The 55036-nt window shown below is 40.9% G+C and carries 70 protein-coding genes, 1 tRNA gene and 1 pseudogene (1 of these 72 cut by a window edge); 9 read left to right on the top strand and 63 right to left on the bottom strand.

Translation table 11 applies throughout. The features are described 5' to 3' along the window. Positions 1 to 621 precede the first annotated feature (621 nt). Positions 622 to 3330 carry an aconitate hydratase AcnA gene (gene acnA, locus BLV00_RS18535; protein ID WP_093046434.1) on the bottom strand — a complete coding sequence of 903 codons (2709 nt, stop codon included), beginning with the start codon at positions 3328 to 3330 and terminating at the stop codon, positions 622 to 624. 197 nt (positions 3331 to 3527) lie between these two features. Here acnA and sspO point away from each other — a divergent pair, with 197 nt between their 5' ends. Continuing rightward, positions 3528 to 3677, top strand: coding sequence for a small acid-soluble spore protein O (sspO, locus tag BLV00_RS18540; protein WP_093046435.1), 150 nt, complete (start codon positions 3528 to 3530; stop codon positions 3675 to 3677). Between the two features lie 53 nt (positions 3678 to 3730). Here sspO and BLV00_RS18545 read toward each other — a convergent pair whose 3' ends face one another. Then, positions 3731 to 3988, bottom strand: coding sequence for a hypothetical protein (locus BLV00_RS18545; protein ID WP_093046436.1), 258 nt, complete (start codon positions 3986 to 3988; stop codon positions 3731 to 3733). A 177-nt stretch (positions 3989 to 4165) separates the two neighbouring features. Between BLV00_RS18545 and BLV00_RS18550 the strand changes: the two genes are divergently transcribed. Then, positions 4166 to 4294, top strand: coding sequence for a small acid-soluble spore protein P (locus tag BLV00_RS18550; RefSeq protein WP_143030752.1), 129 nt, complete (start codon positions 4166 to 4168; stop codon positions 4292 to 4294). Here the strand turns inward: BLV00_RS18550 and selA are convergent. Then, the gene (gene selA / locus BLV00_RS18555) at positions 4282 to 5679 is read right to left on the bottom strand and encodes an L-seryl-tRNA(Sec) selenium transferase (RefSeq protein WP_093046438.1); all 1398 of its coding nucleotides are present in this window, start codon (positions 5677 to 5679) and stop codon (positions 4282 to 4284) included. The genes BLV00_RS18550 and selA overlap by 13 nt on opposite strands. A gap of 156 nt (positions 5680 to 5835) precedes the next feature. Here selA and selD point away from each other — a divergent pair, with 156 nt between their 5' ends. Further along, the gene (gene selD, locus BLV00_RS18560) at positions 5836 to 6891 is read left to right on the top strand and encodes a selenide, water dikinase SelD (protein ID WP_093046439.1); all 1056 of its coding nucleotides are present in this window, start codon (positions 5836 to 5838) and stop codon (positions 6889 to 6891) included. A 28-nt stretch (positions 6892 to 6919) separates the two neighbouring features. On the opposite strand, the gene selB is transcribed toward selD, so the two are convergent. Further along, positions 6920 to 8854, bottom strand: a complete 1935-nt coding sequence (gene selB, locus BLV00_RS18565; RefSeq protein WP_093046440.1) for a selenocysteine-specific translation elongation factor — start codon at positions 8852 to 8854, stop codon at positions 6920 to 6922. Positions 8855 to 8920: 66 nt separating this feature from the next. Continuing rightward, the gene (locus tag BLV00_RS18570) at positions 8921 to 10018 is read right to left on the bottom strand and encodes an ATP-binding protein (RefSeq protein WP_093046441.1); all 1098 of its coding nucleotides are present in this window, start codon (positions 10016 to 10018) and stop codon (positions 8921 to 8923) included. Positions 10019 to 10185: 167 nt separating this feature from the next. Here BLV00_RS18570 and BLV00_RS22105 point away from each other — a divergent pair. Beyond that, positions 10186 to 10282 (top strand) — tRNA-Sec (locus BLV00_RS22105). 116 nt (positions 10283 to 10398) lie between these two features. Next, positions 10399 to 10836 (top strand): DUF2621 domain-containing protein, encoded by a 438-nt coding sequence (locus tag BLV00_RS18575; protein WP_093046510.1) that lies wholly within the window; start codon positions 10399 to 10401, stop codon positions 10834 to 10836. 16 nt (positions 10837 to 10852) lie between these two features. Here the strand turns inward: BLV00_RS18575 and BLV00_RS18580 are convergent, their stop codons facing one another. After that, positions 10853 to 11353 (bottom strand): CcdC family protein, encoded by a 501-nt coding sequence (locus BLV00_RS18580; protein ID WP_093046511.1) that lies wholly within the window; start codon positions 11351 to 11353, stop codon positions 10853 to 10855. A gap of 86 nt (positions 11354 to 11439) precedes the next feature. Next, the gene (locus BLV00_RS18585; RefSeq protein ID WP_093046512.1) at positions 11440 to 11883 is read right to left on the bottom strand and encodes a Na(+)/H(+) antiporter subunit B; all 444 of its coding nucleotides are present in this window, start codon (positions 11881 to 11883) and stop codon (positions 11440 to 11442) included. Positions 11884 to 12129: 246 nt separating this feature from the next. On the opposite strand from BLV00_RS18585, the gene BLV00_RS18590 reads away from it, so the two are divergent. Then, on the top strand, positions 12130 to 12354 hold the full coding sequence (locus BLV00_RS18590; protein ID WP_093046442.1) for a hypothetical protein: 225 nt from the start codon (positions 12130 to 12132) through the stop codon (positions 12352 to 12354). Between the two features lie 48 nt (positions 12355 to 12402). Here the strand turns inward: BLV00_RS18590 and BLV00_RS18595 are convergent, their stop codons facing one another. The 5 genes from BLV00_RS18595 to BLV00_RS18615 all read right to left on the bottom strand — a co-directional run bounded on the left by BLV00_RS18595 (position 12403) and on the right by BLV00_RS18615 (position 16503). Next, the gene (locus BLV00_RS18595) at positions 12403 to 12630 is read right to left on the bottom strand and encodes a YneF family protein (protein ID WP_028782881.1); all 228 of its coding nucleotides are present in this window, start codon (positions 12628 to 12630) and stop codon (positions 12403 to 12405) included. Between the two features lie 123 nt (positions 12631 to 12753). Further along, positions 12754 to 13179 carry a sporulation inhibitor of replication protein SirA gene (gene sirA, locus BLV00_RS18600; protein ID WP_093046443.1) on the bottom strand — a complete coding sequence of 142 codons (426 nt, stop codon included), beginning with the start codon at positions 13177 to 13179 and terminating at the stop codon, positions 12754 to 12756. A 182-nt stretch (positions 13180 to 13361) separates the two neighbouring features. Further along, positions 13362 to 15365 carry a transketolase gene (tkt, locus tag BLV00_RS18605; RefSeq protein ID WP_093046513.1) on the bottom strand — a complete coding sequence of 668 codons (2004 nt, stop codon included), beginning with the start codon at positions 15363 to 15365 and terminating at the stop codon, positions 13362 to 13364. Positions 15366 to 15538: 173 nt separating this feature from the next. Then, complete coding sequence (locus BLV00_RS18610; RefSeq protein WP_093046444.1) at positions 15539 to 15772, bottom strand: DUF896 domain-containing protein; 234 nt, start codon at positions 15770 to 15772, stop codon at positions 15539 to 15541. A 71-nt stretch (positions 15773 to 15843) separates the two neighbouring features. Beyond that, complete coding sequence (locus BLV00_RS18615; RefSeq protein ID WP_093046445.1) at positions 15844 to 16503, bottom strand: YneB family resolvase-like protein; 660 nt, start codon at positions 16501 to 16503, stop codon at positions 15844 to 15846. A 306-nt stretch (positions 16504 to 16809) separates the two neighbouring features. On the opposite strand from BLV00_RS18615, the gene lexA reads away from it, so the two are divergent. Next, on the top strand, positions 16810 to 17430 hold the full coding sequence (gene lexA / locus BLV00_RS18620) for a transcriptional repressor LexA (RefSeq protein WP_093046446.1): 621 nt from the start codon (positions 16810 to 16812) through the stop codon (positions 17428 to 17430). An 82-nt stretch (positions 17431 to 17512) separates the two neighbouring features. Here the strand turns inward: lexA and BLV00_RS18625 are convergent, their stop codons facing one another. Then, complete coding sequence (locus BLV00_RS18625; protein ID WP_093046447.1) at positions 17513 to 17839, bottom strand: hypothetical protein; 327 nt, start codon at positions 17837 to 17839, stop codon at positions 17513 to 17515. Positions 17840 to 18118: 279 nt separating this feature from the next. On the opposite strand from BLV00_RS18625, the gene BLV00_RS18630 reads away from it, so the two are divergent. Beyond that, positions 18119 to 18358, top strand: coding sequence for a DUF2553 family protein (locus BLV00_RS18630; protein ID WP_093046448.1), 240 nt, complete (start codon positions 18119 to 18121; stop codon positions 18356 to 18358). Here BLV00_RS18630 and BLV00_RS22110 read toward each other — a convergent pair. The 32 genes and pseudogenes from BLV00_RS22110 to BLV00_RS18795 form a co-directional block, all read right to left on the bottom strand. Continuing rightward, entirely contained in the window at positions 18355 to 18513 is a 159-nt protein-coding gene (locus tag BLV00_RS22110) for a hypothetical protein (protein WP_218131912.1), read from the bottom strand. The two genes, BLV00_RS18630 and BLV00_RS22110, sit on opposite strands and share 4 nt — an antisense overlap. Positions 18514 to 19102: 589 nt before the next feature. After that, positions 19103 to 19495, bottom strand: a complete 393-nt coding sequence (locus BLV00_RS18635) for a spore coat protein (protein WP_245729023.1) — start codon at positions 19493 to 19495, stop codon at positions 19103 to 19105. Positions 19496 to 19800: 305 nt separating this feature from the next. Further along, on the bottom strand, positions 19801 to 19995 hold the full coding sequence (locus BLV00_RS18640) for a hypothetical protein (protein ID WP_093046450.1): 195 nt from the start codon (positions 19993 to 19995) through the stop codon (positions 19801 to 19803). Positions 19996 to 21396: 1401 nt separating this feature from the next. Further along, on the bottom strand, positions 21397 to 21660 hold the full coding sequence (locus BLV00_RS18655) for a hypothetical protein (RefSeq protein WP_093046453.1): 264 nt from the start codon (positions 21658 to 21660) through the stop codon (positions 21397 to 21399). A 144-nt stretch (positions 21661 to 21804) separates the two neighbouring features. Beyond that, the gene (locus BLV00_RS18660; protein ID WP_143030746.1) at positions 21805 to 22089 is read right to left on the bottom strand and encodes a hypothetical protein; all 285 of its coding nucleotides are present in this window, start codon (positions 22087 to 22089) and stop codon (positions 21805 to 21807) included. Further along, entirely contained in the window at positions 22076 to 22636 is a 561-nt protein-coding gene (locus BLV00_RS18665) for a hypothetical protein (RefSeq protein WP_093046455.1), read from the bottom strand. Before BLV00_RS18665 ends, BLV00_RS18660 begins: the two co-directional genes overlap by 14 nt. Further along, positions 22636 to 23064 carry a DUF6941 family protein gene (locus BLV00_RS18670; protein ID WP_093046456.1) on the bottom strand — a complete coding sequence of 143 codons (429 nt, stop codon included), beginning with the start codon at positions 23062 to 23064 and terminating at the stop codon, positions 22636 to 22638. The genes BLV00_RS18665 and BLV00_RS18670 overlap by 1 nt, the downstream gene beginning before the upstream one ends. 194 nt (positions 23065 to 23258) lie before the next feature. Beyond that, positions 23259 to 24215, bottom strand: a complete 957-nt coding sequence (locus BLV00_RS22595) for a peptidoglycan-binding protein (protein ID WP_143030747.1) — start codon at positions 24213 to 24215, stop codon at positions 23259 to 23261. Between the two features lies 1 nt (position 24216). Beyond that, on the bottom strand, positions 24217 to 24654 hold the full coding sequence (locus BLV00_RS18680; RefSeq protein WP_093046457.1) for a phage holin family protein: 438 nt from the start codon (positions 24652 to 24654) through the stop codon (positions 24217 to 24219). A gap of 133 nt (positions 24655 to 24787) precedes the next feature. Beyond that, the gene (locus BLV00_RS18685) at positions 24788 to 25003 is read right to left on the bottom strand and encodes a hypothetical protein (protein WP_093046458.1); all 216 of its coding nucleotides are present in this window, start codon (positions 25001 to 25003) and stop codon (positions 24788 to 24790) included. Continuing rightward, positions 25000 to 25419: a DUF1617 family protein gene (locus BLV00_RS18690; RefSeq protein ID WP_093046459.1), complete on the bottom strand. Its 420-nt coding sequence runs from the start codon at positions 25417 to 25419 to the stop codon at positions 25000 to 25002. The genes BLV00_RS18685 and BLV00_RS18690 overlap by 4 nt, the downstream gene beginning before the upstream one ends. After that, positions 25419 to 28937, bottom strand: a complete 3519-nt coding sequence (locus BLV00_RS18695; RefSeq protein ID WP_093046460.1) for a phage tail spike protein — start codon at positions 28935 to 28937, stop codon at positions 25419 to 25421. Before BLV00_RS18695 ends, BLV00_RS18690 begins: the two co-directional genes overlap by 1 nt. Before the next feature lie 37 nt (positions 28938 to 28974). Continuing rightward, positions 28975 to 30411 carry a phage tail domain-containing protein gene (locus BLV00_RS18700; protein ID WP_093046461.1) on the bottom strand — a complete coding sequence of 479 codons (1437 nt, stop codon included), beginning with the start codon at positions 30409 to 30411 and terminating at the stop codon, positions 28975 to 28977. After that, the gene (locus tag BLV00_RS18705) at positions 30412 to 33756 is read right to left on the bottom strand and encodes a phage tail tape measure protein (RefSeq protein ID WP_093046462.1); all 3345 of its coding nucleotides are present in this window, start codon (positions 33754 to 33756) and stop codon (positions 30412 to 30414) included. A 13-nt stretch (positions 33757 to 33769) separates the two neighbouring features. Then, entirely contained in the window at positions 33770 to 34291 is a 522-nt protein-coding gene (locus BLV00_RS18710; RefSeq protein ID WP_093046463.1) for a hypothetical protein, read from the bottom strand. Between the two features lie 50 nt (positions 34292 to 34341). After that, positions 34342 to 34584: pseudogene (locus BLV00_RS18715) on the bottom strand (fibronectin type III domain-containing protein); the annotation flags it as partial. A 13-nt stretch (positions 34585 to 34597) separates the two neighbouring features. Further along, positions 34598 to 35185 carry a phage tail protein gene (locus BLV00_RS18720; protein WP_093046465.1) on the bottom strand — a complete coding sequence of 196 codons (588 nt, stop codon included), beginning with the start codon at positions 35183 to 35185 and terminating at the stop codon, positions 34598 to 34600. After that, the gene (locus BLV00_RS18725; RefSeq protein WP_093046466.1) at positions 35185 to 35601 is read right to left on the bottom strand and encodes a hypothetical protein; all 417 of its coding nucleotides are present in this window, start codon (positions 35599 to 35601) and stop codon (positions 35185 to 35187) included. Before BLV00_RS18725 ends, BLV00_RS18720 begins: the two co-directional genes overlap by 1 nt. Continuing rightward, positions 35585 to 35977 (bottom strand): hypothetical protein, encoded by a 393-nt coding sequence (locus tag BLV00_RS18730; protein ID WP_093046467.1) that lies wholly within the window; start codon positions 35975 to 35977, stop codon positions 35585 to 35587. The genes BLV00_RS18725 and BLV00_RS18730 overlap by 17 nt, the downstream gene beginning before the upstream one ends. Then, on the bottom strand, positions 35970 to 36335 hold the full coding sequence (locus tag BLV00_RS18735) for a head-tail adaptor protein (RefSeq protein ID WP_093046468.1): 366 nt from the start codon (positions 36333 to 36335) through the stop codon (positions 35970 to 35972). Before BLV00_RS18735 ends, BLV00_RS18730 begins: the two co-directional genes overlap by 8 nt. Then, positions 36304 to 36615 (bottom strand): hypothetical protein, encoded by a 312-nt coding sequence (locus BLV00_RS18740; protein WP_093046469.1) that lies wholly within the window; start codon positions 36613 to 36615, stop codon positions 36304 to 36306. Before BLV00_RS18740 ends, BLV00_RS18735 begins: the two co-directional genes overlap by 32 nt. A gap of 14 nt (positions 36616 to 36629) precedes the next feature. After that, a complete protein-coding gene (locus tag BLV00_RS22120) occupies positions 36630 to 36986 on the bottom strand; it encodes a hypothetical protein (RefSeq protein WP_093046470.1) in 357 nt (118 codons plus the stop codon). Between the two features lie 27 nt (positions 36987 to 37013). Further along, positions 37014 to 38447: a phage major capsid protein gene (locus BLV00_RS18750; protein ID WP_093046471.1), complete on the bottom strand. Its 1434-nt coding sequence runs from the start codon at positions 38445 to 38447 to the stop codon at positions 37014 to 37016. Between the two features lie 30 nt (positions 38448 to 38477). Then, positions 38478 to 39236, bottom strand: a complete 759-nt coding sequence (locus BLV00_RS18755; protein ID WP_245729022.1) for a head maturation protease, ClpP-related — start codon at positions 39234 to 39236, stop codon at positions 38478 to 38480. Continuing rightward, entirely contained in the window at positions 39233 to 40381 is a 1149-nt protein-coding gene (locus tag BLV00_RS18760; RefSeq protein ID WP_093046472.1) for a phage portal protein, read from the bottom strand. The genes BLV00_RS18755 and BLV00_RS18760 overlap by 4 nt, the downstream gene beginning before the upstream one ends. A gap of 12 nt (positions 40382 to 40393) precedes the next feature. After that, complete coding sequence (locus tag BLV00_RS18765; protein ID WP_093046516.1) at positions 40394 to 42046, bottom strand: terminase TerL endonuclease subunit; 1653 nt, start codon at positions 42044 to 42046, stop codon at positions 40394 to 40396. Continuing rightward, the gene (locus BLV00_RS18770) at positions 42021 to 42377 is read right to left on the bottom strand and encodes a hypothetical protein (RefSeq protein ID WP_093046473.1); all 357 of its coding nucleotides are present in this window, start codon (positions 42375 to 42377) and stop codon (positions 42021 to 42023) included. Before BLV00_RS18770 ends, BLV00_RS18765 begins: the two co-directional genes overlap by 26 nt. 155 nt (positions 42378 to 42532) lie before the next feature. Continuing rightward, entirely contained in the window at positions 42533 to 42850 is a 318-nt protein-coding gene (locus tag BLV00_RS18775) for an HNH endonuclease (RefSeq protein ID WP_093046517.1), read from the bottom strand. Positions 42851 to 42920: 70 nt separating this feature from the next. Continuing rightward, positions 42921 to 43565 (bottom strand): hypothetical protein, encoded by a 645-nt coding sequence (locus BLV00_RS18780; protein ID WP_143030748.1) that lies wholly within the window; start codon positions 43563 to 43565, stop codon positions 42921 to 42923. Position 43566: 1 nt separating this feature from the next. Next, positions 43567 to 43983, bottom strand: coding sequence for a hypothetical protein (locus BLV00_RS18785; protein ID WP_143030749.1), 417 nt, complete (start codon positions 43981 to 43983; stop codon positions 43567 to 43569). A gap of 93 nt (positions 43984 to 44076) precedes the next feature. Beyond that, the gene (locus BLV00_RS18790) at positions 44077 to 44820 is read right to left on the bottom strand and encodes a coiled-coil domain-containing protein (protein WP_093046476.1); all 744 of its coding nucleotides are present in this window, start codon (positions 44818 to 44820) and stop codon (positions 44077 to 44079) included. A gap of 125 nt (positions 44821 to 44945) precedes the next feature. Then, complete coding sequence (locus BLV00_RS18795) at positions 44946 to 45542, bottom strand: hypothetical protein (protein WP_093046477.1); 597 nt, start codon at positions 45540 to 45542, stop codon at positions 44946 to 44948. Positions 45543 to 45875: 333 nt separating this feature from the next. Here BLV00_RS18795 and BLV00_RS18800 point away from each other — a divergent pair, with 333 nt between their 5' ends. Continuing rightward, on the top strand, positions 45876 to 46388 hold the full coding sequence (locus tag BLV00_RS18800) for a hypothetical protein (protein WP_093046478.1): 513 nt from the start codon (positions 45876 to 45878) through the stop codon (positions 46386 to 46388). A 53-nt stretch (positions 46389 to 46441) separates the two neighbouring features. On the opposite strand, the gene BLV00_RS18805 is transcribed toward BLV00_RS18800, so the two are convergent. The 18 genes from BLV00_RS18805 to BLV00_RS18880 form a co-directional block, all read right to left on the bottom strand. Further along, a complete protein-coding gene (locus tag BLV00_RS18805; protein WP_093046479.1) occupies positions 46442 to 46870 on the bottom strand; it encodes a transcriptional regulator in 429 nt (142 codons plus the stop codon). Beyond that, the gene (locus BLV00_RS18810) at positions 46870 to 47292 is read right to left on the bottom strand and encodes a hypothetical protein (protein WP_093046480.1); all 423 of its coding nucleotides are present in this window, start codon (positions 47290 to 47292) and stop codon (positions 46870 to 46872) included. Before BLV00_RS18810 ends, BLV00_RS18805 begins: the two co-directional genes overlap by 1 nt. Positions 47293 to 47379: 87 nt before the next feature. Beyond that, on the bottom strand, positions 47380 to 47565 hold the full coding sequence (locus BLV00_RS18815; protein ID WP_093046481.1) for a hypothetical protein: 186 nt from the start codon (positions 47563 to 47565) through the stop codon (positions 47380 to 47382). Continuing rightward, entirely contained in the window at positions 47553 to 47795 is a 243-nt protein-coding gene (locus BLV00_RS22795; RefSeq protein ID WP_093046482.1) for a DUF8096 family protein, read from the bottom strand. Before BLV00_RS22795 ends, BLV00_RS18815 begins: the two co-directional genes overlap by 13 nt. Next, positions 47788 to 47967 (bottom strand): hypothetical protein, encoded by a 180-nt coding sequence (locus tag BLV00_RS18825; RefSeq protein WP_093046483.1) that lies wholly within the window; start codon positions 47965 to 47967, stop codon positions 47788 to 47790. Before BLV00_RS18825 ends, BLV00_RS22795 begins: the two co-directional genes overlap by 8 nt. Next, entirely contained in the window at positions 47960 to 48652 is a 693-nt protein-coding gene (locus BLV00_RS18830) for a hypothetical protein (protein WP_093046484.1), read from the bottom strand. Before BLV00_RS18830 ends, BLV00_RS18825 begins: the two co-directional genes overlap by 8 nt. Before the next feature lie 377 nt (positions 48653 to 49029). Beyond that, entirely contained in the window at positions 49030 to 49281 is a 252-nt protein-coding gene (locus BLV00_RS21770) for a hypothetical protein (RefSeq protein ID WP_143030750.1), read from the bottom strand. Beyond that, a complete protein-coding gene (locus BLV00_RS18835; RefSeq protein ID WP_093046485.1) occupies positions 49271 to 49468 on the bottom strand; it encodes a hypothetical protein in 198 nt (65 codons plus the stop codon). Before BLV00_RS18835 ends, BLV00_RS21770 begins: the two co-directional genes overlap by 11 nt. Beyond that, on the bottom strand, positions 49452 to 49601 hold the full coding sequence (locus tag BLV00_RS22125) for a nucleoside triphosphate pyrophosphohydrolase family protein (RefSeq protein ID WP_176791728.1): 150 nt from the start codon (positions 49599 to 49601) through the stop codon (positions 49452 to 49454). Before BLV00_RS22125 ends, BLV00_RS18835 begins: the two co-directional genes overlap by 17 nt. After that, positions 49598 to 49822 carry a DUF1653 domain-containing protein gene (locus BLV00_RS18840; RefSeq protein WP_093046486.1) on the bottom strand — a complete coding sequence of 75 codons (225 nt, stop codon included), beginning with the start codon at positions 49820 to 49822 and terminating at the stop codon, positions 49598 to 49600. The genes BLV00_RS22125 and BLV00_RS18840 overlap by 4 nt, the downstream gene beginning before the upstream one ends. Continuing rightward, the gene (locus BLV00_RS18845) at positions 49801 to 50157 is read right to left on the bottom strand and encodes a LexA family protein (RefSeq protein WP_093046487.1); all 357 of its coding nucleotides are present in this window, start codon (positions 50155 to 50157) and stop codon (positions 49801 to 49803) included. Before BLV00_RS18845 ends, BLV00_RS18840 begins: the two co-directional genes overlap by 22 nt. Beyond that, positions 50154 to 50561: an HNH endonuclease family protein gene (locus BLV00_RS18850; protein WP_093046488.1), complete on the bottom strand. Its 408-nt coding sequence runs from the start codon at positions 50559 to 50561 to the stop codon at positions 50154 to 50156. Before BLV00_RS18850 ends, BLV00_RS18845 begins: the two co-directional genes overlap by 4 nt. After that, positions 50558 to 51403 (bottom strand): hypothetical protein, encoded by an 846-nt coding sequence (locus BLV00_RS18855; RefSeq protein WP_143030751.1) that lies wholly within the window; start codon positions 51401 to 51403, stop codon positions 50558 to 50560. Before BLV00_RS18855 ends, BLV00_RS18850 begins: the two co-directional genes overlap by 4 nt. Positions 51404 to 51447: 44 nt before the next feature. Then, positions 51448 to 51630 (bottom strand): hypothetical protein, encoded by a 183-nt coding sequence (locus BLV00_RS18860; protein WP_093046490.1) that lies wholly within the window; start codon positions 51628 to 51630, stop codon positions 51448 to 51450. A gap of 10 nt (positions 51631 to 51640) precedes the next feature. Continuing rightward, positions 51641 to 52675, bottom strand: a complete 1035-nt coding sequence (locus tag BLV00_RS18865; RefSeq protein ID WP_093046491.1) for an ATP-binding protein — start codon at positions 52673 to 52675, stop codon at positions 51641 to 51643. Beyond that, positions 52593 to 53534, bottom strand: a complete 942-nt coding sequence (locus BLV00_RS18870) for a hypothetical protein (protein ID WP_093046492.1) — start codon at positions 53532 to 53534, stop codon at positions 52593 to 52595. The genes BLV00_RS18865 and BLV00_RS18870 overlap by 83 nt, the downstream gene beginning before the upstream one ends. 67 nt (positions 53535 to 53601) lie before the next feature. Then, the gene (locus tag BLV00_RS18875; protein WP_093046493.1) at positions 53602 to 54291 is read right to left on the bottom strand and encodes a phage antirepressor; all 690 of its coding nucleotides are present in this window, start codon (positions 54289 to 54291) and stop codon (positions 53602 to 53604) included. A gap of 45 nt (positions 54292 to 54336) precedes the next feature. Continuing rightward, a protein-coding gene (locus tag BLV00_RS18880) for a hypothetical protein (RefSeq protein WP_093046518.1) crosses the window boundary here: on the bottom strand, positions 54337 to 55036 show its 3' portion. It continues 17 nt past the right edge of the window; the window shows 700 of its 717 coding nt (coding positions 18-717); its start codon lies beyond the right edge, outside the window; the stop codon is at positions 54337 to 54339.

Genomic DNA, 55036 nt, shown 5'->3' on the forward strand with positions numbered 1-55036 from the left:
ATGTGTAGTTTTTCTTCGGGGGTATACTGGCTCATAAGAGCACCTCCTATTGTCAGATGAGTGTCCAACAATAGGGGTGCACTGCACTTCGCCTTGCGGGATCTCAGCAATCATGTTCATCCCACAGGACTTTGAATTTGCATCATGAGAAATCACCGCACGAAGAAAATGCGTAGCATTTTCGAGGAGTCTCACCGTTTTCCCTGCCACCATATGATTGTGAGAATCTCGAAACGTCTATCAAGAATCGTGTACTTTTGAACCAGAATGTACGATCAATCCGTGATTGTGATAGGCTTCACTCAAAAATTATATAAGGACATTCAAGAGCGTTTTCGATAATCTTTTTGCGGCAAGGGGCGTAGGGGAAGGGTGAGACTCCTGCGGGAAAGGATAGACTGGCAAGACCCCACAGAGCTTTAGCTCGAGGAGGCTTGCCGGCTTCCCCGCGGAAAGCGAATCCTTCCCCTGCGCCCCTAGACATTACCAAACATCTCGAAATCAAGTCTTCAACTTTTCTACTCTATTTTTGAATAACTTTCTTGTGAAAAATCAACATGTTTAACTGAAAGTTGTAATAAAAAATCCGCACAGCCAAAGGGCTATGCGGATTATTGTTAATTACTTCAATTTATTGCGGAGTACCATTTGCAGGATACCGCCATGACGGTAGTAGTCAATTTCCACTTCACTATCGAAGCGCGCAACAACTTGGAATTCTTTTTTGTTGCCTTGTTCGTCAACTGCCGTCACATTTAGAAGATCGTGCGGCTTGACGTTTTCATCAACTTCAACATTGAACGTTTCGCGGCCAGTCAGACCTAAAGACTCAATGGTATCACCATCTTGGAATTGCAATGGCAGTACGCCCATCATAACAAGGTTGGAACGATGGATACGTTCAAAGCTTTCCGCGATGACTGTTTTAATGCCAAGAAGGTCAGTACCTTTAGCAGCCCAGTCACGAGAGCTTCCCATACCATAGTCTTTTCCAGCAATGACAAGCAAGCCTGTATCATCCTGCTGATATTTCATGGCAGCAGTATAGATAGGCATTACTTCTTCTGTCGGCCAGTAGGTAGTGAACCCGCCTTCTGTGCCTGGAGCCAGTTCATTACGGATACGAATGTTGGCAAATGTACCACGCATCATTACTTCATGGTTACCACGACGGGAACCGAAAGAGTTGAAGTTACGTGGGGATACACCTTTATCTTGCAAGTATTCGCCAGCAGGCATATCTTTTGGAATGGCTCCAGCTGGTGAAATATGGTCCGTCGTTACAGAATCACCGAATTTACCGATAGCTCTTAGATTATTCAACGGTTTAACTGTAGTCGGTTCTGCAGATAGCCCTTCGAAAAATGGTGGGTTCTGGATGTAAGTAGACTCACTGTCCCAATCATATAACGGCTCATCGGTCGTATTGATTTCATTCCATTTCTCGTTAGAATTGAAGACATTTTCATATTCTTTACGGAAAATTTCAGGAGTCACAACGCTTGCAACTTCTTTTTTGACTTCTTCCTGGGTTGGCCAGATGTCGCTGAAGTACACATCGTTGCCATCTTTGTCTTTTCCAATTGGTTCGTTTTTCAGGTCGATGTCCACTGTACCAGCCAATGCATAAGCGACAACCAATGGTGGTGAAGCCAGGTAGTTCGCTTTCACAAGCGGGTGGATACGTCCTTCAAAGTTACGGTTACCGGATAGTACAGAAGAAACAGTCAAGTCGCTGCTTGCAATCGCTTCTTCGATTTCCGGCTTCAATGGACCGGAGTTACCGATACAAGTCGTACAGCCATAACCGACCAGGTTGAAACCTAGCTGGTTCAAGTATTCCATTAAGTTGGAATCTTCAAGGTAGCGTGTAACTACTTTAGAACCTGGTGCCAGGGAAGTCTTGACGTACTCAGGAACTTCCAACCCTTTTTTTACTGCTTTTTTAGCAACCAATCCAGCTCCCAGCATGACATGTGGGTTGGATGTGTTGGTACAGGACGTGATTGCTGCAATTGCTAATGCACCGGTCTTCATGGTTGTACTCTTACCATCAGATAGGTCAAATGTGACATCCTTGTCGATTTCAGTCTTATCGAGACCGAAACCTTGTGGACCAGTTGGAGCTGTCAACGCTTCGTTGAAGGACTCCTTCATTTTGGATAGAGGAATCAAATCCTGAGGACGCTTAGGACCAGATAAGTTCGGCTCCAGCTCAGATAGATCGATTTCTACGAGCTCAGTGAATTCTGGATCCGGCAGCTCAGGAGAGTACCATAGATCGTTTTCTTTGCAATACTTTTCTACAAGTTCGATTTGCTCTTCACTGCGTCCGGTCAAGCGCAGGTAATCAAGGGATTCCCCGTCAACTGGGAAGAAACCGCAAGTAGCCCCATATTCAGGAGCCATGTTAGAAATGGTTGCCCGGTCGGCGAGCGGCATTTCTTGAAGTCCTGGGCCGAAGAATTCGACAAACTTACCGACAACTTTCTTCTCACGTAACACTTGGGTTACTTTCAAAGCTAAGTCAGTAGCAGTCGTTCCATTCGGGAAGCTTCCTTTCAGCTTGACACCGACAACTTCAGGAGCAGGGAAATAAGAAGGCTGACCCAGCATTCCTGCCTCCGCTTCGATACCACCGACGCCCCAGCCCAGGATACCAAGACCATTGATCATGGTGGTATGGGAGTCAGTACCGACAAGTGTATCAGGATAAGTATCAGTTTCACCGTTTTCATTTTCAACAGCGTGTACAACATTAGCCAGGTATTCGAGGTTTACCTGGTGGACGATACCAGTCGCTGGTGGAACCGCACGGTAGTTATCAAAAGCTTTTTGAGCCCAATGCAGGAATTCATAACGTTCCGCATTCCGTTCAAATTCCAATTCCATATTTATTTGTAATGCTTTCTCTGTACCATAAGCATCTACCTGGACAGAGTGGTCGATTACAAGGTCGACTGGGACTTCAGGGTTGATTTTCTCCGGGCTTCCTCCCATATCAACCATTGCTTTTCTTAATGAAGCAAGGTCAACCACAGCAGGTACCCCTGTAAAGTCTTGCAGGATTACACGAGACGGTTTGAAAGGTACGTCTTCCCCTTTTGCATCTTTTGTACCCCATTTTGCAAGGCTTTCCACATGCTCGTCTTTGATGACACGGCCGTCATGTTGACGAAGCAATGATTCCAGCAAGATACGGATGGAGAAAGGCAAGCGTGAAACTTTGCCTAATCCAGCATCTTCTAATGCTTTCAGTTGGTAGTAGTTGTAGGACTTACCATTGAGTTCAAATTGTTTTTTTGCATTGTAAGCATTATTGTTTGCCAATTTTCCTCTTACCCCCTCAGATGGAATTGAATAGTGCCGCAATCATTCGACTACACTATTCGTTAAATTCGATTTGTTACTTTTTTCAGAAAAAGTTCACAAATATGCATCTATCATTGTAAATGAAAACGATTTAGAAGTAAATTAAATTGGTCAATTTTTGTCACACTATAGGTATGAGAAGGAGGTGGACGACGTTGACAACGAGAAAAGCGAACCATGTACGACCGGGAATGAATGCTGCCAAAGCACAAGGTGGCGGTGCAGGATATCAAGAGGAAACCCCGCGTGAACCATTGACAGCAGAAGAAAGGATGTTCAATAAAAAGAAAAAGAAAAACCAGTAACTGTAGATATAGAGACGATAAAAAAACAGACGCCCGAGGGGAGCGTCTGTTTTTTAAAGCAGTTGATTTCTTATTTTGTCCAACTGTTCTTTGTAAGACTTCAATTGAGTTTCCTGATGCTCACTTGCTACAGTCAATGCTTTTTCAACTTGCTGGTAGGCCTGATTCACTTCTTCCTTTAGATGGGCCAGCTCTGTGCCGTAGTCTGCTTCATGAATGGCCATCAAGATATCATCTGCAGTACGCTCTGCATCATTGACTTTATTTGACGCATGTTGGAATGCTTCTTGTTTGTTTTGATAATAACTCACACAGACACCTCTTTTTTGTACTTTTGAAAAGTTTACTTTGTCTAAGGATTAAAGTATAAGAAAAACTAAAGCTTACACTACAGGAACTTGGCGATAGGCCAAGTTGTTCTAATGAATAGCATGCACCAGACAAAAGTTTTCCATACATATCATTCGACAAAAGCTCAAATCCTAAGCATGAAAGGAGCGATTACCATCACACATTCCAGAAAAGATAAACAACCAAATCAACCGTTAAAAGGTTCTAAAAAAGTGAAAAACCAAAATCATTCCCGTCAAAAAAAGCATGCTTCTCATGACATGTGATCTTCCAACTCTTGCATAGCTTGTATTAATGTCTCGATTTCCGTTTCTGCTATGGTACGGAAATCGAGAAAATAAGATTCATCGATTAAACGTCCGATGACTGCCGGACGACGCATACGTAAATATTTTTCAATCTCATGTGAGGGCATTTCAGTGGCTGTTACCCTGATACCATAGCTTGGAAGCTCAACTTCAGGCATAGTACCCCCGCCAACCTTGGAGATACACGCTTGGATTCCAAACTTCAGACGGTGTAAATTTTCTACTTCTCTTACAAATCCTTCGGCAGTTCTTTTTATTTCCTCCACTGATTTTGTGATATCCCGGTAAACATAATTTCCTTGGGACAGATTATCCCGTTCATATTCCTGCAACGTACTTTCTAATGCTGCCAGCGTCATTTTATCAACCCGAAGCACTCGAGCCAACTGATGCTTTTTCAATAAGTCGATATATTTCTTTTTTCCTGCTATGATTCCAGCCTGCGGGCCGCCTAACAGTTTGTCTCCACTGAAAGATACAATGTCTGCACCCGTGGCCAGCACGTCACGTACCCCTGGTTCCTTGCCGATATTGCGGGACTGGTAATCCACGATCGATCCGCTCCCTAAATCTTCATAAAAAATCATATTATTTTCTTGTGCTAACGGTACGAGGCTTGAGCTTGATTGTGACTCCGTAAACCCTTCCATATAAAAGTTACTCGTATGCACTTTCATGATCATGGCTGTTTCTTCATCGATAGCTTCTTCATAATCAAAGAGGTGGGTTTTATTGGTAGTCCCTACTTCGGTCAACAGTGCATCGCTTTCCTCCATCACTTTCGATACACGAAAACTGCCACCTATTTCTACCAGCTCCCCCCGTGATACGATAACTTTTTTTCCTTTTGCCAACGCTCTTAACACGAGATAGACTGCACCAGCATTATTATTGACTACCATTGCTGCTTCAGCCCCGGTTATTTGTTTCAAGCGTTCTTCCAGTATCGAGTGGCGGGAACCTCGCTTCCCTTTTTTAATATCGTACTCTAAATTCGAATAATTTCCAGCAACTTCGCTTACACGCGCGATAGCCTTTTCACTTAATCTCGCTCTTCCGAGATTGGTATGGAGCACTGTGCCGGTGCCGTTAATGACTTTATGTAAAGCTGGTTGTTCCCATAGGTTTGCAGCCTGCTTCACCTTATTGGTGATGATGTTGGTAAATCGATCCGCTTGTATATGATCACCATTCAGGATATCCTGTCTGAGTGATTCAACCGCTTGTTGTATCCAAACCGTCCACAATTTTTCTGTAACCTGGTGTTCTTTACGAATAGCAACGATGTCAGCTTGTCTTTGTAGTGCATCTACGGGAGGTATTTGCCGCAGCAGTTCATTCATTCCGTATCCTCCTCTCCCTTATTCAGTTATCAGTATATCCATTTTTAGGCTATAATTAAAATAACCGCTCTTCAATTGTGCAGAGCGGTTTCGTAAGGCGCCTGAATTTAATCTTCTTGTCCCCCTGTATTATACTAGGTTTTAGGAGGTGGAATGATGAGTAAAGAAGAAATCATCCGATTGACCGCATTATCGACGAAAGCTGGCTGAGGATGCAAAATAGGTCCTGAAGACCTGTCGCACGTGCTGCGACAAATCAACACACCTCAAGCAAATGCAAACGTCTTAGTGGGTTCTGGTACCAATGATGATGCAGGTGTATATAAATTGACTGAAGAGATTGCCATGATTCAATCTGTCGATTATTTCACACCGATTGTTGATGATGCCTACGACTTTGGCCAAATAGCTGCTGCTAATGCCCTGAGTGATATATACGCGATGGGTGGTACAGTCAAAACCGGCCTGAACATCGTCGGCTATCCGATTAAAAAATTAGGTCCGGAAATATTAGCTGCGATTCTGCAAGGAGCCCAGGATAAAATGGCTGAAGCGGGTGGTGATATTATTGGAGGACACTCCATTGATGACCAGGAACCAAAGTTTGGCATGGCTGTTACCGGTATTGCCCACCCGGCAAGAATTTATCAAAATTCTACCGCCAAACCGGGTGATGTCCTTGTCCTTACCAAGCCAATTGGCGTCGGTATCCATACCACTGCAATTAAGAGGGATCTTCTTGAACTGCATGAGACGCAACTTGTCACTAATACCATGGCTGCTTTGAACAAAAAAGCTTCCGAACTTCTGGCTGACTATCAGGTAAATGCAGTAACTGATGTCACCGGCTTTGGACTTTTAGGGCACGCGTTTGAAATGTCCAAAGGCAGTGGAGTGAGTCTCCATATTTCTAACAACCAAATTCCACAACTTGATAGGACATTAGAGTTAGCAGAAAATGGAGTCGTTCCAGGGGGCTCTAAGGCTAACCATTCCTGGCTTGAAGGTCAGGTCAATTACCACCAGGAGCTGACTGAAGCACAACAGCTCGTTTTATGTGATGCCATCACTTCCGGTGGATTATTGATTTCTATGCCGAAGGGTGAAGCTCAATCCTATGTCGAATCATTTAACCGGACAGCTGACACAACTGCTGCCATAATCGGCGAGGTAAAAGAGCAAGAAAAAATAAGGATTACTGTCCATCCATAACAAAGAGGCTGTCTATGGAAAAACTTTCCTAGTCGGCCTCTTGTTCATGCACGGAATTAAAATATACCTCAGGTTTCTTCAACCATTTCCTGACACTTTCCACCCTGATGGTCATACCGGCATCATCGCTTTTTTCCAACAAAGGTACAAGGTATTTACGCGATACCTGGAACGTCTCTTTCGCTTCTTTTAAAGAGAATACATTTTCTGTGACTTCGTATAATCGTTCAAAATGATCACGAATCGGATTGATATGGACAATATGTTTATCGTCTATTTCCCATGCTGACTGCTGTTGCAAAAAGAACAGACGCAATTCTTTCATCCAATCAGCCGGTATGGCATGCTCACATCCATAATCATCCCATTCCTTCACTTGAAGGCCATCATTCATCCAATCCCTTTTTAACGTATTCATCAGCTTCGTCCATTTTTCAGGAAAATATGGTGAAAATTCCGGAAGTGCAACAAATGGTCCTGTTGCTTTTAATTCGCCACTCTCGATCCAGGTATCTACCAATTGACTCCCTACAGATTTTTTCAAAGGAAGCTGAGTGACTACCTCCGGTTTATTTTTCCCAGCCCTGAGCGGGTAAAGATGATGGTACTCCCTCAAACGCTCCATAACGTTATGAAGCATTCGCTCATTTTCCGAAACGAGCATATATCCTTTATTCACTTTGATGATCCGTTGCCGGTCTATTTGGGAAGCTAAAAGGTTCTCTAATTGTTCTTCATCCATGGAGGTCTCTTTTAGTAATTGCTGTATATTCAGCCATTTGTACGTTTGTAACAGATTTTCCAAAAATTCTTCTGGGGTAGTCCTGCTTTTTTCTTTCAGCATTTCGATCGTCTCATAACTGAATTTATGCTTTCCTGCATTCGGATCGATCACCACTCCCCCTCCGATTGTTTCCACTGGTGTAGGCCTGCGAAGTATGAATCGGTCTCCTCTCTTGGCTACAATAGGCTCGTCTAATCGAAGCTGGCAAAAAATTTCTTCTGTGCTTTCTGTTACCTCGTTCCGATCAAAGAACACTATTCTCCCAGCCGCCTGCGTTGTACCGATATATATGTTCATTGGGGCTCGCTGCTTGATCGGATAACGAAGTTCATCAATCAATGTCATGCGTACGTCGATAGTTTTGGTAACCAGGAAAGCATCATTTTTCACCATGACATCCCCTCGCTTAACGTCCTCCTTACCAATCCCGGTAATATTAACAGCGGCACGCTGCCCTGCAAACGCCTGCTCTACTGGTTCATGGTGAACCTGGATTTGTCTGATTCTCGCTTTTTTATGTTGGGGGAGTAAAGTGATATGATCCTCTGCCATCAGACTTCCTTCAAAAATGGTTCCCCTGACAATCGTTCCCTGGCCTTTGATTGTAAAAGACTGATCGATCGGCATACGGAAGGAACCTGTTGTATCCCGAGGGGGCTGGTCAGCAACCTTCTTTTCAATCAATTGTTCCAGCTCGGTAACCCCCTTCCCGGAAAGGCTGTCGACAAATAGCAAGTCCGAATGCTGATAACTTTTCCCACTAATATACGAACGAATATCTTCTTCTACTAATTCCTTCATATCCTCATCAATCAAATCAGCTTTTGTAACTACCAATATAGCCTCTTCCACGCCAAGCAAGGATAATATATCCATATGCTCCTTGGTTTGCGGCATGATTCCTTCATCACCGGCAACTACTATGATAACCAAATCTATACCAGCAACCCCCGCTATCATTTGTCTGATGAATTTTTCGTGGCCTGGTACATCAATAATCGATACATTCAGATCATGGTTTTGCAATTTCAAAGGGGCAAACCCCGGTTCGATGGAAATATTACGGCTTTTTTCTTCTTTCAGACGATCGGTATCCACCTCTGTCAAAGCTTTTGTCAATGCTGTTTTCCCATGATCGATATGGCCAGCCATACCAATGGTATAATATCGTTTCAGCATAATATCCCTCTTTTCTTTCAGCTGGGTTGGAATCCATAAGAAAAACACGCTTGCATGGCAAACGTGTCATTCAGCTGGTAATACAAGCCGGAAAGTAGTTCCGATTTCAGCATTTGGATGAATTTCCATATATCCATTATGCTTATCTAAAATCTGATTACTGATCATCAGTCCTAATCCGGTGCCATTTTTTTTCGTTGTAAAAAATGGCTCGGCTATCTTTTTTACCAGGTCGTCAGAGATGCCTGGGCCCTCATCAATAATATCAATATACGCCCGGTTCTCTGTCCTGGATACTTTAATCTCCAGCAGTCCGCCTTCTTGCATAGCCTCTATGGCATTTTTAATGATATTGATGAAAACTTGTTTTATTTGTGATCGATCACAAAATATGAAAATGCCTGTTGGTATTTCCGTCCTTATGGTTATACTCTGCATTTTTGCCTGTGTGTTCATCAAAGTGATCACATCTTCCAGCATTTCTTTTAAGGATTCACTGGTCCGTTCATCAGTCATCGGTTTTGATACAAAAAGCAATTCAGAGGTGACCGACTCCATCTTTTCGATTTCTTCTAACATGATTTTATAATATTCCTCTTCCTTTTGAATTCCTGCCTGCAGCAATTGGAGGAAACCTTTCAAAGAAGTCAACGGGTTTCTGATTTCATGAGCGACGCTGGCAGCCAGCTGCCCGGCCACTGTCATCTTTTCTGATTGCATCATCTGTTCTTCCATCATATTATTGTCCGTTATATGCTGGGCGATGGTCAGTATATAAGTGTTACCGTCTTCTGGGTTATATCTTTTTGATATCATCGTACGCATCAGTAAATACCGGCCATTCTTATCCTTCACTAATAGGTTCGTGTGATGGGTCTGGTCCGGCTTCTGTCCAAGCAGGTTTCGAATCTTATGATGATCTTTGATATGAAGGTAATCCCCCGCTTTGGAATCCACGACTTCATCGACTTCAAAACCTAACCATCGAGTCACCGATTTAGAAATATATTTGATATGTCCTTCCAAATCAAAAATCGTCACAAGATCATTTCCGTTATGTTCAATCCACGACTGAAAACAATCGGGTAGAGAGGAATAATTAACGTATGTATAAGGAGTATATTCTCCCTGCTGGTCAGATGATCCAAGGTCATGGTTGCCCATTCTACCCGCCCCTTCCTTTCTATCTAAATATATAGTATCCTACTTTGAAAAGCTACATCAAGTTGTAGAATGTAATTTACGGGAGAAAAAGATACTGAAATGAAAAGCTTGTCAATTTATCCCTCAGCTTTTATAATGGCTTATGTTACCTACAGGGCAATTTTCATGGGGCTGGTTGCTATGCTGGTGCAGGCCACAGTCTTCAAAACTGCTTGTGAGGCGCGTGTCGTCTCAGGTGGGTTCGATTCCCACACAGTCCCGCCAAATAATTTAACTTTATCATACTATAATCTGGCAAACTGGTAAAACTTTTGACCTAATATGCCATGATTACTATCGTTAAAACTTGTTTGTTACCAATATATGATGAAATAGGTGGTATTATGTCAGGAGGATTTGCAGCGTTTATAATTGGCTGGGTCATCATCATGGTTGTCCTGCTGAGTATCGGCGGATTCTTTATGTTCCGGAAGTTTTTAAAACGGCTTCCGAAAGAAGATGGGAAATCCGATATGGATTGGGAAGAGTATTACTTAGAAAAATCCAAGCATATGTGGGGAGATAAAGAAAAGCAATTATTAGAGGATCTGGTCTCTCCTGTCCCAGAACTATTCCGGGACATCGCCCGTCAAAAGATCGCAAGTAAAATCGGAGAAGTAGCCCTGAAAAAAAACCGAAAAAAAATAACGCAGGATGTTATTATCGAAGGCTATATTATTGCTACACCGAAGCGGGATCATAAATTTCTGATCAAAACACTGGAACAGAAGAATATTGATCTGACGCCTTACCAATATCTCTTCCATGAACAAACATAAAGCCTGTCCGGACCTCTTAAGTTCTGGACAGGCTTTCTTTCATTACTTCATTTTCAGGCAGGGACTTTGCCAGTTGCAAATAACGGTACAGCATTGCCATCCGCCAGGTAACAATCATGCCAAAGGCTAATAAGAAAAACATACCACTTGTTTCACCAAATGATACATGTTGTCCAATCAACAGTTTCAATACTATCCTTAGACCCAATAAACCGAATAATATGAACATAAAGGCTTTGGAAGGTTTCAGGTAAATGTCCCCTTCTCTTATCTCGAAGTTTGAGGTCTTTATCAAAAAGATAGAGAATAAAGCCCCGAAACTTATAGCTTCTAAAACTTGTATCCAATCGACACGGAAGACAGGAAGAACAAACATGAATGCTCCTGTACTCATAAACAGCGGTGGTAATATGATCTTTTTAACACTGGCAGGACGGCGGGCAGCCCTCATCCTTACAAAAATCATTGCTGTGGCCATGAAGGCTGCTACCACTGTACTTGCAATCAACCAAAACATATTCAATCCACTCATTTCCATGCTTTAACTAAAAATGTGGCTTTCTCGTTCCCGCCACCATACCGTCCACATTTCCGAACGATCTTTTAGGAAAGTTCTTCATCTCCATGATCCTGGGCGATGGTCAAAATGATTGTCATCGTAACACCTATGACGGTCAAATATACGCCGAGGTCAAAAAGCAACGCTGTCGCAAGTTCTGTCTTTCCAAGGATCGGCAGCTGAAAATAAGCGAATGTCTGGCTTAAGAAAGGCTGACCGAAAAGGAAGGAACCTACTCCAGTAGCTACTGCGATTAAAAGTCCTACAGGAATGACTACTCGAAAGTTGATCGGAATGATTTTAGAAACAGCTTTCATTCCATAGGCCATATACATCAATACGATGGCAGTTGAGGTCATCAATCCTCCGATAAAACCGCCTCCTGGTTTATTATGTCCGGCAAAAAACAAGTAGATGGAAAATGCGAACAAAATGAAGGCGATCAAGGTTGTGGCTGTCCTAAGAATCAAATCATTTGTTTTTATCATCATGCAGTAACTCCTTTATGACGTAGATAGTATTAATTTTAATATAAAATCCTGTTAAAATCCATAGTTTGATACCAGGGGAAACGGGAACTATCATCACATGTCTTAAGTATTCAGCTATCGTGCTTAAAAAATGCTTGTAAAAGCTAAAATATGTAAAACTTAAAAATTGAAAATTTTGTGAATATAGCTTATAGTTAAGGTAACCATAGAAAGAATCGTAAATACTAAAAGTGGGGGTGCGGTATGGTTCGGACAGCTATTTCCCTGGTTATGAGTTTTGTTTTCTTGGTTATCCAAACATCGATTGTTATGGGAATCAAGGGATACGAGATGATTTTTTTTGACAATTACTCCTTGCTGGCATCCGTTTTGGCTGTAAACTTCTTTTTAAGCTTTTCCATATTGACCAATATTAAATATTGGATCAACGGCCGCTATGAAAAAACTAACTCTCCTATTGATCAATAATCAGTAGAAAAAAACCTTCTTTCTTCATTAGAAAGAAGGTTTTTAATGTTATTTGGTCTGTTGATTATTCATGGAACGCATCATCTGATTAATCTTCTTCTGTGATGGTTTCTGCCCCATTTGCATCATCAACGTACGTAACATTTGTTCATTGATAGGAGGGTTCTTCTTCAAATAGTTCATCATATACTTTCTCGCAATGAAAAACCCGAGGGCTACACCACCGATAAGCGCCAGGATGGCAATGATGATTACCCATACAATACCCAAGCTCATTCTCCGTCTTCCTCCTTCATGTTGTCTCTTATACAGTATAGTAAAATGGACATAAGAATACAATAGCATGTCTCCTGTAAGAGCACGTGCTATTTCACTTTCCTGCCTTTTTTCCATACGTACCTATAATAGCATTTCTTTCCTTTGGGGGGAAATCCACCCATACTGCTGAAGATGGTATTCTGCAATGAAAAAGCAGCGGTCGATCATTCGGAGTTTTTGAAATAGAATCTGTTCCGCTTCCATGAAACTATTACACTGTATAAGACACATTTCTTTTGTTATCTCTATTATACCACGGGTTTCAACCCATTTCGTCACCTTTTTGCCTTCTATCAGTTTCCTATGATTGTATCTCGGACTATTTTTCAATAAACATACCAGAGAGTGTTCGGGAAACGGCTTGGTGATAAAGCTGAATTGCAATTTATATAAATTTTTATGTGAATGGTTATGATACTCTTGGAAAAATCGGAACAATAATTCCGTTTTATAATAGTATTCTTTCGCAATTTCATCTTTGACAGCATAGACATAGTAAAGATTCATGCAGCAATCCCTCCTGTATGAGGGATATTATATCGGTTGTACATCGATAAATCTGTCAAAAGCTGAAAAAGAATCCATCGAGTTTTGTCGAATTGAAAAATAATACATAAAAGAAAAGAAAAGACTGCCTCTAACCGGAGAGACAGCCTTTTGAGCATGTCGACTACACGCTTATATTTCCCTTACTTGAACAATTTTTCTGTTTCTTTAACTACATTTTCTACTGTAAAACCGTATTCTTTCATTACGGTTTCTCCCGGTGCAGAAGCACCAAAGGTATCAATACCAAGTACAGAACCTTCCAAGCCAACATAACGTTCCCAACCGAAAGGAGAAGCCATTTCGACGGCTAGACGCTTGGTTACTGCTTTTGGAAGTACACTTTCTTTGTAATCATCCGACTGGACATTGAAACGATCGAAGGATGGCATGCTTATGACACTCACATCGTAGCCTTTTTCCTTCAATTCTTTTTGCGCAGCTACAGCAAGCTGAACTTCAGAGCCAGTAGCCAGTAACAATGCATCTGGAGTTTCTTTATCGGCCGGGCTCAATACATATGCACCTTTTTTTACACCTTCATATGCTTTCTCTGCTGACCCAGGTAAAGTAGGAAGGCCTTGTCGCGTCAGCACAAGCGCATTAGGTGTGGTGTTGGATTCTAAAGCTACACGCCATGCAGCACTCGATTCATTCCCGTCTGCTGGACGGATGACAGAAAGGTTCGGCATTGCACGAAGTGAGGCCAACTGTTCAATTGGTTCATGAGTAGGACCATCTTCACCGACAGCAATAGAATCGTGAGTGAAGACATAGTTCACAGGTAAATTCATCAACGCTGACAGCCGGATGGCCGGACGCATGTAATCGCTGAACACGAAGAATGTTCCAGCATATGCTTTTAAGCCACCATGTAATGCCATGCCATTCAATGCTGTTGCCATAGCAAATTCACGTACACCAAACCAGATATTTCTACCGGCATAGTTGTTCTTGGAAAAATCATCTTCACCTTTTACAGATGTCTTATTAGAACCGGCCAAATCAGCACTACCGCCAAAGAAATATGGGATAGCTTCTGATAAAGCATTGATTGCTTCTCCTGAAGAAGCACGAGTTGCTAACTTATCTTCTTCTGTATACGTAGGAAGGGACTTCTCCCATCCTTCCGGAAGTTCCCCTTTCATCGCCATTTCTAATTCTGCGGCCAACTCAGGGTTCGCATTTTTATATTCATCAAGTAATGCTTTCCATTCGGACTCTTTTTGTTCCCCGTTCTTTTGGATTTTTTCCTGGAAGTCCTGATAAACTTCGTCAGGTACGTGGAATGCCTCATCATGTTCCCACTTATAATGTTGCTTTGCTGCACTAGCTTCTTCTTCCCCTAATGGAGCACCATGGGAATCCGATTTACCTGACTTATTTGGAGAACCGTAGCCGATAACCGTTTTTACTTCAATCATGGTCGGCTGATCGGTATTAGCTTTGGCATCTTTAATCGCTTCACTGATGGCTTTTGTGTCATTTCCATCTTCTACACGAATCACTTGCCAGCCATACGCCTTATAACGATCCTCTACACTTTCAGAAAAAGCACGGTTCAATTCTCCATCAAGGGAAATATCATTGGAATCATATAAAACGATTAGTTTTCCAAGTCCAAGATGGCCTGCTAATGAGGCAGATTCCTGGGAAACACCTTCCATCAAGTCTCCATCACTACAGATACAATACGTATAGTGATCGACTACCTGGTGGTCTTCTGTATTATATTTGGCCGCAAGGTGCGCTTCAGCCATTGCCATACCAGTTGACATGGAAATGCCCTGGCCTAATGGACCTGTGGTTGCCTCTACACCATCCGTATGACCAAACTCTGGATGCCCCGGTGTCTTGGATCCCCATTGACGGAAATTTTTCAAATCCTCCATGGTCACGTTATAACCGGAAAGATGAAGTAAACTGTAAATCAACATGGAACCGTGCCCTGCTGACAAGACAAACCGGTCACGATTGAACCAGTTTGAATTTTTAGGGTTGTGGTTCATGTACTCCGTCCAAAGTGTATAAGCCATTGGAGCTGCCCCCATCGGCATACCTGGGTGGCCGGAATTAGCTTTTTCTACGGCATCGATTGTCAATGTCCGTATCGTGTTGATAGATGTCTGTTCGATTGTGTTTGACATGGAATAATCCCCTTTCTCGCTCTGCATTATGTACCCTCTATAATCCTATAATGAAAATACAATATAAACAAGCGTTGTCACCTTATTTTAAGATTTTACCTTTGAAGTTTTCCCTGAGATTGGAAAATTAATCAAAAACAGCCGCACAGAAATGTACGGCTGTTTGGTTAAAATTAGTGCTTTTTCTCATTACGCTGCATTTGCTTTACTTTTTCTGGGGTTACATCATTGCCTTCTGGATCAACGACCTTCATGCTTTTCAATTGATTTTTAAAGGACTTACGTACGTTGCCAAGATATTCTTTACGAAGCTTTTGCTGTTCATCTTTTTCCGCTGCAGTCAATGATTCTTTTTTCGATTTATTGGCTAATTCGTTTATACGATTAAGTTTTTCTTTGGATAACATATTGACACACTCCTTTTATGAGCCCTTAACCAAAAAGACAAGTGCCGTTAGACCCTTGTCTTCATTATATATTAACTTTTATCAGCTGTTATTTCAAGCGAGGTGTATTCCCGGTAGCGTCTATGGACCGTGGCCTTTGATACATCGTAGCCCAGCCCGCGTAACGTAGCAGCGATCTCCTCGAAGGTCAGTTTATTGTTACGAAGCCGGACAACTTCCTCAATAGGAAATTCAATTCTTTCCCGTCCCCTTGCCAGGTGCTGATTGGTAAGGTTGTTACCCGGATTATAACCTCTTTCCATCGCTTTATTCATTCCGCGCTTTATTTTAAGGTTATGGATTTTCCGCTGGTACTCCTCCACTATCCCCACGATTTGCAACACCATCGAATCTGACTCTGACAATTGCAATTCCCCCTGGTGTGTCAAAGACAGTACCTGCACGTCCATTTTTTGAAGCTGGTGAAACAGGGCAATCTTTGTATTCCCCCTTCCCAGCCTTGTCTCATCCTGGATCAGTAACCCATCTGCCTTTCCTTCAGAAAAACGGTCCAGCATTTGAAAAACACCTTCACGTTCAATTTCATATCCGCTCGCTTGCTCTTTAATTAAATCCATCACTTCCATGTTCTCTCGTTCTGCCATGGCAAGCAATTCCGACTCCTGCCTCGCTAAAGAAGTAACTTGAGCTTCTTTTTCTGTACTGACTCTGCAATAGATTATTACTTTCATGTCTGCGACCCTCTCTGCTTGTTAATACGAATAATAAACTAAATTGACCATTTTTAACTGCTTATAGTCATAGCGGCATATAAAAATACCAGACTCAAGATGAATAGAATAATATAAGTCATGTCCAATTTAGATAGTTTATCAAACATTTTAACCCCTCCATACAGAACTTTTGTTCGCTTTTGATAGTTTTATTATATACGAACACCCGTTCTTGTCAAGTGGATATTCGAACGAATGTTTGTATTGTGGAATTCATCATGATACAATGTGGTTAATAAAAACATATGTACGAGGTGTGCTTATATGAGTAAATTATCAAAACGGCAACAGGAAATATTGAAATTCATAAAAGAGGAAGTCCTTGCCAAAGGTTATCCACCTTCCGTGCGTGAAATCGGCCAGGCTGTCGGATTGGCATCCAGTTCTACTGTCCACGGACACCTTGCAAGGCTAGAGAAAAAAGGATTTATCCGGCGTGACCCCACGAAACCGAGAGCCATTGAAGTATTAGAACTAGAGGAAGAACAAAACATTCCAAGGAGTGAAGCCTCCTATGCTCCAGTTATTGGTAAGGTAACCGCTGGTACGCCGATAACAGCTATTGAAAATATCGAAGAATATGTACCCTTACCGCAAAATTTAGCTGGGGAAGAAAACACGTTTGTACTTGTTGTCGAAGGGGAGAGTATGATCGAAGCAGGCATACTTGATGGAGATATGGTCATCGTCAAACAGACGCCAACCGCTCAAAATGGAGAAATCGTCGTTGCCATGACAGAAGATGAAGAAGCGACAGTCAAACGCTTTTTCAAAGAGAAAAACCACATCCGCCTGCAGCCGGAAAATGCTACCATGGATCCGATCATCCTGCATGATGTCTCGATTTTAGGTAAAGTCGTAGGTTTATATAGAGCTATTCATTGATAATAATGTACTTATAAAAACAGAAGAGGCCTGTATCCCGTCCTGGGATGCAGGCCTCTTCTTATTCGTTTCTATTATCTCCTTATTCCTCTGGCTCATACAGTTTACCAGGGATAATACCGATCAGTTGTTCATCATATATAACCAAATGATCCACTTTTATTAACTCACCTTCAAATGAATGGATAATAACTTCCTTTATATATGTGAAGTTGTAAGTTTCACTACGACATGCCGCATCATCAGATCGTGTTTTTAAATCGCTGTATCGATTTTCTTTTAACTCCGTTGGAACACCCTGCACAAAGCCAAAGTCTGTGATAAAGGTAAGAACTTCTTCCTCCCTCCTGCCTTTCATAATTGATTCTAATTCTCTAGTAGTTGGTTTCGAATGGCGAGTAAAACGCATGCATGTCATCTCCTTTCGAGAACAACTTTGACAGGCGAATCTATTAGTCCTGCATATCATTGACTTCTTAACATTCTTTAACAATGAATTTACAACCACTTAATTCTGGCTGATCCAGGATAAAAGCATAGAACGATAATTCAAGAAATATACAGGACCAATTAACTGAAAAATCTATATATTCTGAATACATGTTGATTTTAACTGCAAAACTTATTATAATAACATTCATATATTTATTTCCGTTTTATGAATCCAGATTCTAAAAGGAGGAATTGAATGAGAAAAGAAGAATTTCAGATGGTGGATATAACGGATAGTATCAATGGGAAGTTAGAAGAAGGAGATATGAATCTCTACCTCTATAAAGAAAAAATCGGACGGATTCTCATGTCTGGACAAGAGAATCACTATGAAATGTCAGAGGGCTTTAAGTACCATAAAGGAAAAATTTATCGTATGCATAAAATAACGGATATCAAACAATATGTAACTGATTGTGACCTCGGCTGGTGTTAAATCAAGTAGAATTCAATCTCTAAATAAGAGAAGAAGCCATTGATGAAAAAATCAATGGCTTCTTTTAGGATCTTCGCTATGAAGGTAATACTCTCCATTCCGCTTCGTTGGTAATGTCGATATCTCTCAATCCAGGTAATCATGTTAGAATTCATGTATACACGAAAGCCAATTTTTGCTTGTTTCTCATAAATTCAAGTGTAGAGGATATTGGAGCTTGCGTGTAATTTTTTGTTTTAAAACCCCAACAAATATTTTAGAGCCGTATTTTAAAGCTAATCTTTAAACAGGAAGCCCCTTGATACCTCGTATCAAGGGGCTTCCTGTTATTGTTCGCGTTCCCAGGGTGGACTTGGGTACGGAACAGTTATTATAGGTAAAATACCGAAATATGATGAATCAAAACGTTTATATAACAGGATTTTGTGGTTTTCAAGAATTATACATAATAAAATATATCTTTTGTGATCATAAAGTTGTTTTAAATCTCTTTATATATAAGGGGTGAAGGAATGTCTGAATAATTTTAAAAAACCTCACTCATTTATTGAGTGAGGTTAAAGAAAAATAATTATAGGAGGAATAGTATTCACTATTTTGCTTATATTTGTTATGCGAAATATCAAAAAGCCTTCCAACTAATTCTGGAAGGCTCTACCCAATAAGGTGTATTTCTGTGTGTTTAAATGCTTATCAAATGTGCCAACAATAATTGACACCTTCCATTAAAAATTCTTATGGCCTCTAAAGAATATCAAGACGCGCAACTAATACAAGTAAAATTTGCAGTAATACTTGAGCATTGACAGCAAGATCCGTGTCGGTAGTTGAAACTCTGACTCCGCGAGAGTTTTCTATATAAGTTTGTTGTCTATTAACCTGGCTTGATTTTATCTTTGCAGTCAATTCTTGAGCAATTCTATCTGCTTTTGAACTGTCCGCAATTGAAATACTGAGAACCAATGCAATGGCCGCTTGAAGAGCAACCTGAAGATTGACCGCAGCCTGGGTATCGGTAGTGGTAACTTCTACGTCGCTTGAATCTCTTACAACAATTGCTTCGTAAGATTGTTGCACAGACTTGATTATTTGATCAGCGTCTTCTCCGAGAGTTTCATCATCTAAGGGGTGGTTCATGGCGGGGTCCAACGCGTTCCATTCTGATCCACCTCTAAGACGTTCTCTTTCAGACTGAAACCTTCTGCCTGAGCTTTTATAATTAGGCATATAACTTCCTCCTTTATTGGTGTTAATTTATACTATGACCAATATTTTAAATAGGATGGGGTATAGCACCAGCTTATCCACCCATTTTAAGTAATTTGGTAATTCAACCAGTTTCATCATAGATCACTGTAATACTCTCTATACTTAAAGGAAAATAAAAACAGCCACCGATGTAACTCAGTGGCTGTACATAGCATATTCCCAGGATAGAAAAATCACCCCTCATTTGTTGTCTTCTTTAAGGAGTCAACTCCTTTTCCTAATTCCTCCACCATCTGTCTTAAATCTTCCCTATCCTTACGGCTGATTTTTTTCCTGTCTAAATTCACTGCGTTCCTATCCAGAACTGTATTGACTAACTTTTCTATTACTTTTTCAGATATTTGCTGGTTATTATTTTTCTTACTCATATTTGCACCTCCTAGGTTGTTTACTCTCTTCATTATATGACTTCGTCTGGAGAATTGTGTTGAGAGAACTGCCTATTGAAAGGTTATGGTGGTTCTGTTTGGTGGGATAATTAGTCTAACTACAACAAATGATGAATCAGAAGTTAATTATATATACGAATCTTTGCTCGGAAACAGATGTTTATTTGATATTTCGAGAACATCCAGATTACGACTTACTTATCAATGAAGAATTTTTAAAGCTTGTCGAAAAAATCAGCGACTATTCTGTACAATGTTCATTAAAATAATTGAGTAAAGGCCAAATCCGTAATGAGTCCCAACAGGCTATTCTACTTTATAAAGAACGGCGAAAATTGCTAGAAATTTATAAGTCTTTCCAAAATGAAAAAGAAACCGTATGGTTGTCTAAGAGGTTAACCTAAACAACATACCACACTAACAGCCATTGGAAGGACGTAACCAATGGCTGTTAATAAATATACAGGGTAAGGAATAGAAAGAGCTGCTTAAATGAGAACCTCTAAGCTCCTGGTCACCTTGGTTTACCAACTATACCTTAAATTGTATAAGTTTAATTTTAAAAACCCCTTGATACCTGTTGTATCAAGGGGGTTGCTGATTAATATACAGATAGATACTGTTCACGTTCCCAAGGGTGAACTTGTGTACGGAACAGCTATTATAGAAAGATAATCCAATCAGAATTTGTCAAACCCTTGATATAATAAGGGTATTAATTTTGGCCAAATCAGAATAAATGTAAGAAAATCAAACTTTTTTGGTCATTTTTTGGTCAAGATTTTGGTCATAAAATATGTTGTAACCCCTTTATTTATAAGGTCTGAAGAAATATTAAAAAACAAAGAAAAACCTCGCCCATTTATTGAGAGAGGTCAAAGGGAAAAATATTCATAGGAGGAATATAATTCACTACTCTGCTTACCTTTATATTTGTTATGCTAAACATCAAAAAGACCTCAACTAAAAAAGTTGTAGGGCTTTTTGAGTTTTAGTATATAACAGTGTCTTTTTGTGGTCATCAAATACCTTACTTAGAATATCCTGCTCCAAAGCACATAGGTAACTTCGCAAGTCTAACGTCGAGATATGTTTAAATCCCGGCTTATATTTTATATGTATGAGGTCAAAGTCTTTTTCTTTATTCAATACATAACAAGTAATTTCTCCCTTGTTTTCAGAGGTACCAACAAGTTTATAATGTAAATGATCTCTTGGCTGCTCCATTTTATCACCCCTACTCATTATATGACCGTTTAAAAACGGTGTTTAGCGATAAGCCGTGTTTTTACATAACTTTAATAATCGTTCTAAATTTTTACATAAATAAGAACCCTCCAACTCATAACAGCTGGAGGGCTCAATTTTTATTCATCTTGATTATCTTAATTGTATATTAAGAACATCGAGAATACGAAGTCTGTTTGTTTGATGATCATCAAATGTACCATTCACTATATTTTCTTTCATTTTACTTAAGTAGCTGAGTAACTCTTCATTATGTACATTGCTCCATTCGGAGTCATAAATAATATGGTCCAAGAAAAATCCATTTGTTTTGTACAATACATACATAATAATTTTGTCATTAAACTTAGAAGTGCCTATAAGTTTAAAATACTCGTGGTCCACTGGCTTTTTCATTTTCATCCCTCCATTTTCATTATAAACTTTAAATGAAGGTGTGATAGTACATTTGTCACATTAATAAAAAAACCTCCAACTATTGCTGGAGGGATTTAGATAGAGGTTTACTTGGGCAAACCCCGTAATCCGAATACACCCGAGTTAAGCGCTTTTTTTAAAAAATTGAATTCTAGCATCTAATAATATCACATAGCATCCTAATCCAACAATCACCATCATAGAAACAAACCATATTATGTAAGATATGTTAATCATGTTTTGATTATCTAATACAGGTACCCAAAAGTATCTAGCACCTATTAATGAAATCAATGACATAACTACTACAAAAAGCATAGATGGCCATAATTGCTTGGCTATCGTTTCAGTGGTTTTTGAGTTCATTATCTTCCCCAAAGCTTGAGGGTCCATACTAATTTTGATCACTCCTTAACCACTTTCTAAAATACATGAAAGCCGGAATAGTATAGAACATGAGTGTACCTGGAAGCACTGCAGCTAACTGGACCAGCGGGTGTAATGCTGAAAATATTGCTATCGACCCTAAGGCTAATCCTGAAAGCGAACTCCACTTTTCAACTTTATCTCTATGAGCTAACAGTTGTTGACCCATGGTACTTTCCTCCTTTTTAGTATCTATAATACTAATTATATCACTAACAGAGGTTTTTGGTGATGAATTCGATTGCCCGTTTTTGGGGTTATTCGACAAAATACTAACAGTAATATCATTGACGACAAATTTATTGAGTTCCTCGAACAATGATGAATAATTGATTGTTGCAGCATTTGTTTTTTCGCCATAATGTAGGTTCAGATACTTCGTGTTTTCTGATATACAGATATTTTCGTCAAACAGACTTTCGCTTGATTTCTTATATAAATCTTTACTAAGGTTCATTAATAATAAGTCACTTGGAATAATGTTCACATTAAATAGCTTTTCTTCTTTATTATTATTAGCGACTATCATTAGTTATTCTCCTGCGGATAAAACATAAGCGGGTATTCACCCAACAGTTCATTATTAAAAATAATTTTGCCTTTATACTCACCTTTAACTTTAAAGGGAACATTTCTGAAATCAAGATTAAAAACAAACCCATTAGCTTCATCTGGTAATGAGGCATCAAAATTGTTATTCTTAGGTACGTTTATGGGATCAGTCTTTATTGGAGTGTCTCCTTCTGGTGATTCCAATATAAATTGTACAGTATGTGTTTTATGTGGATCAATTTTTATTAAACCACAGGTAACTGAAAAAGAGTATGTACACGGTATAAAAGGTGGTCTAAATAAATTCTGAGGGTTAATTAATTGTAAAGTATTACCCTTGCCACTAGGATTACTAACGTTTTGTGAATCCTCAGAAAATGTAAAGCTTGTTATTGTAACGTCCATTGATAGTCCCCCTATTTATTGTTCAATATACTATATTCTACATGATTTTCCATTTTCCTGCACTATCCCCTGATTTGTGTTAATGAGAATTTCACGAAAAAAAAGCCCTCCAACTCATCAGAGCTGAAAGGCGTTTGTGTTCGTCCCCGGTAACAGAACACATATCGTTCGCAGATAGTGAAACGGGGATGTTTCTATTTTAACAAGCTTAATAGCTTCTTGCGAGTCTCAGAACCGTAAATTCCGTCTTGCTTCAACCTATAGTAGGACTGGAACCGCTCCACAGCATCTGCTGTCTTCGGTCCATAATAGCCATCTACACCATTATTTTCAGCACCTTTTTCCGGATAGAACGGCGGTTTGTTGGATGCTAAGGTTCCTTGGACCGCACGTACACCATTGCCATAGAATGGAGGAGTTTTTACCCAATAGGTCTCATCAGGCAAAACAGGTTTGGCTGCTTCCTTCAGCTCCTGCCTGGTCACAGGACCAACAATGCCATCCACCTTGATACCTCGATCTTTTTGGAAGGCTTTCACCGCAGCTTCCGTTTCAGCGCCAAAGTCGCCATCAGCCCCGTACATAGGAAGCTTATACCCTAGATCAAGCAGCTGCTCCTGTAGCCTTTTGATGGCTGCACCACTTTCCCCTTTCTCTAGCAACCCATCATCCTCAGGTGGTTGGTAGCTTGTCTGAATCGCAAAGATCGGCTTCTTCCCTGCTCTCAGATCAATAAGAGCTAATCCGCCTGTCAGCTGCAGGTGAGGATAATCTTTAAAGGGTGACCAATCACCACCCCATTCAAAACCTAAGTCTTTAGCGATAGTGGCTACTTGCTTCCAACTTTTATTGACCCTCCAAAGCGCACGTTTCCCATCATTAGATACCAGGAAGAAATCCACAGCCAGCCCAAAGTTATGATAGGAAAATCCTGGAGGAGCATAAGTTACAATGTTCCCCGGTGCTGTTCGTCCTTTGTTATAGAGAGCTTGCTGCTCTGCATGGGTGCGCAGCCCATCCGAAATCTGTGCCAATATTCCCTTCCTATATGCACGTTCAATTATCGTAACTGCCCGGTCTTTTACCACTGGATGGACATCCCCCATATTCCTAATAGAACGATTGACCAAGGTTTTTAAAGATACAGTCATATCATTTCATCTCCTTATATTTAGTGGTGAATTCTTCTTTCACTTCTTCTGATAATGCAGCGTTCTTTTTGTCTGGATCGATAGCATTTAACTTCTCTGCTAATCCAGGCGGGACAACTACACCAATTTGAGCTAAGTTTTCTACGATACTTAATCCTTCGTTTGCTATATAAAAAAGAACAGTCGCGTAAGTGACTGCTCCGTTCAATCCAAGTATTTGATCCACCACATTGGCTAAGATGATTACCACCAGAATAAGTACTTTCCTAGAGTAACCAAACAAACTTTTTCTGCTCCAAAGATTGCCAAACCTTATGGCTTTAAAAACTCCGGTTACAATATCCAAAGCCATAAGTAATAATAATAGATGTAGAAACTTTACATCACCGAACAAGTAAAAACGGGTCGCCTCTAAATACTCCAAATTAACACCGCCCACTTTGTCATCATCTCCTTCATTTTTAATGACCCCCTAACGTATCGTATATATCTCGTATCATATAAAAAGCCACCCTCTCCCCTGGGGTGGCCGGGTGCTGCGGCACCCTTTTTTTGTGCATAAAAATAACACCTTAAGCCAGGCGTTCCATTAACTTATTTTTCACTAAGCCGCTCATCCCTTCCAGGGATGCGTCTTTTTCGTAATCCTGGACGGTTACTGGTATATAACCATTCAGATCCAATTGGCCAGCGGGGTCCATCCCTCGAAAATGGATGTGCACCTTTTCCTCATTTTCTACTGTCACAAACTGGACATTATTTACTTTAATGCTCATTTCCTCGATCATGATTGATCAGCCTCCTCAAATTGTTCACACAAATAATCATAGGTCAGTGCCTCATTTCCAGAAAAAGCTTCCTCGCTGGTCAGGAGTACTTCTTTTACTGTCATTAACATGCTTTGATTATCACCACCCTCAAGGACCAATTCTTCTTCATAGAGCTCCTGGACGTCTTTCTGAAAAGCTTCCATATCCTTGATGTCGTACCTCTTTCCATTCTCTAGCATTTTAGGGTTTCCTTCCTCATCCAGGAATGAATGTTCCTTTGCCAGGTCTTTCCGCTGACCTTCTACCTCCTGCAAACGTTCAGTCAACTTTTTGATAAATGTCGTCCGGTGTCTGGATTGCTTCCCTTTCAAAGACAAATGAAAAAGCAGGTCGATTGCCTGCCCGATTTGTCCGTGTTTGATTTTCACCTGCATTAGGCCGCCTCCTCCAATTGTTTGATACGTGCTTTTAATGTTTCATTTTCCATTTCCAAATAGTTGATACGCTCATCATGATCATAATAAATGCCAGCTAACTGCTGGATTGCTTTTGTATTCAAACTCCGATGGGAATAAGAAGAGATGGCTGCTCCATCATCGGATAAGATCTCACTAGGTGTTTTATAGCCTTGCCCAATTACGAAACCATATTTGGCTGCATTTATACCATTATTCCAGTCGGATACCAGGTTATATTTCATGATTTGTGCATGATTCATGAGAATATCCAAGGCATTCCCTTCCCATGGCTGTATGTTGGTTTTAGCGTCTTCGATGGAAGAAACGATGAAGTCTGAAGCCCGAATCGGCTTGTATGTTCCGTACGTCTGATCCGGTGCCAACACACGTACCTCGTTAGGAGTGTTAAGGTAGAAGTTACCGCCAGTCGCTTGGATGGCAACTGCGTTAGAAGCTTCAATGTTTACGTTACCACTAGTAGCTTCTAACCGAGCAGTGCTCCCGTAAACCTCTGTTGACCCTGCAGAGGAAATCTTAACAAAGTCTTGTGCTGTAAATATACCACCGAAATTACTGTTTATCCTGAAATCCTGATTAACATCCAAACCTACGGTAGTCCGCAGGGTCGCCCATTGGTTTAAGAACGCAATACTTGATGGGTCCGGCGGTCCCCACGTCTGCCCCGTTGTGGTGATTCCGATGCGGACATAGCCGTTTGCGTCTCGGACGAACCAGCCATCGTCGGAGATAACAACACGCCCGTCGGTTCCTGTCGCGGTGAACGTCGAACCGGAAATATCAACTCCAGATATATTACCTGCTGTAATGTTTCCCAATTCACCTGTTATGTCACTAAGTACAGTTACAGCTCCCTGAAACTCGATATTTGCTGCTTGGATTTTAATGGTTTCTGCCGACTGGTTGATGGCAGAAATGACCCCGTTTTCTTCTACTTTGGTGCTTATCTCATTGCTATGTTGTGTGATAGTACTTTCCGCTGAACCCACTCGTCCTTCTAGAGTATTAAACGTAGAAGTTTCCACCTTGCTAGTGATTGCATTGGCATTCTGGGTTATATTTGATTCGGCAGTGTCCACACGCCCCTCGAGAGTATTGAAAGTTGCCGTTTCCACTTTCGATTCGATTGCGTTGGCATTTTGGGTAATTTCAGATTCAGCTGTCGTAAGTCTGCTGTCAATCGGCGATACTGCGCTATCCGTGTAATCCTGCGCCAGTTTTCGATCCACCGTTTCAATTAAAACACTGTCGATTAACACCCCTAGACCGGATCCAGTGGTATCTCCCCATATCCCGAGAAAATGATCGTTTGAATTTCCATTGTTCTGAGGCACATCGTAATAGAAAGTATAAGTTGTCCATGATGTTGTAGGAGTGAAGTAGTTCCATCCACTATTTCCTACACTGTTTGTCGAATAAGCCGCTGCAAATTCAGCTGTTGGATTGGATGCTGGTTGTTTGGCTATAATGGATACTTTTATCGTTTTTCCACTTAATAACAACGCCTTGGCTGAATCAATAATCAAGGCAGTTTCACCGGTAGTCCCACTAGGTGGCGGACCTGTATTAGTTGATTGGAATAGCCCTGTCTCCGGTGTAGTAATACCACCTGTTCCGAAGGTAACTCCACTCTGCCATGCACCTTGGATAGCAGCTTCAAATCCATTCCTTACAATTTGATCTAAGGATTTTACATCCGCATAAACTTTTGCATCCGCTATCCCCTGTTCGTATGTTGTCTGTTCCACTTTGCTGCTTATTGCTGTGGCATTTTGACTGATGGAAGTCTCGTTGGATTCAAACCGGTCCACGATGCCCTGCTGGTCAACCGAATAGGTAGTCGTATCCACCTTGGCGCTTAGGGCCTTGTCTACTTCGGTAAAAGTATAGGTACCAATCTCACCTGCAACCGTAGGGCTTGATTTTTGCCAAGCAGTACCATCCCATCTTTTTAACACGTTCGGGTTTTGCGATGTATCCCACCAAAGCATACCAGTAGTCGGGGCTGCAGGTGCTGTGGTCTGTTGCGGTATTTCCTCCTGCTTCATCGCCAATTGGCCATCAACATAAGTAAGATTCGCTTTATCAGCTAGGTCATTAGCGATTTCCTGCATCTTGTTGTCATAGGCTGTCTGAGCAACCGCGTAATCTACAGTATATTGTTCGGCTGCAGATTGAGCTTGGTTTGCCACAGTATCCGCATGGCTCTCCGCAGCTGTTTGAGCAGCATTGGCTTTTGATTGCGCTCCCGTGATGGACTCAATTGTATCAGTACCAACATCAGTGTCCAACTTGGTCTTGGCTTCATTACCGGGTACGTCTTTGGAATCGATGGTTTGTTTATCGTAGGTTACTTCCCTTACCTCAGTCATGGACACTTTCTTGGTTATTTCGGCTTGTAGGGACTTCCAAACGGCATCCACTTGTTCTTGGGTGTATTCAATATAATCTCCAAGGGTCACTTTCTTTTTCGACTTATCCACGATATTCCTGTCCTGGGTATGAATACGTGCTTCCAGATAAAGAGAAGGTTCATAGCTGGTGTCCTTGATGCGGATGGTATCACCAAATCGGATTTTCTTATTTTCCATTCCCTCAATATGTTCCAAATCCGCAATGCCGCCCTTATATTCCACACCTGCGTTAATACGCTTTTCTAATTCATTCTCTGTCAAAGTACGTAAACGGGATTTTGTCATATCATAGTCAACGCTAAACGGCTCATAAGGTTCAATAAGGTGCTGCAGGGCGCCGTCTTTAAGTTGTGTACCCCAACGTTTCAGTGCATCCTGGTTCTCAACCAAAACTTCCAATCGGGTACCATCTTCTCTTTCAGGACCAACCCCTCTCAAAGCAGTAACAATGTTTCCTGTTTTCTCCTTACGGGATAGCTCTAAAAGGTCTCGCCCCAGTTCAGCCGTTCTGCCTCTCCATGTGCCAATACGCTCCACCATGTCCACATAACGGCCAGTTATTATACCGTTACTGTGTTCAATACGAAAATCCAATTCCAGATTTAATTCGCTGGCAACCTTTTTCAAATAAGCATAAGGGTTGCTGTGATTATCAAACTTGAGTGTTCTGACACCGTTGAATATTATGTTGCCTGGTTCCCATTCAGTGTTAGCCAGAGCAACTGAAGCATGTCCTTCAGCACTTAACGCATCGGTGGTATGGGGATCTATGACCTTTGCTTTCTTCAACCCTATGAAGCTGGCTTGGCTGTATACTTCCACTTTCCTTGTAATGCGATTAACTGCTGCTTCACTAATGATGAACTCGCGCATTTCTCCGTTTTCACCGGGAATGATGACTCGATTGCGCTTAACTAAGTATTGAGAAAAGGGTTGGTCTGCGTAAGTTTTAAAGTTAAAGGTTTCCAGGTTATCTTTCAATGACTGATGATGATTATTTGTTAGTATTTTCTTAAACCTGATATGACCGAGCAGTACTTGTCTGTCCGCAATATGGATCATGTGTCTGCCTCACCTCCTACTTGCCTCGCTCCCGATATCAGGCAATTGCATTAAAGGAATCTGGTGCCAACACCAATTGATTCCTATATGGCTTCAAGGGAAAAAATGTGGAACCAAAAGCAATATCTTCAAATGGCTCACCATTTATCAGTACCTCGCCATTGTTGGTATTATCGAAAGTGATAAAGTCACCAGCCTTCGCAATATAAGGAATCTGATCGGAGGTCAAGTTATTGATTTTCTCGACCTTTAAGTTATTAACTTTCATGGCGGGCGCGGTATAGGACCATCTAGTTCCAAAATGAACTTGAACCTGTGCTAGCTTGCGTACAAACTGCTGCTCACTATCCATGTGAAATTCCCGCACACGAGTGTGATGTCGTCCATTAACTTGGATGATTTCTGCTATATAACCTTCCCACTCATGTCCTCGTCGTTCAATTCTCACCAAAGCTTCAAGAATACGGGCGCGGTTCCAATATGGTTCTTCTTCCAGAAAGTTATAACCTACATTCACATCCCCCGCTCGTATCACGCCCTGTCCTCGAACAGCATTGGGAAACACATCTTTCACAGTTGCCGATGCGACAAATTGATCTGTTTCATCTAGCAGGTGTATTCCTACACGACCAAGCAAGTCCGGAGAGGTAGAGGAATCAAATTCGAACCTAGCTTCGACTCGGAAATCCGTCAACACTTCAGATAAACTTGTTTTTAAAGCTGGGCCATGCCAACCCTCTGCATATCCCCAGGTATCCGGTACAAATCCTGTGCCATCACTGACAATAGTTCCCGCTACTGTTCCACCATCTATGTTGCTTCCTGCGGTCCAAGCGGTGGTATCCGTTAATTCATCATCCAGAATAGTGATGTACTCTTCAACCGCACTATATTTTTCAACATCAACAGGCCGGCCGATCATCATATAGTCATTGTTCTGGTTCTGAATCATAGCAAATGTAATAGGAGCCAATACTTCGAGTTCAAAGACCGGTTCTGCATCAGCTGTCCCGTTGTTAGTTATCTCTACAACATTGTTTCCGTTGAAATCTGCAGTTATTACCGGCCCGTAAATGTAGGGGTCCAGCATAGTCAAAGTGATGTTAAAGACGCCGTCTGATTTGGTGATGTTCTCTATATCATACTCGCCTTCCTGCAGGACAAATATTTCTTTTTCAGGCGTTATATCCCGGACAATGGAGAACTTTTTTTCAGTACAAAATAGTTCATAGATTTGGTGTTTCTTACTATCGAACTCTGAAAGCGTATCAGCCTCTATTTGTAATCCGATGCTTACGTGGCGTTCTTCTTCCTTGGATTGCGATAAATAGGAGCCGGCCATTCCAGGAGACGTTAACTTTGTACGGCTGACGTTCGGTGAGTAAATGTGAAAAGACTCCACCCATACACCGATATCATGCATGTCAGTAGTGGTATCCTCATATTTCACTTTGAAATTAAATACACTTTTCATTTACTCACCCCTGAATTCTTTTCTGATTTCATTATCTCTTTCCCAATGTTCCTGTACGACTTCCCATACAATCTCTCCCACAATCTCTCTATCCATAATGACATTACCTGCACCTACATTCACTGCCATTTTACTTTTAATATTATGGGTGGAAGTTAATGCTGTACTCATGTTATCCAAGTTTCTACTGATTTCAGGACTTACCCCTACACCACTCGCGTAGGCGGGCAACCCACTATTGATTCTAGATAATATTTTCTTTGTTTCTTCTGCTGTGAACACATCCGCTCCACGTTTTAAGTCTGGAATTAATCCAAACCCATGAAGTGACCATTTGTTTCCTTCTCGTACAAGCTCTGGTCCTTCTTCTCCGACAAACGCTGGACCGCCCGGATGAAAGTTTGTACCTCCTGCATAACCAACAGGGACATTATGGCCATTCCCTCCCGAATACCGGAGTGATATGGTTTTCCACACAGTTTCGGATAATTTACTGTTTAATTCATATGCACTGGGGGATAAATTTGCGCGAACGTTCTTGCTTACATCTCTTCCTAGTTCATCGGTATAATTCCTGGCATCACTAGCCAGATCCTGAATCTGGCTTTCAGCTCCATATAACTTATCGATTTGGCCATCTATTGCAGCAACACCATTCAGGTATTCATCGGTGTTCCTCATGTTGATAGGGGTTTGGTCTTTCAGTTTTTGCTTTTCCTCTTCAAGTTTACTAATTTGTTCATCGATGACTTGACTTACATTTCCCTGGTTAACTGCTTGCCTGGCAACTTCTTCTGAAATTCCAGCGTTTTTCAAGTAATTGAGTTGCAACTTTTCATAGACCATACCTAACTTAGAGAGCTCTTTATCGGTGTTACTAAGCTTAATTTGCTGTTCTGTCTTCTGTTGTTTCAAGGTTAATAACTGATCATTTAATCCTTGTTCTCCATCTTTGATATAATCATATTGCTTTTGCAAAGGTTTGATTTGTTCTTGTAATACAAACCATTCTTCAGTACCTGCTTTTACTCTCGATTGTTTGGCTTGAAGAGATTTCAATTCTTCTGACACTTGATTCTTCATTGTCTGTAATTCTTGAGACGAATGTGTATTTAATAATTGATTGATTTCCGCTTCTTTTGTTTTGAACATATTCAACTGACGTTGCTGAGTCTTCCGTTGTTCTAACAATTTACTTTGATTATCAGCAGCATTAAAGAATTGCTTCTCTAATTCCAAGGTGGCCATCTTAGAGATTTCTTGATTATATTTCCTGAGCTCAGTAGTAGCGCCGGCGATTTTATTTCCTTGGTCTGTAATCTTTTCAGTGGCGCCTGGCAAGGATTCCACAAGCTCCGCATTTAAACCTACCATGGTTTGCAATTCATCATTAGTGAACCCAGACTTTTTTTTAAGGGTAGCCATTTCTTTTTTGATAGCAGCAATGGTTTCTGGGTTAGATGTCTGCTGTAATTCATGTTGGAGATCAATATATCGACCGAATTCATCACTGGTTAACTTAGACTTGTTCCTCAACTCATCGAACTGCTGAATCATTTTACCGGTTTCTTGATGTTGTTTACTTAAAGAGTTAGCTGTTTCCAAAGAGACGTCTTTTAACTTTTTCTCTTCACCTGTTAATGTACCTACTGTGGTTATAAGCGTAATCAAACCGCCAACAGCTAATCCGACAGGTCCAGCTTTTCTAATTAACCCGAGGAGAACGCCTTCCAGCCCTTTTTTACCTGCAGCCGTTTCAGCTTTACCCAAATTCAAACTCAATGATCCGACTATACTAGACAGGGTAGAAAATGTTTTTAATCCAGGACCAGCAACAGCAGCGCTTCCCGCCAGTGTAAGGAGAAACTTTTGGGTATCCTCATCCAATTCAGCAAACCATTCGGACAACTCCTGGATATGAGGTGTCACATCCTGAGCAATTTCAAGCAGTTCTCGACCTAATGGTTCTAAGGAGTCCAAGACCCCTCGCAATGTTTTTTTGAATTCTCTCCCAAATGTCTGCTCTTGGGAATTTTCTAACTCTTTCATCGATCCGTCAACGTCTTTCATAGATTCATTGACATCATCCAGGGAATAAACCGTCTTAGCACCCATGTCCTCCCACTTGGTACCAAAAAGCTCTACTCCAATTTGGTTCGCTTTGACCTGATCCTCCATTCCCTCGAGTTCAGGTAGAACTGTACGGAATAACTCTTCTGCAGTCGCTTCTCCGTTTTCGAATTCTTCGAACAGATTTTGAGTTTCTTTCGACATATCTTCGAATGCATCTGAGGTTCTTTTTGAACCATCTCTTACACGAATATCAAACTCTTTCATCACATCGTTGATGTAATCTAAATTGTAAGCACCGTTTTTCGTTCCGTTGGCCAAGATCGAAAAATAATCTTCCGCAGAGAATCCCATCTGCTTGAATAAGGGAGCATATTCGGAAATGTTATCGAACATCTCTTGGGAGAAGTTCAAACCTTCCTGCTGCCCTTTCGTGAATAAATCCATTGCTTCTTCCGCGGTTATACCGAAATTGTGCATCAATTGATTGACACCGCGAGTTGCTTCGCTCATATCCGCTTCAGTTACATTAGCTAGAGTCAACATATGCTTGGTTGCTTCCTGCAGCTCTTTTCCATCATTTATCCCTTGGATATTCTGTTTCACCATCATGATGGACCTGGCTACTTGTTCAGGAGAATCACCAAAGCCGTCTTCCCAAACGGTTTGCATGTCTTCTTCCAGTTGTTTTGCTTCTTCTCCAGTAGCACCTAGAGTACCGGTCATAAGTTGAGTAGCATCATGTAGACTCAAGGCACTTGCACCAGCTGCTGCACCTACACCAGCGAGAGGTAAAGTTACGCCTTTGCTTAAATTGTCGCCTAAATCATTAGCTTCCCGTCCGATATCTTTTAATGATTTTTCATATTTATTTGCATCTGCCCGCGCATCTTGCATTTCTTGGCTTTGTTTTGAGATTTCTGTTTTGGTCCGACCAATTGTATTTTCCAGCTTTTGTTCAGATATACGTAAATCAAGAAGTTTATTAGACAATTTATTAGCTTCATTAGAATTTTCTCCATACGTCTTCTTCGCTTTCTCCAATTGCGTTGAGGTGGCATCTATTTTCTTTCTGACGATATCTTGTTCTTTGCCCAAATAAGTAACTTTTGCTTCCAGTTTTTCTGTTGCTGTCGCGGTATCCTTCATTTGCTCGGACTGCAATTTGAATTCTTTTCGAAGCCTGGTGCTTTCTTTATTCATTTCTTTGATGCCTTCATTGAAATCTTTATTGAAGACACTGAAAGTAACTTTTGTTTCATTCCGTTTTGCCAATTATTTCACCTCCTCAATATGTAGCAGGGTTGTTCTTCCATCCGTCGTATGCTTGTTTACTCTCATAAATCCTTTCTACATCCGGAATCGGATAATGCCAGAAAACATCAGAATCAATACCTGACCCGAGGCAATATAAAACGTAGCGATCCTCCACACACTCCAAGTTCAACTTAGGATTCTTGATCTGTTTCTGGCCTTTATCTACCTTCTTACTAATGCTATCATTCAATCCTTTGGCAAAATGATTAGGACTGGACTCTGTACATGCAAGTATCAGTCCTTTATATTGCTGGATTAATTGATGTTCATCAGGAGCATAATTCTGTAAAAATTCTTGAAAGCTCATCCGTTCCTGTTTATCCACCCCGATGATACCAAGATAAATGACTGCAGGGTAAAATTTCATCTCTAATAAGTCTGGCAGCTGTGATTTATCAATCAGACCAAGCTTTTCACCCATGCTTAATGAATGGTTCGTGATTGCCGCTGGATAAACTTTTCCTCCTACTTCAATCAGTTCATACCTTGCCAATATGATCGCTCCTTTAAAAAGAAAAAAGAGCAGGCATTTTACCTACTCTTTTATACGGTCGTTACGCTTAACGCATCGCTAAGCGCAGACTCTTTCCCATTCGATCCGATAGCTTTGACCTGATAACTGTAAGTTGTAGTTGCAGTCAATCCACTATCACCAAAGCTGGTTGTGGCACTTGTGCCTACGGATACACCATCCCTATAAATTTCATAATTGGAAACCCCCTCGCTATAGGTTACTGCATTCCAGGTCAACGTCAGGGATGTAGACGTAACGTTAGATGCTGCTAACCCGGAGGGGGCATTAGGGAGTAGCTACAGCTTCAACCAGTGTACGATCAAACTGGGTATGCCATGTATCCGGAATAGTAGTGTCCTCCAGTTCGGAAACAATAGCTTCATAATACATTTGCTTGGAGTCATCTGGATACGCTGCAAGAGTGACTTCCATCAATGCGACTTCATCACCGCCGTTTTCAATTGTGAAAGTAAAACCTGTAGCACTTACACAATCCGGGAATGCAATTAGTTTCGTTACATTTTCAAATTCATCAATCGCATCCGCTGTTAACGTGAATCGCTTCCCTTTTGAATCACTGCCATAAGAATAAATGCCAGGCTTTAATTGATCATTCGAAAAGCCGAAGATATCACGCAACACCTGCACCTTAATGTGTGCAGAGACTGTTAAGTCCATCTTTTGGGGCTTCACCTTTTTACCAACCTCTACCCCTTCTTCTGTTTTGATGATCTCTCGAAGGGTTGTTTCCCCTCCAACGGAACCGACAGCCCCGAATTTTTTTCCTGGGTTCTTTGTTCCATCGGCCTCAATCGTTTGAAGACTTACATTCGTGACCGCCATGGGGTCAAACCTTTCAACTACTATCCCCATTAAAATTCCTCCTCTAGAAAATTATCAATACGCTCGCTTATTAGTTCTATAATTTCTGGCGTGGTTTTTTCCAGACCTTCTTCCATAAACCGCTGTTCCAGGGGGTTATGGGGACCTCTACCTTCGTTAGGAAAAACAAGATACCCAAAACTTCCCGGATTTTTAGCAGCTCCACCTTTTGTTTTGACGGTAAAACCTAAATTGTGCTTTTCACTTTTCGACCACTTGCTATACTTCGCATGCTTCTTTGTCCGGTTAGAAACAGGCAATTCCTTAGTAATGGCAGCAGTCGTTCGTTTAATACCTTCATTATGCAGGACCTGATTAATGATATTTTCGACATTATCAGGAACTTTTCGGAACTTTTCTTCCAGCTTCTCTACTTCCTGATAATCAAGATCATAGCGAATACTCATGTTTCAATATCCTCCGGAAGATCAATGTTACTCGGTCAAAGAAATCTGTTGTTTCTCCTTTTTGTACTCGCTCCTTGATGGTTCTGCTGAATGAAATACCTCTCACTCTCGTCCCGACTGATATGATATCGAGAGTCGTGGCCTCGATGTCTGGATTTCCTTCTGATATATAAACGACATAGACTTCCTGTGACAGATTTCCTTCCTTGCTCGCTGTCGTCATATCTCCGTAGACAATAAGAAAATAGTTGTTATCTGCAGGGAGCTCATCTTCAGCCGCTTCATCAACAAAAACCGGAAGAGTAAAGGTAGTGTTCAAATCGTTTACCAGTCTTTCTTGTTGCTCAGCCATATAAGCTTTCGCTTTTTCATTCATTCAGATCGCCAACTTCCTGCAAAAAAAAATAAAGATAACGTTTGCTGCTATCCCAGTCTACGGTGATGACGTCATATAGAATACTGTTTACCTTACATTTTAAAGACGACTTTTTCACGTTTTGGAAACCCGGAGGAAAGGGGGTCTTCACCTTCATATCCAGACTGGCATTCATCGATCCGGCCATTTGGTAATCCTCTTCTCGGGCATTCATTAACTTGAAAGCAAGTTTCCCTTCTGCTGCAAATACCTCTCCAATACGCTTCCGCGCTTGATTTCGCTGAGTCGTCAACTTTCCATAGTTAAGAAAGCCATCATTAAACACTTCATGAAGAGGTTTCTGTATTCGCCGCTTCATAAGCTTTCACCCCTTCACGGATAGATAGCTTCGAAAGTTCACTGGCGAAGTTAATTTCAAAAAGCTCCAAAGAGTGATTATAAACATAACGACCGTAGTCTAATAGTAGTTGCTGGGCGAACAAGTCCTCTGAATAATCAATAACGGTACCACATAACCCATCGAGATATGCAGCACCACGTTTGACATGTTTCAGAAGCTCCTCGTCTTCCTCACTCCAAGTTATTTTTAAATAACTTTTCAGCTCGTTAAGCAGGTATTGAAGCTGTGCTTCGGTCATAAAAAAGCCACCCCCTATTCAGAAGGTGACTCATTTTTTTCCTGGAGTTTAAGGATAAGGGAGATACGCTCGTCCTCATTTTTTGTTTCACCTGGATCCCCACCAAATTCCTTGATTAAATCCTCTTGTTCCGCTTTGTTTTTCTGCCGAATATCCGTTTTGGTTAACTGCTTTGAACTTCCAGTTTCAACCTCTTTAATGAATACCCGCTTGTACTTCGGGTGTTCGTTGGATAGTTCTTCAATTCGTTCTTCAGAAGGTTCGTATCCTTCTCGCGGATACTGGTCACCTACCTGGTAAATTACCTGTTTATCGTCTTTGTCGTTAGGGTCCTTAGTATCCCGAAATCGATTTACAACTTCATAAGGCATAATTATATTGCTCCTCTCAGATTTTTATTAAACCGCAGCAGCTGTAGTAACAGAAAGTGCAGAGCTCAAGTCAGACTCAAGGCCATTGGTTCCAATAGCTTTCACCTGATAGCTGTACGTAGTTGATGCAGTCAAGCCGCTATCGTTGAAGGTTGTAGCTCCAGTAGTACCGATGGATACACCGTCGCGGAATACTTCGTAACTTGCGATTCCTGTATCATATGCCACTGGGTCCCAAGCAAGCGTCATGCTTGTATCCGTTACATTAGAAGAAGCAAGATTAGCAGGAGCTGCAGGGTCGGCTGTTCCGAGAGCATTGATATCATAAACTTTGAAAGAATTATTATCCTTCGGACGACCATTTGCAAGCATTCGAGTGATATAAACCGTTTCATCTTCAAGGAAACGATATTCTGTAGAAGCTTTAACTTTTCGCTCCGATCCTACGCCCATGAAGTAATCTTTCGCCAGCCCCGCAACCAGTTTCCCTTGTGGCATAGCTACGGACTCAATGATGGTGGCATCAATAGGTAAATTCGTCATAAACTGACCCGACGCATTACGATGAACAATTTGTTCAGCCAATTTATAGTTGTAGTCGTTTGGATTAACCACCAAGATGATATTCCTAACCTTCCGCTTCCCTGCATTTGTTAAATCTCCGCGGATGGCATACAAAGATTTCACACTAAAGTCTGGAAGAACTGTTGCTTCTTTATCTGGATATTTCCCATTTACTACCGCTCCATCCAAGTCCTTGATCATACCGATAGGCTGATCTTCACCTGTGCCTGCAATGACTGCTTCCTCTAACGCAATAGCAGACGCTTCTACCAAAACGGTACGAACGTATCGGTCCAGCCAACGCGGACCAAGTTCAAGCATGGCGTTTGCTACTGGAAGGAAAGCCGAAAGTTTATAGAGGTTGGTATCTACAGTTTCGAATCCTTCATCCAGCTGCTCTTTAATTGCATCAACAAGCTTACCCCACCAAGCGCTGTTGACATTACCTTTTTTAAGAATCCATTTTGTTACCCCAGTGGTATTTACAAAATTGATTTTCGCAAGGATAGGGTGCTCTGCAACTAACTCATCGAATACACGATCAATGACGGTGGCCGGTACTAACTTTTCTACTCCTGCAAAACCTGTACCATCAATTACCTCGTTGTAGTATTCAGTTTCTTCTTTTGTCAGCGAGTGGATTCCTCGTTCAGCAAGGACGCGCTCATCGTTGATTTGATCATTTACGAGTGTTTGTGCATCCTGAAGGATTTGTGTTTGAATCCCTTCTGCCATAGAGGTGAGAGCTTTTGCCATCTTATCTGAGTCACCGCTCTCCAACGCATTGGCGATATTTTGCTTCAATTCATTTTGTTGATTGTCTTCGCGATCCAGATTTTGAATCGCACCTCCAAAGTGTTGTAAATCGAGTTTTAATTTGTTTACCTTGTTACCCATTTACTTATTCCTCCTCTAATTAAAAAGCTTCTATTTTGTAAAAGCGTTTAAGAAATTCTCAAATATTTTTGCATTCTTTTCAAAATGACCGGCTGGTGTTTCTTCTTGTGGATCTTCCTGAGTGTTTTGTGGCTTCACCTGAACTGCATACTTAGCAAGAATTTCATCCTTAGCGTTTTCGATAGGTTCTTCTTCCTCTTCCTCCAGATCGATTTCTTCAACCACCTCGTCCGCAAATCCGAGAGCTAAGCACTCCTCGGCAGTTAAGAAGCTTTCTTCTCCAAGTAGCCGCTCCAACTCTGACTCTTCCCCGATAAAACGTTTCATGTAACTCTGTTTGACAGGTCCAGCATCTATTTTAGATATGTCATCTGCAACTTTATGAAGTTCTTTTGCGTTACCCATGGCTATTGTCCAGGCGTTATGAATCATCATCATCGTATTGCTTGGCATGATCACTTTGTCACCAGCCATTGCAATGACAGAGGCACCACTTGCAGCAAGACCATCGATATGAACAGTCACCTCTGCTTTGTGGTTTTTAAGGAGGTTATGGATTGTAACTGAATCAAAAACATCCCCGCCTGGCGAATTAATGTGAACATGGATATGATCTTTGTCGATTGCATCAAGTTTCCTCCGGATATGACGGGCGTTAACATCACTGAACCAACCGCCGATAGCTCCATAAATGAATAGCTCAGCTTTATCTGCCGCTTCATTTTTGACTTCAAACCGACTATCCATATTTGAATATTTTTTCATGACTTCATTCATGTTAATCGTCATTTTCCTTCACCTCCTTTCAAGAATTTATTGATTTCCTCGTAGTTCTTTGTAATGAAGTATTCTTCTGCCCATGGTTCATCGATTGGCTCCTCATCAATCAACCGCTTATTATCATTAACGGAATGAGTTCCCGACGATAAGAACTTCTCAAGCGCGTTAGCCAGCTTGACTGGATCCACATACTTGATAAGCGAAGTATCGATTTTCATATAAGTACGAGCCAGATATTCTTCCTTGGTGTAAAACTTTCGATTGATTTCATCCTCGATTAGCTCAGCTATAGGTTCAATACAGAACATCAGAAAGTTATCTGTCTGGCCTTCGATATCCGCCAGATCTCCTTTAAGTAGTCCTTTTGGAATGTTGAACCCCATACTGACGAAATCAAAAATATCATCAACAATGGCCCGTATATCCCGGCTGGTCCTCCCGCTGTTGGACATACTTTGCATTTCTTCCAGCTCGCGTCCTTCTTGTTCTGGAAGTACAGCTGAATTTTCTGCAGTCATGAACCGCTTCAGCTGTTCATTGAACATATCCTCAAGCTTTTTCTGGTCCTCGTTCTTTGCTGAACGTATACCTCTCATTTTCAGCTTCGCCCGTAAAGCATTGGACCGCTTATAATAATTCATCGCAGAGGTCAGTAATTTGCCGTAACTGGCATACATACTATCAATTACGTTCTTGATCCGGTCATTGTTCAATTTGAAATGGAATACTTCACTCTCCATAAATGAACGGCTCAGCTGATAATTTTTGATGGTTACATTTTTATAAATGTTTTCAAAAAGAGCGTATTCCTTCACGTCAAATGACTCAGCTACATACAGTCGTTTGTTTTGCATGACCACCAAACATTCATTTTCCAACACAAGTTTCGATACAAACTCATGAAAAAATTCGCTACTATTCTGATTCTGATTCGGCTGCACATTGAACAAATAATAGTTATGGCTCTTTTTTTCTTTTCCTTTTTCAAACGTCCGGAATTTCGACCGGATTAACGTATTCGCGATTAAATTAATACACGATTGAATCGCTAGATTTTTATAATGATACTCCACCCCAAGATCCACCCATACCGTCTGAAGGCTGGAGGTATCCGTCTCACTGGAGGTATAGCCAAACAATTCTTTTAATCCCAATATCTCACCCCCTTAAAAGAGCATTACATCAAATGGTTCCAGTGGTACCGGTTCATCTATCTCATTGTCAAGCACTAGCGCATGCAAAAAAGCGAAAAACCCATCGGTCTTCCGCTTTTCTTTGTCAATTTTGCAGTATTCCATATTCCCATTGCCTTTTTCATCCTTGTACACATTACCTACGTACCAGCGCATCAGTGGGTCGTCGCCAAACACGATCGTATGATTGATGAACATATCATCTACCAGCGGGGATAGCATAGCATGTGTCGCCGGTCCTCTTCTCACGATTTCCACTTCAAATCCCGCTTCTTCCAGTTTGGGTTTCAGAATGGCTGCTCTATATTTATCCATCACTACCTTTTTGATATTAAAGGTATTCAACATATCGATAAACCAATTCACTACTCTGTCAGGATCGATGGATTTTCCATATTCGATGGTACACAATTCTTTTTCTTTAGCGACCTCTATAATATCCGGATTAATGTCCTGCAGTTTCAAGGCGAGGTGATGAATGAAAGTATGCTGATGCCAATACCGTTTACCCTCATTTTTAAAAAGTACGCCGACAGAACAAAAGTCACGAACGTCAGCAAAATCTAACGCACCTATCGCTTCTATGCCCGTCATATCTTCGGGTAGTGGCTGGTTAGTAGCCAATCGGTCTTCATAAGTGGCCACTTCTTTGCGCACATCCTCTTGAGGGCAATTCATCCGCTTCGTCATAAATTCCAGACGTAGTTGCGCGTTGATTTGCATGTCGTGATACTCCTGCTTCATTTCCTGCTGTAGATGCTCCAGGTAAGGGAAAGACGGATTCGCCTTTTCCCACTTGCTCAAATCATCCACCTCTGATTCATCATCTAGTTTACAGATGAAAGGGAATAAGGTGGATTCCGGCAGCTCTTTATTGAGTACCATCTGGGATTCAGCTTTTAGATCGTCCAAAACCCCACCTCTTACATAACCATCCGTAGTAATGAAAAATGTACGTGGATCCTTTTTCTTCCCTAAACCAGAGGTGAATACTTTTACGTTGCTGTAATCCTCGTATTCATGAATCTCATCGAAAATGACCGCTCCGGTACGCTTGCCATCCTTGGTCCTCGCATTGGAAGTATTGTACTCCAATTTGGATTTTGTTTTTCGGTGCTGAATGAGCATCTTGGAATAATAGAAAATTTTCTTCATCTTCTTTTGTCTGGATGGATCGTCAATCACATCGTACACATCTTCAAAAGAAGTTTTTGCCTGCTTTTCGGAAGTGGCCACTATATCAATGTCATATCGATTGATTCCATGGTGATTGCTCATCATGTAAAAACCATTATAAGAAATGTATCCATTTTTACCCGCGCCACGACCAAGCTCCATCAAGTAACGGTTGAACATCAACCGGCCATCTTCATAGCGAACGCCATATATAAAAGCATTACAAAACCGCTGCCATGCCAATAATTCAAAAAAGTAGGGCTCTGGTTTTTTTACCGAATCCTCTATGGCTTCTACATCGATAACGACTCCTGGCTGGTCCAGTTTCCACCTCAGGAATTCCATCAGCTGCTTTTGTTCTTTACAAGCTTCTACTCTTCCCTGTTCCACCATCTCCATGTAGTCATCGATATAAGGATGATACTTATATGTCCTCGTATTCATCTGCATCATCTTCAGGGTTATTTCTCAGGGAAATTTCAACCAGCTTGATCAGTTTATCGTAAGCAGCTGTGTAGCGATTCATCGTAGTGTTATACGATTTTTGAGCAGGGTTCTCAATCAGCATTTTCTGTGAGCCATTTTTGTAAGTGTAAGTAGGACCCTTGGTTTTTATCGTTTCCTCAAGAATCTCCAACTGGATGGTCATAAACGCTAAACGCTCGATTAATTCCTTCACAGCTTCCCGAACACTTTCAGGCATATCGATCACAATGGAGTTGAGTCGATCGATTTCCTCCTGGATCATTTCGTTTTGTTTCACTTTGCTAGGTTTTGCCATTCACCCCACCCCTCTCTCATGCGCGAAAAAGTGAAAAATGTTTTTTCCGTTCTCCCTCCCCCCGTTTCAAGGGTCTCCCAAAAATCGCAAAACTGTTTGACCGGGGGGTGTTATTTATTTTTATGACAGTGACTCATACCATTTGTTCTTCACCACTACCACCTCTCCTCATTCAGGAACTTAGGCTTCTTCTTTCGAATGTACTTCTCCAGTCTCTTATGTTCTTTGTTATGACAATTGATGCAGATGGCTTCCAAATTATCCAATATAAGTGCCAGCTGTGGAAACTGCTTCACCTCTTTGATATGATGCACGTTCTGCGCTGGCTCGACTCTCCCCTGTCGTTTACATTCTTGGCATTCATAGTTATCCCTTTTTAAAGCAGCAGTTCTTAAATCTCTCCAGGCTTTACTCTGGTAGAACTTCACCAGGTTGTCTTGGTTTATTAGTTGTTGAATTTTATGTAACTCGATTTTGATCACCTTCTGTCATATAAAATGACACCCCTTAATGGAGTGTCAAATATGCTAAATTACTTGTTAATCATCCTTCCCCAGCAAGCCTAAGGTGTCTTTGGAATGCTTCTTCATTTTGTACCACTTTCCAATACTCAATAGTTCTTTGCTCTGCGAGTATTTCTCGCTCTAATTGTCTTCCTTCAGATGTAGGACTCATAGAAGTGATCAATTCCATCACGATTTGAGTCAGAGGCTGACCGATGGCTTCTTTAAAATTAAAACCGAGTAATTGAAGTATATTAAATGTGTCTTTAGACAACAAAGGTTTAAATAACTCAATGGCTTCTTTGGCTTTTTCCGCATCAGTATCACTACTTTTGCTTAATAATTCTTCTAATAAAGGTACTATACTCTCTGTAATGAATTCAATATCTTCATCTGAAATCTTTTGAGCTATCAGCTGTTCCTCATAAACTCTTATAGTTTGTATTAACTCATTCTTGTCAGCAATTAACTCATTGATAATTTCTCCAAGTTTATTTACAGCTTCTTCCTTATCTTTTGATTCTCTAATAAATTTTACCTTGTCAAAAATCGCTTGTGCACTTGTTTTTCCTACATAGGTTCCTGCTTTAATAAGTTCTGGATTTATATCCATATTAATCTCCTTCCTCTCATCTACATAATTCGATAAATAGGAAGGTATTTCCTGCAAAGCTATGGTCTCCACATTATCCTCGAAAGATTATTGCATCTCTAATACATTTTAGAACCACCTGTAAATCTGTGTCTTCGATATGTTCTTCATCTAAAATAAATTTTTCCCCTGAATCCATGGTAATAATTAATGATTTAATACTTGAAAACTTTTTAGTTCCCATATAAAACAATCCGGATAGAAATGATAAAGTGCCAATAATAGCTAGAGTCTCATTGTCTGAATACTGTCCAAAGAGATAAAACAATATCCCACCACCCAATAATCCATTAGGAGGATCGACTTCTTCTTTATCTATTATTACTGAGCTAATAGCCTTTGTCGAAATTATAGTATTGTTGTATTCAATTACAGCAGATGTGATTTTAATATGGGAATTTTCAAAAAAGGCATGTTCTTCTAATTGACTTGTAACGTTAACTACACTCAAGGCTAACATCCCCAATAGCAAATATTTTCACCTTTAATATCTTCTCTTATAGGTGGCAAACGTACCACAACTTTTAGGGTTTAAAGAAACGTCTTATCCAACATGAAATACCCCTAGAAATTTAGCCTTATTACTATCTAAATTCTCATTAATAATTTTATAGATATCTTCATGAGATATTTCCTTATAACTTTGTATATCAAGATGCACTTCATGAATCACTGAATTGTAGACTAGGTCATTCTTTACCGATACTCTAAAAGAAGTTTTTCTTATCATTGGGTTACTCATCAATACGCTAATGAACTCTCCTAAATCAAATTCTTCATTATATAAAATAAATTTTAGTAAAAACTTTCGCCTCTTCAGTTTTGATTGATAATCAGAATTAATGTTTTCAATCGCTTCCTTAAATTCCTTTTTTATAGACTTTATATCTTCTGTATCATCGATATTTTTATCTTCCAACTTTTCAGCCTTTTCAGTATATTCATCAATTGTTTTCTCATATTTTTCAACAGTTTTTAACAAGTCTTCCCTCAAACCATTTAACGAAACTATCTCATTAGTTACCTTATTCATCTCTTTTAATAAATCACTGCTTTGTCTAGAGCTTTCATTTGAGTGTATAAAAGAAAAGAATATTGCTATAACAGCAAGTAATATTGATAAGAAGGTACTTCCTAGGGATATCTGATTTAACAAAGTTTCAGGATTTGAAGTTCTCCACGCAACAATTACTGAAATGAAGACTATTAAAATGAATATCCAGTAAACCAAATCCTTTTTACTCGGAAAATCTTTTTTGATATAGTTGTTCTTCCTATTATAATCCATAAAATAACTCCCTGAATTTTCTTTTTCTACATATTTCTACAATAGGAAGTATATTACCTGCTATATTTTATATTTTATCTCCATGAGCTCCTGACCGAAAAAGAACACCCCAACGGAACGCCCTCTTATATGCCAAAAAGTTTTACGATTGTCTTAACTGCTACATAATACTTTTCTGTAGCGTCAACCAATTGGGGTATATCTTTATACAATTCATATGCGATGATAAATTTACCTACATTATGTTCAGTAGTATTCACTTCTTCTTGGGCTTCTTGAATCCCTTTCTTTGTTCCTTCTTTTGCAGCCTGGTGAATAATTGTTTCAAAATTTTCTATCTGGTTTGGATTTAATCTACCTACCATTTCATCAATATCAGGCATATCCCCATATTCACGCTTAAACTCTTCCAGTTCTCTTAAGTTTGTATCACTTTCATTATGATTATTGTTGTAGCTATTGATTAAACCTTTGACTTGATTATAAGAATAAATATAATCGTTTAATATCAGCATTGGAGATGGAAAACTAGGCTCTGTTATTCTTTTTACACTTGCCCTAACACTTTCAATCCGTCTTAAGTGATTCTCATACCATTGAATAGTTTGATTATTTTTTTGGGCTATTGCTTCGGCCTGTTTAATGGGTCTTAATGCTAATTCCATCCTAGCTTCCATTTCTTTTACTTTTTTCATAATAGGTGGCTCATATGATTTAAACACTAGTCCCCCTCCTTTTATCTAACCTATTTCGATAAAAAGGAAGGTATTTCCTGCTTATCTCCATACACTCCCGCCCCTGTGTGATCTACAAGAGAAGATTCATTCCCACGTGTCCATAGAAAAAGCGCCCACCCATTTGGATAGACGCTTTTACATAGAAAAATAAACAAACTTTGGAAAAAATCATCAATCTTTCCATAATTACATATTAACATGGATTTAGAGGTCAAAAGTGACATTATAGTGACAAGACGATTTTTTAATTTTTAGATACAGTTCTGTTTAATCATTTTTTTTCATACCTTATACTAAAAACAATTAGAGGTGGTAAAAATGACCAGAAAATTATCAGCTAGACTGGATGAAGAAGCTGACCTTATTGCCTTCTTTTTAGAAGATGAAAGTACATGCCATCTAACTATAATAAAGGATAGTCTAGAGGACGAACATTATTTTATACCTCCAATCTCTTTAACATTTAAATCCATTCAAGAAATTGATTGCCTTCATAACATTTTAATATCAGGGATTAAGGATCTTGATTTATTCGATAAAAATAAGCTTTCCTATGATATGACATCTACTTCGCATATAATTTCGACTGATGCCCCCATTATAATGGGAACAATTGTTTCAGGAAAACTCAAATTAATCGAATCTGATTATTTTAACGATTCTGTATATAAGCCTGCTAAACAGATAATCTTACGGAGAGAGCAACTTAAAATTCTATATAAATTATTGAACTTTATTCTAGGTGAGCCTATAACTATGAAGTTCAATTATGATATAAAAAAACATAAAATTCGCAAAGATGTTCCATCTGGATGGGATCTCCTCCAGTAAGGTCTGCCTCCAATCACTAATAGAAATATAACTTGCAACCCATAATAAAATGGCTATCTCCATCCCAAGAAGTCTACAGTGGCTTGTATAATATCATCCCGCCATCGGATTGCCTGACGTTTACTTATATTCAATTTATTTGATATGCCATCCCATGTTAGGTCCCTATTCTTGCTCCAGTACCTCAATCTACATAATTTCTTGTAATCATTCGGCAATGCATTATAAACTTGTTCGATTGCTTGAGCTATCTCTTCTAGGTGTTTCAGCCGCTTATTGGTAGATAGCCTGTTCACGATCTGTTCAGTAGGAGAAGTTACTTGTCCGGAGCGGCTTCCGCCAATGTTATCGTCACTCACTTTTGTTGGATTCATGATTTCTTCTCGTAAGTTAGCAATCTCTCGTAATGTTTGATGATAGTTATACCATTCAGATTCTGCATGCTTGAATGTAATCTTCTTTGGTTTGGTTGCTGTTCGCATCAAAAGCCCCCTTGTCTATTACCATCTGCAAAATCAAGCTTCACTTTATACTTGATTGCATTGATCTCTTCCTGGGTAGTAGTGAGTGCATTTTCCCACCGCTTCCAATTCCCATACTCTTCCGCTTCTTCCTTTCGTAATTCAACGACAGCAAGTTCAGCCGCTTCCTTTTTGTATTTCTTAGCCTCAAAGAACGTTTCTGTCTGCACCTGTTTTCTTTCCGCCCGTTTGGATTTATACCGATAAGCAAATTCCCCGGCCAGCTTGCCGATGAATACCAGCTGCTTCGATTTCAATTCTATGAGCCTTCCTTCCTGAGAGTCCGGCACCGCTTTGATAGCTCTGTGGTAGCGGATAACTTCCTTTAAGTATTCATCCACCCAATCTTTATCAGGCCTGTTCTTTATATCAAGCTCTTCCATACAGCCGCTCCATGTATGTTTTCATTACTCCCACACTCCAATCAGTAACAGCATGACAATCAGCACCCAGAGGAGCGTACTCATCTGCTATCCTCTTATAAAGTTGTCTGTGATGTATTCCCGCTTTTCTTTTAAGTATCGATGTTTAGGCTTGCCGCCCTGTGAGCTGTCGCATTCATATCCGGTGATATAACCATCTGGATGAGTCTCTTCTACAAATACCAGGAGAAGCGGATTGACTTTGTTTTGCCAACGACCTTTCAATCCCGACATTTACAGTTCTCCTTCCATTCCTCCCACAGATCGAGTCCCTGCTTTTCCGGACAGTCTGGATCGCTCTTGTTTCCGCATTGCTTGCAGGTGCGTATGATCTTGTGAGCGATTAGTTTTAATTTAAAGCTTCCGTGTCTGCAGTTTGGGCATTGCCCCGGTCGAAGAGCTTCTTCCGAGGATTGCTCCTGCTTCCATTCATCCATTTCCGTCCATTTGTATTTCTTAGCCATGGTATAGATTTTCTATCTCTTGGCTGGTTGCCTCTCGGATGTATGGACTATGCTTGTTGATGTGATCTCCGTTTTCTAAGACAAGATAGTTCGACCGCTCCTCACTCACTTTGGCTACCTTTGGTTTTGCATTGATCATTCCAGCTGGCATGATGTAAATGAGTTTATCCAATAGCAACGAACCTCCCTTTTTCATCTCTTGGCCGATTTACTTTTTGGAGCGGAAACGATACCGCTTGTTCTGGAGTCATCCCGCTGTAATAAATTCGATATCGGTATGCAGCAACAGTTATTCCGTTTTCCTTTGCTTCTCTTTGCAAGTGCTCAGGTATAGGTTTTTGACGTTTGCACAACTCCGGGAAGTATCTTTTCTTGAAGCGGGTGAGAGAAGCACGTCCCATCCCCATTTCTTCTGCGATTGCTTCATGGCTTAAATATTGGTTGTATAGACGGAGGAACTTTTCTTTCTTTTTTTTGATCTTTTCTGGCAGGTGACGTTCGATACTGGCATAATCATTCACCCTTACGTGAAGCGTCAGTCCATTTTCCTTTTTCCAGACCATCAACTTTGATACAGAACAATTACACAAGGTTGCTACCATATCGTCTGAATAACCCCGTTTCTTGTATACAAAGTATTTCTCTGGTGTAAAGTCAGCCAGAATAGGTTTTTCAACTTCCCACCGATAGATCCGGTGCTTACCAATCATTCCATGTTCTAATTTCCAGTTGTACAAAGCACCTTTGCTGCAGTCGAGCTTCTTCCGTATTTTATCGTCGGAGAGCTTTTGCTTTTTATACTCCACATACTCTTCGACAGTGAAATCAGCTAATTTTAATTTTCTACCTCTCCCCATCCGCTTCTGCTCCTTTCGTATAAGGGTCGAACTCCGCGGCAATAAACAACACAAAAACGCTTTTATGGTCGATTCTCCTCTTCCGCATAACTGAAAATGGATATGTTAATACTTAGGGGGAGGCTGTTAGCCCGGGTAATCACTCCACCCTGTACGTTGGCAACAGTCCTCCTTCTTTAAATTAAATAAAAAGAGGAATCATATGATGAACTTAATCATGAATAACATCGAGATTTTCGTTTTCTTAATACCTGGAGTCCTTATGTTTATAATGGGATGGATACTTTATAAAGTTTTTTCATTTCCTACTAAAGAAACAAAAAAGAAATAAACTTTAGAATATCGCAAAACCATTATTACTTACTAGCTTTCTACTGTTAATCAGGCCTTCGGAAGACTGCCCTGTACTTAACCATGAGATCCACACTCTTAAAGGTGGAGCGGCTGTATCTCGGTATGCTGTCATCATCATAGTGATAGCGCTTTGTTGTGGTATGGACTTTATGAAATGGTTCTACTTCGATGTAACCAGCCGCTTTCCGTTCCTTGCACCTTCTCCAGACGTCTTCCCCATCCATCCCGCAAATGACTACATTATGGTTTCTTCTATACGGATGCTTACTCTTCATCGACAATCAGCTCATCGATATGCTTGAAATTAAAAAATAAATGGTCCACGCGGATACAATTCGGATACATTTCAACTAAGGAGCCAGTATAAGTGAGTCCAATGTTAGTTTTCACCGTCACCCAGTCACCAATCTTCAAATCATCTGATAATTCATACTTGTACTCCTTTTTAGATCGCCTGGGCAACCTCCCCGACCTCTTCGGTAAGAATAGCAAGCCAGTATGGATATGGATGTCTCTGCACTCCCCATTTCTTATCTTGGCGCCTCCGCTCCTTGTTTAAATCTTCAATGGCAGCTGTTTTCAAAGGCAGTTTCATTCGGTCACCTCCACTTTTTTGAACCGCTTCACGTTATGTTCTGGATGTACATCCGTAAATTCGCTGTATGGCCGTACCCAGGTGATTTCATCTTTGAATGATTTATAAATGACCATTACTTCTTTGCTTTCGCTATCGAGCGCAAGCCCCATAACTTGATAGGTGTTGCCTTTGAAATGCTTGTAAAATTCGCCGCGCTTTACGATGATTCTCCCCTCCATTCTCGAATGTCTTCTATCGTCGCCCGCTGCACTTTAAAAGGTTCACCTTCAACGAAAATTATGTCTGTCGTATCATCATCCAGGTCTTTCAATGCATTGATGAAATTTCTTTCTGGAGAGGATCCGCTTACCAAATGGAATGACCGTGGTGAGCGTTCTTTATTTTCAAGGTACCCTTTTTCTTTCAATCTGGTTATGTGCCGATGAGCGGTTGATGCAGAAGATACGCCTAAATGGTTTGCTACTTCCCGGACTGTTGGAGAATGTCCTGTTGCTTTGATGCTTGCTTCAATAAAGTCCAGTGCCCTTTTCTGTTGCTGTGTCAATTCCTTCATGCTTGCCCCGCCTTCCGTTCTTCCGCTTCCATGAAATCTTCAAATTTCCGGGTATCCGGTTCATCTATCAAGCCATGCTTCCAGCAATCGTATTTGTCGTAGTGATAATATGGCCCGAAGCGGCGGATTGCTTCTTGCCGCAATTCCTCAGCCGCTTCAGGAGTATCATGGATAAAGTCATGACAGCTTTGACATAATGGCGCCCCGTTCCTTGGATTGTTTCTGCCTATGTGTGAACGATAAAGACGATGGTGATAGGATGTATCTGGATGCATGCAGATGACACAATCAGGACCGTATATGCGGTCGATCTCCCGCTTCTGTTTATCAGTGAATTCTGAGCGCCTTGCCCTGGATGGAATCTTCATCCGCTTCAGCTGCTGTTTTTTGCTGTAAGGATTCATTCTTCCATCAGCAACTTGGTATAACCGGAAAGCTTTTTATGCCGTTCAATCTCGAGAGCCAATTTTTTGGATAGGTTATGTTCGGTTTTCATGTAAGCATCAATGACTTTGTTCTTCTGCTCGATTCGGCGCATGGCATCATCCAGTTCCTGTTTGGTTCGTTCATGAGAGTTATGAGCAGTTTCCAGTTGTTGCTCAACAAGAGCATAGGATTGCTTGCTGGTTGCCTGACTTAAATCATTCTGTAAGCGGATGATTTCTTCTTTCATCCGTTCATTCGTCCCTTGAAGTTTTTCATAATCCCGTTCAATTCCCTGAAGACGAATCATTTCCTCTTGAGAGTTTTTATATTTTTTAAGAGCATCAGCTGCTTGATCTTCCAGTTTTTGAATTGTCTTCTGAGACTCTTCATACTTGGTCTGCAATTCGCCGTATTTCTTTTCCGTTGTTACAGCCGCTTCTTTTTCCTGTGGCTCATTGTCCTTTTCAGATTCTTCTTTAACAGCTTGTTTTTCCCGGACATCTTCTTTGATCTGGTCATCAAACTTTGCAGCATAAGCAGTGTCGCGTTGTTTCTTGGTGGTATGTTTCTTTGCAATCTTTTTCATTTCATCGAGCGACTTGCCAGTGAATCCCCATTTCGATTTCTTTTGACTTAACACTGGAGCATGTATACCCATTTCTTCAGCTATCCTTGCGTCTGTCCAACCCTTTTCCTTGTACTCGATATAGGTCATTGGATTAACTTTCATTCGTTTTCTCCTCTCCTCTTCGGGCATTTGATAGGTGGTTACTGTGTTATCAAATGTTGTTGCTTTACTACCGAATCGCACTTCATCCATATGCCGATTTGGTATAGTGCTCGCCATTCACTCACCTCAGATCATTAGTATTTGTTCAACATCGCTCGCGTTTCCACTGGACCTGGTACGACTGGGCCCCGGAATTCATTAGCAATCCGCTCCTCGCTATGACGCTCCAGCCAATCATTGAATTTATTGAACCGCTCCTCTTCCGTTTCCTGAGGAGTAAACATGACTACACTGCTCATTCCTTCGACTGCTTTCATGACCTGCCTCCTAAAGTTTCCTTAGCAATAATTGTTCATAGCTTTCTCCGCAGATTTCCTTCAGATATCCCGATGCCATTTCGACCATCCGACGGTATATCGCACCGCCAACCTGTTGCTCCATCTCTTCCAGACTGGCATTCGTTGTGAAGTTGATCGGCAGCATGTTTTCATATCGGTAATTGACAATTCGATAAAGCACATCCAGGACAAAATCAGTCGGCTTTTCTTTCCCTAAGTCATCCAAAGAGAGATGATCACATGTTTTCATCATTTCAATCAGTTCACTTGCTCTGGTGGTCGTTACCCATTTGCCGTTTTCATCTTTTTCGAATGATTCTTTTAGTTGGCCGAAGAACTCTGATGTATTGACGAATACCGCTTGCACGCCTTTCCTGTTGAGCTCGTTTGTTATTGCTCCTAACAGGTGAGTCTTTCCGGTGCCGTAACTTCCCAACAAACCGAAGGAGCGGCCGTCTTCTTTCATAGTTTCAAAGCTTTCCGCATAATCGATTGCTGTTTGATAAGCTGATCTCTGAGACTCGACAAGCTGCATAACTTGATCGTAATCTTCGGCCGGAAAATCTTTCGGGTCCAGGAAGGTATAGTTGTCAAATATTCGTTGTTTGAAGCGGCGGGATAACCCTGATTGTTTATCAACCTTTTGGATCCGCTTCTTTTCCGCTTTCCGCTTCGAGCACCAACATTGCCAATGTACTTTCGTCGCCCAGTTTCCCGCCTGACTAGGATGTACCTGACCGCTGAAGAAATCACCTTCCAGAATGTCTTCCTCTTCTGAATTTTTAAAACGACGCATCGGAATCCACACCTGGTCTTCACATACTTCACAGTCGAAGCTGGTGTCTGGGTCACGTTCCTCTGGATGCTCGTTTAAATATTCCGCTCTACTTTTCAAATCATCCGCTTTCTTGACCAGCCGCTCCTTCACTACGTTCGGATCTTCATCCGAGAAGATGTTTTCTTCCGGAGGAGTAGTCTTTATCCCTCGAATTATCGCTTCGATGCCTTTCTGGAATCCGTCCACCTGGTTTGCCTCCTTTTGCTTCACGAACAACCTCCAGCTTCAGGCGGTCCCATTGCTTGCGAAGCTTGTCCGGACTAAGTATGTTTGTATGCCAGAATTCATTGCTTTGAGCCCAATCAATCATCCGGATTACTTTTTCAGGATTACGCTGATCAATCTCTACCAGTTTTCTAAAATCATCTGCCCACTTCTGATAATTAGGTTCTTTATGCTCTGGATTGTTTTTAAGGATCCTTTCATAAAGCCTTTCAGCCATTTTGTAATAAATTGAAGACGGGGCGTATTCCTTCGAGCCGGTTTTGCGAGAAGAATCGCGACTTTCTTTATATTCTTTTTCTTTTTCTTTTTCTTTTTCTTTTTGCCCCCTTGTCGTGTCCGTGTCGTGGGACGTATGGTTTGACGAATCGTTACACGAGTCGTTATCCGCTTCGTAACGCGTTTCGTCGTACGAATCGAATAAGGGTTTAATGCTGTCATTTGATACATGTTCAGCGATATATAGAATCAATGTCTGGTCCTTGACTTCTTTCAATTCCTTGGTAATACAATCAATGACTGGCTTGCCGCCTCTATTAAGATTGTATTTGCCCCAGTTTTTAATGGCGATCTCCCTGGTCTCGGGATTGTAACGAATAACTTTGTGATAATTAATGAACCGATCGAATAGACTATTTACTGACTCCATCGAGTAGCCAAGCTCGAAAGCCACCCGCTTCTTTGTAATCTGGTAAATGCCAATCTGGGTGGTGCTTGGATTTGTAAGCAAGTACAGATAAAAAAGCTTATCCTCCGGTGTCATTTCTTCGGTAACATTGGCATCTTCCCAAAAGTCAGTGTAGACGTGTCTGAACTTTGCCACTGTATTACCCCCTATGAGTTGTGGTATAATTCCTGTAGATGTATAGAAGAGGGCTGATGCTGCTACATCAACCCGCTTCTTGTTGCAAAAGCCTATCAAGGTAATCAACGCCTTTAGGTGTAACATAGGTTTGAGGCTTATTGATGACCTGACCGCCCATTTGAATGGGCTTTTCTTTTACTACAAAGTATCCTCGGTCAATATACGTCTGGTAAGGCGTGTTGTTGGACATGAGGATCTTTTTTTGTTTCAAAAACTTGAACAATTTATTTCGTCCAGTGCCTAATGATTTGGCTGCTATACTCATAGTTTGATAGTTTTCACCGCTTATGAATCGATCATGCGCCTCCACTTTCGGACGATTCCGCTCCGCCTCTTCCTGAAGATCAGCTGCTAAACGTAATGCTTCAGAGAATGATTGAGGCACCTGCGGGTTATAACTGCCGTTTTTTCTTATCGATGGCAATACCTCATGTGTTACCCACCGCTTAAATTGCTTGGCTTCCTTTTTGCGACTCCTAAAAATCAAAGAATACAAACCGGATTCATTAACTAGGTTCATTTCTTTGTCGCCAAACTGGGTCGGTATTACCGAGGTAGCTTTCTCATCAGCATCCAACCTGACTACTGCATCATGACTATTCTTAATATCCAATACAGTGCAAACGTCGGCAGCAATAAACCAAACAACGTCATCAATGATTACGGTTCGAACTTGCTGCTCACCATAATTGAAAACTTTTTGTAGTTCGTTCATTAGGCGCCTCCTTTTAAAAGGGCGATGTGGTCCGCCCTCTCCCCTTTATGCAATGATGTACACACTTTCCGCTTCGATTTGTGGCGCCAATGCATGAGAAAGGTACTCTTTTACATTCCTCATCGCTTCTATCTTCCAGGCTCCTCCATCCGCTTCAAACAATGCGCATTCTGGACTATTTGCCCCTGACCTCATCCGGAAGACAAAATCACTTTCTGGCTGATCCACTTCAACGAATGTACGTCGTGGAGCCAAGTTGACCGGATTTGGAACTTTTACGCTCCCAACAGATGCAATGCCAGTCTTAGCGGTAACTGCTTGCGAAGTACCGTCATCTCCTACGGTGCGAACGTTCTCTTCTTTGATGTTGCCGACGATTTTTAACATGATGTCCCGATCTTCATTTTTCACAAAGCAGGACTGCAATTTGATATTAAATTCCTCAGTATCATGAAACCGATCAAAGGAAAACTTAGGAATCATCGCTTCCGCTTGAATGTGGTGCTCTCGCTCTTCGTTGCTGTTGGTTTGAGAGAAGACCTTAACGGAAGTAGGGCTTTCCACATGAATCATTGCAGGTTCAGTTCCATCAAATTCTGATTGTAAGTATTCAACCAGTCCTGACAAACTTCGAACATAAATGCTTTCTGGTGTAGGCTGTTTCAACAATTGAAGCGGCTGGGTGGAATACTCCTGTTTGTTAACGGTGAGAGTTTTTGCCTCCCCGAGCTCGGTTAAATACTTA

It is taken from the genome of Thalassobacillus cyri, assembly GCF_900107755.1.
GTDB classification, from domain to species: domain Bacteria; phylum Bacillota; class Bacilli; order Bacillales; family Halobacillaceae; genus Thalassobacillus; species Thalassobacillus cyri.

Bases quoted from the DNA above. Each gene is read 5' to 3' on its own strand.
- BLV00_RS18550 (WP_143030752.1), top strand. From the start codon at position 4,166: ATGAAAGGAGCGATTACCATCACACATTCCAGAAAAGATAAACAACCA.
- selA (WP_093046438.1), bottom strand. From the start codon at position 5,679: ATGAATGAACTGCTGCGGCAAATACCTCCCGTAGATGCACTACAAAGA.
- selB (WP_093046440.1), bottom strand. From the start codon at position 8,854: ATGCTGAAACGATATTATACCATTGGTATGGCTGGCCATATCGATCAT.
- BLV00_RS18570 (WP_093046441.1), bottom strand. From the start codon at position 10,018: ATGGGCAACCATGACCTTGGATCATCTGACCAGCAGGGAGAATATACT.
- BLV00_RS18580 (WP_093046511.1), bottom strand. From the start codon at position 11,353: ATGTTTTGGTTGATTGCAAGTACAGTGGTAGCAGCCTTCATGGCCACA.
- BLV00_RS18585 (WP_093046512.1), bottom strand. From the start codon at position 11,883: ATGATAAAAACAAATGATTTGATTCTTAGGACAGCCACAACCTTGATC.
- BLV00_RS18590 (WP_093046442.1), top strand. From the start codon at position 12,130: ATGGTTCGGACAGCTATTTCCCTGGTTATGAGTTTTGTTTTCTTGGTT.
- BLV00_RS18595 (WP_028782881.1), bottom strand. From the start codon at position 12,630: ATGAGCTTGGGTATTGTATGGGTAATCATCATTGCCATCCTGGCGCTT.
- sirA (WP_093046443.1), bottom strand. From the start codon at position 13,179: ATGAATCTTTACTATGTCTATGCTGTCAAAGATGAAATTGCGAAAGAA.
- tkt (WP_093046513.1), bottom strand. From the start codon at position 15,365: ATGTCAAACACAATCGAACAGACATCTATCAACACGATACGGACATTG.
- BLV00_RS18610 (WP_093046444.1), bottom strand. From the start codon at position 15,772: ATGTTATCCAAAGAAAAACTTAATCGTATAAACGAATTAGCCAATAAA.
- BLV00_RS18615 (WP_093046445.1), bottom strand. From the start codon at position 16,503: ATGAAAGTAATAATCTATTGCAGAGTCAGTACAGAAAAAGAAGCTCAA.
- lexA (WP_093046446.1), top strand. From the start codon at position 16,810: ATGAGTAAATTATCAAAACGGCAACAGGAAATATTGAAATTCATAAAA.
- BLV00_RS18625 (WP_093046447.1), bottom strand. From the start codon at position 17,839: ATGCGTTTTACTCGCCATTCGAAACCAACTACTAGAGAATTAGAATCA.
- BLV00_RS18630 (WP_093046448.1), top strand. From the start codon at position 18,119: ATGAGAAAAGAAGAATTTCAGATGGTGGATATAACGGATAGTATCAAT.
- BLV00_RS22110 (WP_218131912.1), bottom strand. From the start codon at position 18,513: ATGAATTCTAACATGATTACCTGGATTGAGAGATATCGACATTACCAA.
- BLV00_RS18635 (WP_245729023.1), bottom strand. From the start codon at position 19,495: ATGAACCACCCCTTAGATGATGAAACTCTCGGAGAAGACGCTGATCAA.
- BLV00_RS18640 (WP_093046450.1), bottom strand. From the start codon at position 19,995: ATGAGTAAGAAAAATAATAACCAGCAAATATCTGAAAAAGTAATAGAA.
- BLV00_RS18655 (WP_093046453.1), bottom strand. From the start codon at position 21,660: ATGAAAAAGCCAGTGGACCACGAGTATTTTAAACTTATAGGCACTTCT.
- BLV00_RS18665 (WP_093046455.1), bottom strand. From the start codon at position 22,636: ATGATAGTCGCTAATAATAATAAAGAAGAAAAGCTATTTAATGTGAAC.
- BLV00_RS18670 (WP_093046456.1), bottom strand. From the start codon at position 23,064: ATGGACGTTACAATAACAAGCTTTACATTTTCTGAGGATTCACAAAAC.
- BLV00_RS22595 (WP_143030747.1), bottom strand. From the start codon at position 24,215: ATGACTGTATCTTTAAAAACCTTGGTCAATCGTTCTATTAGGAATATG.
- BLV00_RS18685 (WP_093046458.1), bottom strand. From the start codon at position 25,003: ATGATCGAGGAAATGAGCATTAAAGTAAATAATGTCCAGTTTGTGACA.
- BLV00_RS18690 (WP_093046459.1), bottom strand. From the start codon at position 25,419: ATGCAGGTGAAAATCAAACACGGACAAATCGGGCAGGCAATCGACCTG.
- BLV00_RS18695 (WP_093046460.1), bottom strand. From the start codon at position 28,937: ATGATCCATATTGCGGACAGACAAGTACTGCTCGGTCATATCAGGTTT.
- BLV00_RS18700 (WP_093046461.1), bottom strand. From the start codon at position 30,411: ATGAAAAGTGTATTTAATTTCAAAGTGAAATATGAGGATACCACTACT.
- BLV00_RS18720 (WP_093046465.1), bottom strand. From the start codon at position 35,185: ATGGGGATAGTAGTTGAAAGGTTTGACCCCATGGCGGTCACGAATGTA.
- BLV00_RS18725 (WP_093046466.1), bottom strand. From the start codon at position 35,601: ATGAGTATTCGCTATGATCTTGATTATCAGGAAGTAGAGAAGCTGGAA.
- BLV00_RS18730 (WP_093046467.1), bottom strand. From the start codon at position 35,977: ATGAATGAAAAAGCGAAAGCTTATATGGCTGAGCAACAAGAAAGACTG.
- BLV00_RS18735 (WP_093046468.1), bottom strand. From the start codon at position 36,335: ATGAAGCGGCGAATACAGAAACCTCTTCATGAAGTGTTTAATGATGGC.
- BLV00_RS18740 (WP_093046469.1), bottom strand. From the start codon at position 36,615: ATGACCGAAGCACAGCTTCAATACCTGCTTAACGAGCTGAAAAGTTAT.
- BLV00_RS22120 (WP_093046470.1), bottom strand. From the start codon at position 36,986: ATGCCTTATGAAGTTGTAAATCGATTTCGGGATACTAAGGACCCTAAC.
- BLV00_RS18750 (WP_093046471.1), bottom strand. From the start codon at position 38,447: ATGGGTAACAAGGTAAACAAATTAAAACTCGATTTACAACACTTTGGA.
- BLV00_RS18755 (WP_245729022.1), bottom strand. From the start codon at position 39,236: ATGACGATTAACATGAATGAAGTCATGAAAAAATATTCAAATATGGAT.
- BLV00_RS18765 (WP_093046516.1), bottom strand. From the start codon at position 42,046: ATGCAGATGAATACGAGGACATATAAGTATCATCCTTATATCGATGAC.
- BLV00_RS18770 (WP_093046473.1), bottom strand. From the start codon at position 42,377: ATGGCAAAACCTAGCAAAGTGAAACAAAACGAAATGATCCAGGAGGAA.
- BLV00_RS18790 (WP_093046476.1), bottom strand. From the start codon at position 44,820: ATGGATTATAATAGGAAGAACAACTATATCAAAAAAGATTTTCCGAGT.
- BLV00_RS18800 (WP_093046478.1), top strand. From the start codon at position 45,876: ATGACCAGAAAATTATCAGCTAGACTGGATGAAGAAGCTGACCTTATT.
- BLV00_RS18805 (WP_093046479.1), bottom strand. From the start codon at position 46,870: ATGCGAACAGCAACCAAACCAAAGAAGATTACATTCAAGCATGCAGAA.
- BLV00_RS18810 (WP_093046480.1), bottom strand. From the start codon at position 47,292: ATGGAAGAGCTTGATATAAAGAACAGGCCTGATAAAGATTGGGTGGAT.
- BLV00_RS18815 (WP_093046481.1), bottom strand. From the start codon at position 47,565: ATGTCGGGATTGAAAGGTCGTTGGCAAAACAAAGTCAATCCGCTTCTC.
- BLV00_RS22795 (WP_093046482.1), bottom strand. From the start codon at position 47,795: ATGGCTAAGAAATACAAATGGACGGAAATGGATGAATGGAAGCAGGAG.
- BLV00_RS18830 (WP_093046484.1), bottom strand. From the start codon at position 48,652: ATGGGGAGAGGTAGAAAATTAAAATTAGCTGATTTCACTGTCGAAGAG.
- BLV00_RS21770 (WP_143030750.1), bottom strand. From the start codon at position 49,281: ATGAAGAGTAAGCATCCGTATAGAAGAAACCATAATGTAGTCATTTGC.
- BLV00_RS22125 (WP_176791728.1), bottom strand. From the start codon at position 49,601: ATGAAACTGCCTTTGAAAACAGCTGCCATTGAAGATTTAAACAAGGAG.
- BLV00_RS18840 (WP_093046486.1), bottom strand. From the start codon at position 49,822: ATGGAGGGGAGAATCATCGTAAAGCGCGGCGAATTTTACAAGCATTTC.
- BLV00_RS18845 (WP_093046487.1), bottom strand. From the start codon at position 50,157: ATGAAGGAATTGACACAGCAACAGAAAAGGGCACTGGACTTTATTGAA.
- BLV00_RS18850 (WP_093046488.1), bottom strand. From the start codon at position 50,561: ATGAATCCTTACAGCAAAAAACAGCAGCTGAAGCGGATGAAGATTCCA.
- BLV00_RS18855 (WP_143030751.1), bottom strand. From the start codon at position 51,403: ATGGATGAAGTGCGATTCGGTAGTAAAGCAACAACATTTGATAACACA.
- BLV00_RS18860 (WP_093046490.1), bottom strand. From the start codon at position 51,630: ATGAAAGCAGTCGAAGGAATGAGCAGTGTAGTCATGTTTACTCCTCAG.
- BLV00_RS18875 (WP_093046493.1), bottom strand. From the start codon at position 54,291: ATGAACGAACTACAAAAAGTTTTCAATTATGGTGAGCAGCAAGTTCGA.